This window comes from Acinetobacter sp. CY73, assembly GCF_059515865.1.
Map to the genome: position 1 here is coordinate 1 of NZ_JCAKMZ010000022.1, position 57,671 is coordinate 57,671.

General features: G+C 39.3%; 51 protein-coding genes and 1 other RNA gene (1 of these 52 running past the window's edge). 16 read left to right on the top strand and 36 right to left on the bottom strand.

Annotated elements, in window-relative coordinates:
• Positions 1–564 precede the first annotated feature (564 nt).
• From AC5YD2_RS11030 to AC5YD2_RS11100, 15 genes are all read right to left on the bottom strand, one after another.
• A complete protein-coding gene (locus tag AC5YD2_RS11030) occupies positions 565–678 on the bottom strand; it encodes a hypothetical protein (RefSeq protein WP_496126376.1) in 114 nt (37 codons plus the stop codon).
• A 269-nt stretch (positions 679–947) separates the two neighbouring features.
• Complete coding sequence (locus tag AC5YD2_RS11035) at positions 948–2,147, bottom strand: hypothetical protein (protein WP_496126377.1); 1,200 nt, start codon at positions 2,145–2,147, stop codon at positions 948–950.
• A gap of 179 nt (positions 2,148–2,326) precedes the next feature.
• Positions 2,327–3,967 (bottom strand): thiamine pyrophosphate-binding protein, encoded by a 1,641-nt coding sequence (locus AC5YD2_RS11040; RefSeq protein WP_496126378.1) that lies wholly within the window; start codon positions 3,965–3,967, stop codon positions 2,327–2,329.
• Between the two features lie 50 nt (positions 3,968–4,017).
• Positions 4,018–5,484: an aldehyde dehydrogenase gene (locus AC5YD2_RS11045; RefSeq protein ID WP_496126379.1), complete on the bottom strand. Its 1,467-nt coding sequence runs from the start codon at positions 5,482–5,484 to the stop codon at positions 4,018–4,020.
• A gap of 18 nt (positions 5,485–5,502) precedes the next feature.
• A complete protein-coding gene (locus AC5YD2_RS11050; protein WP_496126380.1) occupies positions 5,503–6,294 on the bottom strand; it encodes an aspartate dehydrogenase in 792 nt (263 codons plus the stop codon).
• Between the two features lie 9 nt (positions 6,295–6,303).
• Entirely contained in the window at positions 6,304–7,098 is a 795-nt protein-coding gene (locus AC5YD2_RS11055; RefSeq protein WP_496126381.1) for an SDR family oxidoreductase, read from the bottom strand.
• Positions 7,099–7,119: 21 nt separating this feature from the next.
• Positions 7,120–7,932: an alpha/beta fold hydrolase gene (locus AC5YD2_RS11060; protein WP_496126382.1), complete on the bottom strand. Its 813-nt coding sequence runs from the start codon at positions 7,930–7,932 to the stop codon at positions 7,120–7,122.
• 20 nt (positions 7,933–7,952) lie between these two features.
• On the bottom strand, positions 7,953–8,474 hold the full coding sequence (locus AC5YD2_RS11065) for a cupin domain-containing protein (RefSeq protein ID WP_496126383.1): 522 nt from the start codon (positions 8,472–8,474) through the stop codon (positions 7,953–7,955).
• Positions 8,475–8,587: 113 nt separating this feature from the next.
• Positions 8,588–9,811, bottom strand: coding sequence for an MFS transporter (locus AC5YD2_RS11070; RefSeq protein WP_496126384.1), 1,224 nt, complete (start codon positions 9,809–9,811; stop codon positions 8,588–8,590).
• Between the two features lie 44 nt (positions 9,812–9,855).
• The gene (locus AC5YD2_RS11075; protein ID WP_496126385.1) at positions 9,856–11,064 is read right to left on the bottom strand and encodes an NAD(P)/FAD-dependent oxidoreductase; all 1,209 of its coding nucleotides are present in this window, start codon (positions 11,062–11,064) and stop codon (positions 9,856–9,858) included.
• A 27-nt stretch (positions 11,065–11,091) separates the two neighbouring features.
• Positions 11,092–12,021 (bottom strand): VOC family protein, encoded by a 930-nt coding sequence (locus AC5YD2_RS11080; protein ID WP_496126386.1) that lies wholly within the window; start codon positions 12,019–12,021, stop codon positions 11,092–11,094.
• A 10-nt stretch (positions 12,022–12,031) separates the two neighbouring features.
• A complete protein-coding gene (locus tag AC5YD2_RS11085) occupies positions 12,032–12,796 on the bottom strand; it encodes an SDR family oxidoreductase (protein ID WP_496126387.1) in 765 nt (254 codons plus the stop codon).
• Positions 12,789–13,856 carry a Rieske 2Fe-2S domain-containing protein gene (locus tag AC5YD2_RS11090; RefSeq protein WP_496126388.1) on the bottom strand — a complete coding sequence of 356 codons (1,068 nt, stop codon included), beginning with the start codon at positions 13,854–13,856 and terminating at the stop codon, positions 12,789–12,791. The genes AC5YD2_RS11085 and AC5YD2_RS11090 overlap by 8 nt, the downstream gene beginning before the upstream one ends.
• 17 nt (positions 13,857–13,873) lie before the next feature.
• Positions 13,874–14,173, bottom strand: a complete 300-nt coding sequence (locus AC5YD2_RS11095) for a recombinase-like helix-turn-helix domain-containing protein (RefSeq protein WP_496126389.1) — start codon at positions 14,171–14,173, stop codon at positions 13,874–13,876.
• Positions 14,174–14,200: 27 nt separating this feature from the next.
• A complete protein-coding gene (locus tag AC5YD2_RS11100; protein WP_496126390.1) occupies positions 14,201–14,506 on the bottom strand; it encodes a non-heme iron oxygenase ferredoxin subunit in 306 nt (101 codons plus the stop codon).
• Between the two features lie 261 nt (positions 14,507–14,767).
• Here AC5YD2_RS11100 and AC5YD2_RS11105 point away from each other — a divergent pair, with 261 nt between their 5' ends.
• Positions 14,768–15,583, top strand: coding sequence for an IclR family transcriptional regulator (locus tag AC5YD2_RS11105; protein WP_496126391.1), 816 nt, complete (start codon positions 14,768–14,770; stop codon positions 15,581–15,583).
• A 246-nt stretch (positions 15,584–15,829) separates the two neighbouring features.
• Here the strand turns inward: AC5YD2_RS11105 and mhpT are convergent, their stop codons facing one another.
• The 5 genes from mhpT to ssrA all read right to left on the bottom strand — a co-directional run bounded on the left by mhpT (position 15,830) and on the right by ssrA (position 22,728).
• The gene (gene mhpT, locus AC5YD2_RS11110) at positions 15,830–17,047 is read right to left on the bottom strand and encodes a 3-(3-hydroxy-phenyl)propionate transporter MhpT (protein WP_496126392.1); all 1,218 of its coding nucleotides are present in this window, start codon (positions 17,045–17,047) and stop codon (positions 15,830–15,832) included.
• Between the two features lie 9 nt (positions 17,048–17,056).
• Positions 17,057–18,310: an OprD family outer membrane porin gene (locus AC5YD2_RS11115; RefSeq protein ID WP_496126393.1), complete on the bottom strand. Its 1,254-nt coding sequence runs from the start codon at positions 18,308–18,310 to the stop codon at positions 17,057–17,059.
• 145 nt (positions 18,311–18,455) lie between these two features.
• The gene (locus AC5YD2_RS11120) at positions 18,456–19,397 is read right to left on the bottom strand and encodes a PDR/VanB family oxidoreductase (RefSeq protein WP_496126394.1); all 942 of its coding nucleotides are present in this window, start codon (positions 19,395–19,397) and stop codon (positions 18,456–18,458) included.
• Between the two features lie 66 nt (positions 19,398–19,463).
• Positions 19,464–20,795 carry a Rieske 2Fe-2S domain-containing protein gene (locus tag AC5YD2_RS11125; protein ID WP_496126395.1) on the bottom strand — a complete coding sequence of 444 codons (1,332 nt, stop codon included), beginning with the start codon at positions 20,793–20,795 and terminating at the stop codon, positions 19,464–19,466.
• Between the two features lie 1,574 nt (positions 20,796–22,369).
• Positions 22,370–22,728, bottom strand: a transfer-messenger RNA (tmRNA) gene (gene ssrA, locus AC5YD2_RS11130).
• A 130-nt stretch (positions 22,729–22,858) separates the two neighbouring features.
• Here ssrA and glpK point away from each other — a divergent pair.
• Complete coding sequence (glpK, locus tag AC5YD2_RS11135; RefSeq protein ID WP_496126396.1) at positions 22,859–24,337, top strand: glycerol kinase GlpK; 1,479 nt, start codon at positions 22,859–22,861, stop codon at positions 24,335–24,337.
• A 91-nt stretch (positions 24,338–24,428) separates the two neighbouring features.
• Here glpK and AC5YD2_RS11140 read toward each other — a convergent pair whose 3' ends face one another.
• Complete coding sequence (locus tag AC5YD2_RS11140) at positions 24,429–24,926, bottom strand: thioesterase family protein (RefSeq protein WP_496126397.1); 498 nt, start codon at positions 24,924–24,926, stop codon at positions 24,429–24,431.
• 109 nt (positions 24,927–25,035) lie between these two features.
• Between AC5YD2_RS11140 and hemB the strand changes: the two genes are divergently transcribed.
• Together hemB and thiO are read left to right on the top strand one after the other, a co-directional pair.
• Positions 25,036–26,049 carry a porphobilinogen synthase gene (gene hemB, locus AC5YD2_RS11145; RefSeq protein WP_496126398.1) on the top strand — a complete coding sequence of 338 codons (1,014 nt, stop codon included), beginning with the start codon at positions 25,036–25,038 and terminating at the stop codon, positions 26,047–26,049.
• A 321-nt stretch (positions 26,050–26,370) separates the two neighbouring features.
• Positions 26,371–27,486: a glycine oxidase ThiO gene (gene thiO / locus AC5YD2_RS11150; protein ID WP_496126399.1), complete on the top strand. Its 1,116-nt coding sequence runs from the start codon at positions 26,371–26,373 to the stop codon at positions 27,484–27,486.
• Between the two features lie 45 nt (positions 27,487–27,531).
• Here thiO and AC5YD2_RS11155 read toward each other — a convergent pair whose 3' ends face one another.
• Positions 27,532–27,978: an ABZJ_00895 family protein gene (locus tag AC5YD2_RS11155; protein ID WP_496126400.1), complete on the bottom strand. Its 447-nt coding sequence runs from the start codon at positions 27,976–27,978 to the stop codon at positions 27,532–27,534.
• A 318-nt stretch (positions 27,979–28,296) separates the two neighbouring features.
• Here AC5YD2_RS11155 and AC5YD2_RS11160 point away from each other — a divergent pair, with 318 nt between their 5' ends.
• The 3 genes from AC5YD2_RS11160 (at position 28,297) to AC5YD2_RS11170 (ending at position 34,784) form a co-directional block, all read left to right on the top strand.
• Positions 28,297–29,745 carry a hypothetical protein gene (locus AC5YD2_RS11160; RefSeq protein WP_496126401.1) on the top strand — a complete coding sequence of 483 codons (1,449 nt, stop codon included), beginning with the start codon at positions 28,297–28,299 and terminating at the stop codon, positions 29,743–29,745.
• A gap of 149 nt (positions 29,746–29,894) precedes the next feature.
• Complete coding sequence (locus AC5YD2_RS11165; protein ID WP_496126402.1) at positions 29,895–31,139, top strand: exonuclease SbcCD subunit D; 1,245 nt, start codon at positions 29,895–29,897, stop codon at positions 31,137–31,139.
• Positions 31,140–31,151: 12 nt separating this feature from the next.
• Positions 31,152–34,784 (top strand): AAA family ATPase, encoded by a 3,633-nt coding sequence (locus tag AC5YD2_RS11170; RefSeq protein ID WP_496126403.1) that lies wholly within the window; start codon positions 31,152–31,154, stop codon positions 34,782–34,784.
• A gap of 246 nt (positions 34,785–35,030) precedes the next feature.
• On the opposite strand, the gene AC5YD2_RS11175 is transcribed toward AC5YD2_RS11170, so the two are convergent.
• From AC5YD2_RS11175 to AC5YD2_RS11185, 3 genes are all read right to left on the bottom strand, one after another.
• Positions 35,031–35,828: a thioesterase family protein gene (locus AC5YD2_RS11175; protein ID WP_496126404.1), complete on the bottom strand. Its 798-nt coding sequence runs from the start codon at positions 35,826–35,828 to the stop codon at positions 35,031–35,033.
• 190 nt (positions 35,829–36,018) lie between these two features.
• On the bottom strand, positions 36,019–36,774 hold the full coding sequence (locus tag AC5YD2_RS11180; protein ID WP_496126405.1) for a hypothetical protein: 756 nt from the start codon (positions 36,772–36,774) through the stop codon (positions 36,019–36,021).
• Between the two features lie 211 nt (positions 36,775–36,985).
• Complete coding sequence (locus AC5YD2_RS11185; protein ID WP_496126406.1) at positions 36,986–37,672, bottom strand: YggS family pyridoxal phosphate-dependent enzyme; 687 nt, start codon at positions 37,670–37,672, stop codon at positions 36,986–36,988.
• A 123-nt stretch (positions 37,673–37,795) separates the two neighbouring features.
• Here AC5YD2_RS11185 and AC5YD2_RS11190 point away from each other — a divergent pair, with 123 nt between their 5' ends.
• Together AC5YD2_RS11190 and AC5YD2_RS11195 are read left to right on the top strand one after the other, a co-directional pair.
• Complete coding sequence (locus AC5YD2_RS11190; RefSeq protein WP_496126407.1) at positions 37,796–38,833, top strand: type IV pilus twitching motility protein PilT; 1,038 nt, start codon at positions 37,796–37,798, stop codon at positions 38,831–38,833.
• 27 nt (positions 38,834–38,860) lie between these two features.
• Positions 38,861–39,979 (top strand): PilT/PilU family type 4a pilus ATPase, encoded by a 1,119-nt coding sequence (locus AC5YD2_RS11195; RefSeq protein ID WP_496126408.1) that lies wholly within the window; start codon positions 38,861–38,863, stop codon positions 39,977–39,979.
• 83 nt (positions 39,980–40,062) lie between these two features.
• On the opposite strand, the gene fur is transcribed toward AC5YD2_RS11195, so the two are convergent.
• Positions 40,063–40,500 carry a ferric iron uptake transcriptional regulator gene (gene fur, locus AC5YD2_RS11200; protein ID WP_496126409.1) on the bottom strand — a complete coding sequence of 146 codons (438 nt, stop codon included), beginning with the start codon at positions 40,498–40,500 and terminating at the stop codon, positions 40,063–40,065.
• A 112-nt stretch (positions 40,501–40,612) separates the two neighbouring features.
• On the opposite strand from fur, the gene AC5YD2_RS11205 reads away from it, so the two are divergent.
• Entirely contained in the window at positions 40,613–41,011 is a 399-nt protein-coding gene (locus tag AC5YD2_RS11205) for an outer membrane protein assembly factor BamE (protein WP_496126410.1), read from the top strand.
• Between the two features lie 45 nt (positions 41,012–41,056).
• On the opposite strand, the gene AC5YD2_RS11210 is transcribed toward AC5YD2_RS11205, so the two are convergent.
• The 9 genes from AC5YD2_RS11210 to AC5YD2_RS11250 all read right to left on the bottom strand — a co-directional run bounded on the left by AC5YD2_RS11210 (position 41,057) and on the right by AC5YD2_RS11250 (position 50,375).
• Positions 41,057–41,377, bottom strand: a complete 321-nt coding sequence (locus tag AC5YD2_RS11210) for an RnfH family protein (RefSeq protein WP_496126432.1) — start codon at positions 41,375–41,377, stop codon at positions 41,057–41,059.
• A 47-nt stretch (positions 41,378–41,424) separates the two neighbouring features.
• On the bottom strand, positions 41,425–42,507 hold the full coding sequence (locus tag AC5YD2_RS11215) for a hypothetical protein (RefSeq protein ID WP_496126411.1): 1,083 nt from the start codon (positions 42,505–42,507) through the stop codon (positions 41,425–41,427).
• Positions 42,508–42,674: 167 nt separating this feature from the next.
• Positions 42,675–43,130: a bacteriohemerythrin gene (locus AC5YD2_RS11220; protein ID WP_496126412.1), complete on the bottom strand. Its 456-nt coding sequence runs from the start codon at positions 43,128–43,130 to the stop codon at positions 42,675–42,677.
• 253 nt (positions 43,131–43,383) lie between these two features.
• On the bottom strand, positions 43,384–44,232 hold the full coding sequence (locus tag AC5YD2_RS11225) for a class II glutamine amidotransferase (protein ID WP_496126413.1): 849 nt from the start codon (positions 44,230–44,232) through the stop codon (positions 43,384–43,386).
• Between the two features lie 219 nt (positions 44,233–44,451).
• Positions 44,452–45,360, bottom strand: coding sequence for an acetylglutamate kinase (gene argB / locus AC5YD2_RS11230; protein WP_496126414.1), 909 nt, complete (start codon positions 45,358–45,360; stop codon positions 44,452–44,454).
• 39 nt (positions 45,361–45,399) lie between these two features.
• Positions 45,400–46,827, bottom strand: coding sequence for a phosphomannomutase/phosphoglucomutase (locus tag AC5YD2_RS11235; RefSeq protein WP_496126415.1), 1,428 nt, complete (start codon positions 46,825–46,827; stop codon positions 45,400–45,402).
• Between the two features lie 217 nt (positions 46,828–47,044).
• The gene (gene dut, locus AC5YD2_RS11240) at positions 47,045–47,497 is read right to left on the bottom strand and encodes a dUTP diphosphatase (RefSeq protein ID WP_496126416.1); all 453 of its coding nucleotides are present in this window, start codon (positions 47,495–47,497) and stop codon (positions 47,045–47,047) included.
• Between the two features lie 55 nt (positions 47,498–47,552).
• Positions 47,553–49,592, bottom strand: a complete 2,040-nt coding sequence (locus AC5YD2_RS11245; protein ID WP_496126417.1) for a UvrD-helicase domain-containing protein — start codon at positions 49,590–49,592, stop codon at positions 47,553–47,555.
• 150 nt (positions 49,593–49,742) lie between these two features.
• Entirely contained in the window at positions 49,743–50,375 is a 633-nt protein-coding gene (locus AC5YD2_RS11250; RefSeq protein ID WP_496126418.1) for a YiaD family glycine zipper/OmpA-like lipoprotein, read from the bottom strand.
• 240 nt (positions 50,376–50,615) lie between these two features.
• Between AC5YD2_RS11250 and yihG the strand changes: the two genes are divergently transcribed.
• From yihG to AC5YD2_RS11280, 6 genes are all read left to right on the top strand, one after another.
• Positions 50,616–51,533 carry a 1-acylglycerol-3-phosphate O-acyltransferase, YihG family gene (yihG, locus tag AC5YD2_RS11255; protein ID WP_496126419.1) on the top strand — a complete coding sequence of 306 codons (918 nt, stop codon included), beginning with the start codon at positions 50,616–50,618 and terminating at the stop codon, positions 51,531–51,533.
• Positions 51,534–51,617: 84 nt separating this feature from the next.
• On the top strand, positions 51,618–52,667 hold the full coding sequence (locus AC5YD2_RS11260) for a preprotein translocase subunit SecA (RefSeq protein WP_496126420.1): 1,050 nt from the start codon (positions 51,618–51,620) through the stop codon (positions 52,665–52,667).
• Positions 52,668–52,785: 118 nt separating this feature from the next.
• The gene (gene minC / locus AC5YD2_RS11265; protein ID WP_496126421.1) at positions 52,786–53,508 is read left to right on the top strand and encodes a septum site-determining protein MinC; all 723 of its coding nucleotides are present in this window, start codon (positions 52,786–52,788) and stop codon (positions 53,506–53,508) included.
• A 67-nt stretch (positions 53,509–53,575) separates the two neighbouring features.
• Complete coding sequence (minD, locus tag AC5YD2_RS11270) at positions 53,576–54,388, top strand: septum site-determining protein MinD (RefSeq protein WP_496126422.1); 813 nt, start codon at positions 53,576–53,578, stop codon at positions 54,386–54,388.
• A gap of 2 nt (positions 54,389–54,390) precedes the next feature.
• Entirely contained in the window at positions 54,391–54,663 is a 273-nt protein-coding gene (gene minE / locus AC5YD2_RS11275) for a cell division topological specificity factor MinE (protein ID WP_496126423.1), read from the top strand.
• A gap of 371 nt (positions 54,664–55,034) precedes the next feature.
• Positions 55,035–55,322, top strand: coding sequence for a PA4642 family protein (locus tag AC5YD2_RS11280; protein WP_496126424.1), 288 nt, complete (start codon positions 55,035–55,037; stop codon positions 55,320–55,322).
• Between the two features lie 66 nt (positions 55,323–55,388).
• Here the strand turns inward: AC5YD2_RS11280 and AC5YD2_RS11285 are convergent, their stop codons facing one another.
• Positions 55,389–57,671, bottom strand: partial view of a DNA translocase FtsK gene (locus AC5YD2_RS11285; protein ID WP_496126425.1) — the 3' portion only. 921 nt of this gene lie beyond the right edge of the window; the window shows 2,283 of its 3,204 coding nt (coding positions 922–3,204); the start codon falls outside the window, past its right edge — the gene reads right to left on this strand; its stop codon occupies positions 55,389–55,391.

Consider the following 57,671-nt stretch of genomic DNA (forward strand, 5'->3'; position numbering starts at 1 on the left):
TGCCGCCAGCGTTCAATCTGAGCCATGATCAAACTCTTCAGTTTAATATTGCTTAGTGCCTATAGGGCACCAATCTTGGCTCATCAATCTTCTGACAAATATTTCTCAAATAAACTTCGAGTCATTTCTACCATCAATCAATGAAAATAATTTCGATTAATCAATCAGTAAAAATCCACACAAGTTGTTCTTCATAATCTCTTAATGATCTTCTTGCTCTTCGTCAGAGACAAGTTCAACACAATACATCTCAACAACTTAACCTGTTCAGCTAAGTTCGTTTGCTGTATCGCGTCGGGATGCTGCGTATTCTATACAGTTTTATTTATCACGCAACCCCCATTTTATCTTAAAAACATCGAGTGTTTATTTTTTAATCCAAACTCATCAATTAAATGATCTTATGATCAATAAATGACCCGATATTTAATAAAATGCTTCATATGGTGAGGTTTAAGATGATTTTAATTGAAAAATACATAGCTCACGTCCATTTTTAAGTATAAAAATCGAAATTAATTTTGGCTGGTTACATACATCAGCTTTTGTACGTAACCTTATTATCTATGATAAAAAAAACTCCCAAATCACATAACCAATGCCAAAACCCAAAAATGAATAAAGAGTAATAATGAAAAATACAAAACTCGCTTTGTTTTTCTTTTTTAGAAAACTCATATCGCTTGAACCTTTAACATAACTTAATTGATTCTAGCTTATCCAACCACTTCATCAAGCATAATATCTAACTGATTTTTGACTGATCTATGTCAATAAAATTGATGGACTATTTATAATAAAATTAGTTTTTCTGCTGACTTAATATTTTTATAACATAATAGATCAATAACACCATCCCCCATCAATCACTGTATTGACCTAAGTAAGCCTTATATCATTATCAAGTGCTACGCCCCCATTGAGGGGTATCATTTACTTAAATAAATCTAGAAGCTAAATCCTAGATTTAAATTCACTCGATACATCCACTTATCACTATTGATTGAATCAGCTGAGGTAAATCCAGTTCCATTACTCGCGCCGCCAATAATATTGGCATTTTTACCCCATGTATAATCTGCCCAAATCATAAAAGGTGAAGCGATAAACATTGCACCTGTGGTGTTCATCTGTGATGCATCCCAATCACTGCGTTCTTTATCTAAATAACTATAGTCATTGTAAAAACGAATTGCTTTCAGTTTACCCATATCTTTAATTGGTAAAGTATAGGCTATGTTTAGACTGCCTATTGTTCCCTCTGAGGCAATAAAATACGATGGTGTCAGACCATTGGCCCCCATAAGGGTCATATCATTGCTAACGCCCGCTGGATTTTTAGCATCATATTCATACTTAATCACAGACGATTGTAAATTCCAACGTTCGTAGTTACTGTTGGTATGAAATCCCACTGCATAATATTTACCGTCATCATCAGTGATTTTATTATGCAGTTGCGATACCGAACCAGATAAGCCAATTTCATGTTTACCTAATGTTTTCGTTTCTAATTTATGTACAACGCGAGCATTAAATTGGTTGTGTTTTTCATTTTGATAAGCCGCTTGGAAAGGCAAATGATTCTCTGAAAAATCATCATAGGTTCCAGATTCTGGTGAATAACGTAAATCAGCATCCAACATGCGTGGATAGTAACCCAACTTAATATCCCAGTCTTGATTGTTAAAATTCCAATTCACACCTGGTGCAATATTGTTTCCATAACCTAAGAAAAATGGAATGTGATACGTCCAACCATTTTGCGGATAGGGATATAGCGCAAATGGCTTATACACTAAACCCGCTTCAATACTTTGATTTTGATCAATGTTATAGCCCACATACGCTTTTTCGATTGAGGTCATTTCTTGATCTTGGAGAATCGGGCTGGCATTCAAATAAAAATCGCCATATTTCCCTTTGAAATCTAGGCGAAAAATATCAAAATCTAATTTTCCAAATCCACGATTATCACTGGGTTGCCATTGTTCATAACGGTGATTAAAGCGGATTACCCCACCCACTTCAAATGAATGTGCACCATCCTCACTTTTCCATTCCAATGGACTGTCTTTTGCCATCAGCGTTGTAGACAAACAGATGGTTGCTAAAAGTACCGCTGTCACTAAAATTGTCTTTTTCATTTTTGCTTTCCCTAACATAATAAAAAAATTAGTTTTATATTTAAAACAATGTTTAATTCTTATTTTACTTAAAAAAAATTCTATCTCTGAGCGATCATTTCAACTCAATCAACCGTATCCATATAAAAAGAGATAGAACATCTTTAAGCTTTCCATTCATTCCCTGACGTATTTTCAGATTAGTACAATTTCTTTTGTGGTGGACCTGCAAATTTAAGTGGACCAATCGAGTTCATATCTAACTCAATCACGGCAGGGCCATTCAAATCAATGGCTTCTTTAATCGCTGTTTTGAACTCTTCTGCGCTACCTACTTTCCAGCTTTTCACACCCATAGATTCGCCTAAAGCTTGATAATCTGGAGTATGCAATTCATTGAAGTATTGGCGACCACCGAAGTAATTATTTTGAATACCACGCATTACGCCATATCCACCATCGTTCATGACCATCAACACCATGTCGGTATTTTCTTGCGCCATGGTTGCAATTTCACCAATACCTAACATGAGTCCACCATCACCGACTAAACCCACGACTTTCTTGCTTGGATTGGCAATGGATGCACCAATGGCATGTGCAAGACCTAAACCAATCGCACCTGCAAGTGAGTGAATATTTTTATTCGGTGTTTGTACTGGAAATAAACGACTCCCCCAAGTACTGCCCGACATGGTGATGTCACGTACAAAAATGCCATCTTCAGGAAGTGCTGCACGCAAGTGATCACAAATCAGTGCATATTGATCCATCTGTGTACGCAAAGCGTCTATAGCATTCTCACGAGCTGCTTTAATTTCTGCATCGTACGCTGCATCTACTTTTGATACGCCTGATAATGCATTGGCAACACGTGCAAGTGTGTCTTTCGCATCTGCACAAACAAATTGACCAATTTTGTAGTTACGTTGTTGTGCTACTGGGTTTGCATCCACCTGAATTATATTTTCAGGGAATACCACTGAATAAGTTTTGGTTTCGTTACTACGCAAGCGTGAACCTACCACAACCAATAAATCTGCATCTTGTAGTAATTTTTCAACTGCTGCGGAGTTGTGAAATGCACCGAGTGTACGTGGGTGATTATCCGCTAAAACGCCACGTGCATGGGTAGAGGACACAACAGGAATACCTAAGTCTGCAATGGCTTTGACTTCTTCAACTGCATTTAAAGTACCGCCACCAATCCAAAAAACTGGACGTTTTGCCACTTTAATTGCATCAGCAATGAAGCTCACTTCTGCATCTTCAGCCACAGGAATGTGTAATGCTTTGACAGGACCTAAATTTGCAGGCAAATCAATTTCTGCTGCTTGCACATCAATTGGAATTTCGACACTGACAGGTCCCATCGGTACTGTCGTTGCCACACGAATGGCTTCACGAATCACACCCACTGCATTGTCAGGACTTGTGATGCGAAATGCTGCTTTGCTCGATGCTTTTAAAAAGGTGAGTTGATCTTTTGTTTCATGAATAAAACTTGCATCACGATCTAAATATTCACGTTCAACTTGACCTGTTAAATGTAATACTGGACTTCCTGCATTCATTGCTTCGATCAGTGAACCCACTGCATTACCTGCGCCTGCCCCCGTACTTGTCAGTGCAACACCTAAACCTGTGAAACGAGAGTCTGAATCCGCCATCGTCACACAACCTGCTTCACCACGGGCTGCAACAAAACGGATTTTTTCACGGCGACCTACTGCATCTGCAATCGGTAAATTATGAATAGAAATTACGCCATACATACTTTTGACTTGGTGTGCTTCTAGAACTCTTGCGATTGCTTCGCCTACATTTACTTTTTCAGTCATTTCATCATTCCTTAATTTTTTTAATTTCAAATCTATTGTGCAATGGTGGTTTAGTCAGACCAAGGATTGGCTTGTTCGTTTAAACCGAGATAAATACTTTTCTGTTGCATATAAGACAGGATGCCTAATCGACCTTTCTCACGACCTATACCACTGTCTTTAAATCCACCAAAGGGTGCGCTGATTGAGAACTTTTTATAGGTGTTAATCCAAACCGTTCCGACTTCTAAAGTGCGTGCAATTTTCCATGCTTTACGATAATTTTCTGTCCAAATCCCAGCGGCTAAACCAAAGCAACTGTCATTGGCTTGTTCAATCAAGTCCTGCTCATTGTCATAAGACATCACCACAAGTACTGGTCCAAAAATTTCTTCTTGGCAGGTTTGTGCGCTATTTTTTAAGCCTGTAATAATGGTGGGTTTGTAAAAACTACCTTTGGCAAATTCACCCTCAGTAATCGCCTCGCCACCTGTGACAACCGTTCCACCTTCAGATTTTGCAAGCTCTACATAACGATGTACAGACTCCAAATGCTTTTGGTTAATCAGCGAGCCCATATGTACATTGGGTGTTTCAGGATGTCCGACACGCAAACCTTCAGTGATTTCTACAAGACGTTTTAGGAACTGTTCGTAAATAGATGAATGAATAAATAAACGTGAACCTGCGATACATGCCTGACCTGCTGAACTGAAAATACCGTAAGCAATGCCTTTCGCCGCAATTTCAATATCAGCATCTGGGAACACGATGGTTGGTGACTTTCCACCTAACTCAAGCGAAGTCGTAATCAACTTTTCTGCGGCAATATGCGCGAGATGACGACCTGTGGTTGTACCACCTGTAAATGAAATTTTGCGCACCAAAGGATGCTGTGCAATGGCATCACCAATGACTGAACCCCGACCTACAAGTACACTTAAAATACCTTTGGGTAAGCCGGCTTCTTCAAAGATTTTTGCAAGTTCTAATGCAATGAGTGATGTCGCTTCAGCAGGTTTTAGAATCACTGCATTCCCTGCTGCAATTGCAGGTGCAAGTTTTTGAACTTCACTTGCAATGGGTGAGTTCCAAGGTGTAATTGCTGCAATCACACCTATAGGTTCATGCACGCTCATAGTCATGAAATCAGGTGCACGCTGAGTCGTTAACTCTTCATTAAAGGTTTCACATGCAGCCGCATTAAACCGTGCAGTTGCAGCAGCACTCATCACTAATGCACGTGTTTCAGATAAAGGCTTACCATTATCACGTGTTTGAAGTTTTGATAATTCATCTACACGTGACTCAATAATATCTGCCACGCGATACAAAATTTTTGCACGCTCATGCGGTAATGAATTACGCCACTCAGGCTTACGCCAAGCTTGATCTGCTTTCACAATGGCTTCTTCAACATCTTCTAACGTCGCTGTTGAAATTTCGGCATTCACCGAGTTATCTGCTGGAAATAGGCTTTGAATCACATTCCCTCGACCAAGACGCCACTCACCTGCAATATAAATTTCTTTTACCATGGCACTCACCTATCCCTTTTAAATCTGAATTGCGTCTACGCTATTTCTGCATGCACGAATCACACTCAATGCAGCCAATGTTGAAGTTTTTGGATTACTTTCCAAAGGAACACCAATCATTTCTATACTCATTTGACCAAAGCGACCTGTCGCCACAATGGTGTGTTTATTTTGACGAATATGTGGATCAACCGTTAATTCAACTTGAGTTTCATCCATTCCAATGCCCGCTAAAGCAATAGTTGCTGCAACATTGGCATTTGCAGGAAAATTCAAAGCAGCTTCACGAGCTGTGCCTTTGTAAAACACAGTCGCTTCTTTCACATTGTCTAAATCAATGAGTTTTTCCGCATAACTACCACGCCAGCTATTTGGGCTTTTACACCCTTTATAAGTGACTTTTTCTAAGCCACCTTCTTTGGCTGCGGCAATGCCATCAATGCCCGCAATGGCACCTGCAAGAAGATGAAGATGCGCTCCTGATTTTTCTGCGGTTTTTTGCAATTGTTCAAAAAAAACAGGGTCTGCCAATGTACCTACTGAAATGAGACCAATGGTCCAACCACGTGCTAAGACCTGTTCAGCATGCTCTTTTACCGCTGCTTGTCCCGCAACTTCAATGACATAATCCGGTTCACCTACGCAATCATCGATTTTTGAAATGACCTGTACATCAGAGGAAACTTGCTCTTTCACGGCTTTAACACTACGTTCAGGTACAACCACCCATTTCAACTCAAGATCTTTAGGCAAATGTGTACGTACTTCATTTGCCATTGCACCAAAACCAATCATCATTAACTGTTTCATAGGTTCACCTTATAAATGCTTATTAAAGCCACCAGACACATCAATGGTTGAGCCTGTGGTGTATGAAGCCAATGGTGATGCGAGGAATACCAATGCACGTGCTGGTTCTTCGGGTTTACCTAGACGCGCCATGGGAATGCCACGTTTTTTCGCAATGTTGCCAATCCATTCTTCCCACGTTTGGCTTTGATCCGAACGCTCTGCAAAACGGCGTTTCCACTGTGCCGATTCCACCATACCGAGCAAGATTGAATTCACACGGATGTTGTACTGTGAAAACTCATGTGCCATTGAGTGCGTTAAATTCAACAAGGCAGCACGTGCTGAAGAAGTCGCAATCATGTGCGGTTCAGGTTGTAAAGCAAGCAGTGAATTTACATTGGTAATAGAACCAAAATTCGACTGCTTTAAAGCAGGTAAAAATGCTTTGATAGGATGCAATACACTGAAATATTTCAGTTCAATTTCTTTTAACCAATCTTCATCTTCAGTATTTTCAAAGTTTGAAACACGTCCCTGACCCGCATTGTTAATTAGGAGGTCAACACCACCAAATTCTTTTTCCACACTTTTTGCAAACTGAATAACATCGGCTTTATCTAGAACATTACATGTTGCTGTTAACAGTTTTGCATTTGGATAACGCGACAAAATAAATGCTTTTGATTCTGCAAGGCGTTGTTCATTACGACCACACCACGCCACATTGGCACCTTCAGCAACAAGGAGTTCAACCGTTGCCAGTCCAATGCCTGACGAGCCACCTGTGACCACTGCATTTTTCCCATTCAATTGGAAACTCATATCCATAACTCACATAAACGTTTACTTAAGCGATAATAAAATTTGATTAAATTGTTCTGCTTGGTCGAGATAACTCAAATGCCCAGCGTCTTCTATTGGATAGCAATGAGCGAATTTATAGGTATCTGCCAATGCCTGAATATCTTGTGCAGGAGTAATGCCATCTGACATGCCCATGACGACGTGCGTGTTTTTTTGCTGTTCTTGCAAATAAGGTTGTATTGCGTCGTAAGCCAGTAAATAAGATGCATGCGTAAAACCATCTAAGCTGATGTCTTGCATAACAGCAGTAATCAGTTCCATCGCATGTTGTGTTGCATGCGCAACTAAATAAGGTCCACGTGAATGTGCCATTCCCGTTGCACCCAATTCTTTCAACATAGTGGGTCTTTTTTCAAAGACGTCTTTTTGTTTTTGAGCATCAAAACCTTTATATCCTTGCGCTACATTCGCAAGAACTAAGGCACTCACACACTCAGGATATAAAGCATGAAATGCTGCAGCCTGTAATGCGCCCAATGAATGTCCAACCAAAATAACCTTGTTTAAATTCAACGCATCTAACAGACCTTTTAAACGTTTGGCATAGTCCGTTGCATTGGGTTGTGCTGTATTTAATACATCTGATTGACCGTAGCCTGGTGCATCCCAAGCAATGATATGAAAGTCACGACTTAAATCTTGCAGTTGTCTAACCCAAGAACCCGAACCCGAACTAATGCCGTGGAGTAATACCAAGGTTTGTCCTTGCCCTGCTTCTCTATAAGACTGTTTTACACCGTCGAATTGAATGGTTTTCAATTCAAATTGTTCGAGTTGCTCGATATAAGTCATGACTTCCTATCCTGAATAAATTAACGCTTGATTTGAGACAATGGATGCTCAGGTGGATAGTTAGGAATGGTTGGCTTTCCAGTCCCTAACATCACACACATCAATGCATCTTCAGTCCCTGGATTAAACAATCCGCGGTAAATCCCTGGTGGAATTGAAATCAAGTCACGCTCTTTTAAACGTGTAGAGAACTTCTCACCTTCATGTTCAATGAATAAATCAATTTCACCACGAAGCATAAAAAACACTTCTTCTACGTCATGATGAATATGTAAGGGGCCTTCACACTGAGGTGGTAGCACCATGGTTGAGAATGTGAAGTTCTCAGCCGGTACAGTGTTACTATCATCAGCAACACCCGTTGCACCTGTACCCATATAACGCATTTGTGCACGGCGATATTTAGGATCGTAATCTGCTTGGAACTTCAGTGCGTCAAAATCATATTTACGCGTTTCAAAGCGAGCAATACGTCCACCAATCCACTCTTCGAGCGTTTTATTTTCTGGTTGTTTCCAAGATTCAAATTGTTGAGTTGACATGAAACTCACTCCTTCAAGGTTTGGACAGAATCGTCATGACTCAAGATCTCATTCAGTCCGTTTGTTAAATGCTTATTTACGAATCACGACATGTGACATGCAAACTTTGTTTTTTAGTACTTCTTCAATAATGGCGCTAAGAAGAACGAACCAACGACTGCAACGACTGCAAGGAATGTAATACCTAGATTGAAGCTGCCTGTTTGCATCACAATTGCACCGATAATGACTGGCGCCGCTGCACTGGCAAAATTACCCAAACCATTAAAGATCCCACCTGCAGTCGCACCCACATCTGCTGTTGTGATACGTGCCAGTAATGCAAATACTGCTGCAACACCAAAGCCCCAAGCCATCGCACTCAAAGACATGGCTAAAATCACCATCATTGGATGGGTTGCAATGACCATGAGGTACATAAAAATACCTGCGACAAATAATCCACCACTGACTTGAATTGCACGTTTACCCATCTTGTCTGACAAGACAGCACCGACAATTTCACCAATCAACATGGCAATGAACGGGAAACTGGCATAGATACCAAACTCTTTTAGATTAAAACCTTTGTCTTGAATCAAATATGAAGGTACCCAACTGTTGAGCCCCCACAGGTAAGTCATCAAGGCAATGTTAAAAATACAGATCAACCAAAATGCACTGTTGCTTAAAAGCTTTTTCGTATTGGCAACATGTTCTTTAAAGTTGACGCGCTTTGCCACACCGTCCAAATCGACAGTGCGTTTCAAATTGAGATTTTTAAGACCAAAGTAAGCCAACAGCATGACAACAAGCGTTAAGGCTGCCATTACAAAAAATGTAGAATGCCAGTCATAATGGGCTAAGACATAAGCGGTGATTGGGAACCCTAGAAATGCACCAATGGGTGTTCCAAGTAAAAACATCGTCGATGCCCGTGCTTGCTGACGATCGGTATAGGTCTGTTTCACAATGGTATAAGCCAATGCAAATAACGGTCCTTCAGCCAATCCCAATAAGATTCGCAATACAACAAGGGTTGTAAAATCAGAAGTGAAACCCATGGCAAGCATGAGTAAACCCCATGAAGCCACACTCCAAAGCAACATTTTCTTCGGGCAAAAAATATCCCCTAAAAAACTTAAAAACATGGATGAAAAACCGTATGCCAATAAAAAGCTGGTCATCAACCATCCTAGTTTTGCTTTGTCTTGACCAATACCCATTACATCGATGAATGTTGCATCTGAAAACAGAACAGCAATACTGATTTTGTCAAAAAATGCGAGGATCACACAGATCATTAAAATGACGGCTGGTGTCCAATGTTTTATACCTGTCTTTGTTTCACTTTCCATGTTACGTTCCTTCGAATATGCGCTAAGTGAGTTGGCTAGTCCTGTTATTTCAATTTCATCAGATTGAATTCTGGATCTTGTAGTTGTCGTGGATCTAAGGTCTTTGCACTTGCTAACCATCTTTTTGCAAGTTTTACTAATTTGGGATCATTGACTGCAATCATATTAATCAGCTGATTTTTTTCATTCAGATAGAAAAAGCATTGCTGAGTAAAATGTGTTTTACGTGTAACCACTTGTGCAATTTCATCAGGTTGATACGTCCCCAAAATTTGAATATTGCATTGATATTGATCTGACCATAACCAAGGAATATCTTGATAGGGTGTCAGTTCATCTAACATTGATTTTGCTGCGGAAATCGCCTGGTTTTGTGCATTTGCCCAAGATTGAATGCAATACCCTAAAGCTGGATGTATTGCGACATCACCTGCTGCATAAATATCTGGATCAGAAGACTGACCATATTCATTCACAACAATGCCATCTTTAACCTCTAGCAATGCAGCGGCAGCTAATTCTTTGGCAATTTCAGCGCCTGCACCAACCACGACACAGTCAAATATATGTGAACTGCTCTCCACGTTTTGCACTTCAATTTTCTGATTTTCAATTTCATTCAGATTCAATTGAGTCGCATTTAAATGAATTTTGGTGCCCGCATCTTCATGTAAGTTTTTTAGAAAAGTTGAAACTTCTGGACTTACGCTTCTTGCACAAAGACGAGAACCATACTCAAAAATTTCAACATTTTTAGCTTGCTGACGTGCTGTTGCCGCAATTTCAAGACCAATCCAACCACCGCCAATCACCGCAATGTTTTTCGCTGTCTTAAATTGTTCTGCTAAGTTTTGGCAATCTTGAATATCGCGCAGGGTGTAAACATTTTTAAGTTCTGACCATTGCGCGACTGGAATACGAGCACGGCTTCCCGTAGCGATCAATAACTTGTCATATGCAAGCGATTTCCCACTTTGCAACTGAACCGTCTTAGCGAATTTATCGATATTCACAGCAGAATCGGGTTTGTGCCAAATCAATGAGAACGCATCAATTTGCGCTGCTGAAAATAAATTTAAACTTTCTGTAGACGCTTCTTGTGCTAGGACTTGTTTTGATAAAGGTGGGCGTTCATAAAAAACTTGATCTTCATTCGATACAACATGAATTTCACCGTTATATCCTTGGTTTCGTAGCGTATGAACGGCCCAACCCGCAGCTTGCCCAGCACCGATAATCACAATTTTATTCATGTTGTCGATATCCTTATCTTCGATTCATTACGCTGGTTTTACTTGACGACGTGTCTCGTGATCCAAGCCACCCTCAATCGCCCACTCTGTAAAGAGTTCTAGACGATGTTCTTCTTCACGTGGTTGCCATTCTTCTGTTAAGTAGTCATCGTTGGTGTAGTACTCAAATGCACCGCCCAATGGCGAATTTACATACCAAAAATATGCAGATGAAATCGGATGACGACCTGGACCAATAAATGTTGACCATTGCTGACGGTTCATACTCAAACCACCACCAATCACTTCGTGAATATCACGAACCACAAAAGCAACATGGTTTAAACCCGCTGGTTTATTGGGAATAGACAGTAGGAACAAATCATGATGGTAACCCTCGCCTCGGCAGCGCAGGAAAGCACCTCTATCTGTATAAGCATCAGATAAATGGAAGCCTAATTTTTCAATATAGAAGGCTTGAGTAGTTTTTAAATCTGGTGCGAAAAATACAACATGACCAATATCAACAGGCTCTGCTTTTTCATAAACAGGGCTAGCAGCATTTACACGCTGAACGTTACCAAATTGGTTAATGCCTTCTGTACGTGCTTGAGCAACATCTTTCGTAATCGTTTTTTCAAAAACAATCGTCATGCCATTTGGGTCAAGACATTGCACTTTAGCGTCGCCTGCTAAAAAATTTGGTTCAGCGGAAAGCTTTACTTTTAACGCTTCAAGGTCTTGATCATTTTCAACCCCCCAAGTCACTTCACGTAATGTAGAGCCTGCTTCAATTGCTTCTGGTAAACGCGCATCTGCAATATCAAATAAATAAATTTTGCAGCCATTTTGGGTTTGATATAAATCTGTACCCTCAATATCCGAAGCAGTTGCTGTTAAACCAAAATCGGTCAAAAAGGTTTTCGCTTCAGCTCGGTCTTCAACACCAAATTTTAGAACTTCAATACCTGTGATCATGTGTTGCTCCTTAATTAAATACAAAGCCACCATTCACAGGAATGTTTTGACCCGTCACGAAAGAAGACATATCCGAAAGTAGATAAATCGCTGTGCCGTTTAAATCCTGTGGATGTTGTTGACGTTGTATTGCTCGTCCATTGACATACAAATCATGACGAGCCTGAGGTACATATTCGGTTGCTTCTACAAGCGTTAAACCTGGGCTAATGGTGTTGACACAAATATTGTCTTCACCCAATTCGCGTGCCATAGAACGTGTCATGGAAAGAATTGCACCTTTACTTGCAACATAAGCCATTAAACGTTGTGCACCCCACATTGCGGTATCCGATGCAATATTGACAATTTTCCCTGAACCCGCTTTTTTCAGGTGCGGAACACAGGCTTGTGTGACCAACCAAGTGCCTTTCACATTGACAGTCATCACGCGATCCCAAAGATCTTCGTCATATTCCATCATTGACACACCGCCAACACCTGTTGCGAGAGCCGCACAGTTAATTAAGCCATCTAAGCCATTTAACATTGCAACCGCTTGATCAACGGCTTGCTGAATAGATGCTTTTTGACTTAAATCAATGTTAACCGCAGAAACATCTAATCCTTGTTCAAAGAGTGCCTTTGCTTCTTGGTTTACCAAATCCGCCAAAATATCTGCCATGACAACTGATGCACCAGCTTCAGCAACAGCTTGAGCGAAATCACGCCCCAAACCCCGTGCTGCACCGGTCACAAGAATGCGTTTACCCGCTAAAATTGGCAGATTAGCCATGAGACGCTTCCTTCATATCAATACGGTTTTCATGTTGAGAACTGTGAAGTGATGCAAACTTTTGAAGTTGCTTTTCTGCTTCTTTTTTCATTAAACGGCGTAAACGTGATAAGCCCACATCATGCTGATAAAGGAATTCATGTTTACGGGCATTGGGTGCAAGGTTTTCTAAAATAATGCGGTCTTGCTCTAATACATCCCAATGCAATTGCTCTAAATGATTGCGATATAAAAAGCGCCATACATTACGTTGCCAGCCTGAAACTTTACGGCAGCGCCAAAAGAACACGCGTGTATTGTTTTCATCAATTGGGGTTGCAAAACCAACAATCCAGAATTCACCACCTGGACCAAACTGCTTACGATAAGGAATAGATAAACGTAACCAAGCTGTACCTGTTTGACCGTATTCAACCCAGTCAAAGTTCACGCCTGTTTGACCTTCTTTTTCAAACACAAAGCCATCTTTGGTCGAGCGATGTTTCATTGCTGCTGTTTTTTCACCGTCCGCCATTGAATGCGATGTGCAATGCAAATACGTACCGTGCATTGGATCCATCACGTTATCAACTGCATATTGATGGTTCACTTTCCAGTCTGCCATGCACAGGAATGAACTCCATTCTTCACTTGCTAGTTGATCTGGAAGTACAAGTTCAGCAGGAGCTTCGTTGACATCAATACCAAACCAAATAAAAATTGCACCGTGTAGTTCTTGAACTTGATAAGTTTTTACACAGTCGCTGCCTTTTAATGGACAGTCATGTACAGCCGGCACATCTTCAACCACACCATCATGACGAACTTCAACACCGTGATACCAACATGCAATACGGTTACCTAAGTTCCAACCTAAAGATAGACGTGCACCACGGTGTGGACAACGATCTTCCAATGCATGAACCTGACCTTTATCATCACGCCATACCACAATGTTTTCGCCTAGACGTGTAATACCAACAGGATTCGAACCCACTTCCCAACTTGCCAATACTGGATACCATTGATCACGCAAACCAAGGTCTAAATATTGTTCAACATTCATTTCTGCAATAGTCATCATGATGTCCTTATCTGTTAATAACCTAAACGTTGCATTTCAGTCGAAAAACTTCCGACTGACCACAAATCGCCAGATTCATCTCTAAATCCTTGACCATTCAATGCATTTACCAAGTCATCTAATTCAGTGATACCATTCGTGAAAGCAGTAATTAAATGCTGAACAAAATCCTGCTCATACGGGCTTGGCTCTTTGTAGCGGTTTTGCCATACCAAATGCTCGGCCTGACCTGGAATCTGAATATTATTAATACCAGCATCACTTGAAGGCATTGCCTTGATCCATCTCGCTAGTTTTTCGTTATATTGCTTCATTTGAAATCTTCCCTAATCACTCAATGTTTAAAGTTGAATCTGAATTTCTTCGTTCTCAACTCGGACAGGATATGTGCATAAATCGCGGCAACCTGGTCCACTCTCTAAACGCCCCGTCGGAATATCGAAAATTGCTTCATGCAACGGACATTCAACAGTTGAATCTTCAATAAAACCTTCAGTTAAAAGTGCAAATGCATGTGGGCAAACATTCTCAATCGCAAAATACTTTTCTTCGATCATGAATACCCCGATCTTCTTTTCATTGATCTCGATCGCTTTAGGTTCTTCCTCTGCAACCTCATCGATCTGACATACTGAAATCCAATTCATCAAAAAACTCCATGTTTTACATGCAAAACATTATTTATTATTTAAAACTTAGTATCAGGATAGTATTTATACAAAATAAATGTCAAACATTATTTATCAATATAATTCAGTAACTTAATTTAAAAAAATATTTAGTAACGTTTCAAATAGAAAATTTTGTTTTACCTACAACATTTTTTTTGAAATTTATAATGTTAAAATGGAGTAGCGAATCCCTAAATTAGGGTAAATTTAAATATCATTGTTAAGGTTAATTTTTAAATGGACTCTACTGAAGCTGAACTTAGATTTGATCCAGAAGCGCAAAAAAATGAAGAGCGTTATTTAGTTCCAGGCTTGGTAAGAGGTTTATCAATCCTTAGATTGTTTGATGAACATAATCAGGAAATGACGATTACTGAAATTGCAGAAAAATTAGATGTCAATCGGTCAAGTGCTTTTCGCTTAATTTATACCTTAGAGTTCTGCGGCTATCTCCGAAAAATGTCGCAAAAGACCTATGCTTTGAATAGCAACGTTATGGAGTTAGGTTTCAATAGCCTTTTGAAATCATCAATTACCGAATTAGCTTCGCCACTGATGCGTGAGCTACGCGATAGAATTAAAATTGCGGTACATCTTTCTATTTTAGAAAATACCGATATTGTCTTTATTAGCAATATGCAATCGACGGGTGCATTCACAAGTAATATCCATGTGGGAACGCGATGGCATGCTCATGCGACCGTGATTGGCCAATTATTATTGGCAAACATGTCAGAATCTGAAGTCATCAAACGGTATCAAAATTTTAAAAATTGGGAGGTTTACTCTGAGATGACCCCCCGTAATTTAGAAGAGTTACTCGCACGCTTGAGGCTAGTCAAACAAAAACCCTGCATGATTAGTTGGGGGCATTTTAATACCGATATGGCTGCGTGCGCTGCTCCCATTTATAATCAGTCAACACGACAGATTACAGCTGTACTCTCCGTTAGCTGTCCATTAAGTACCTACAGTGAGGCTGAATTTACACAAGACGTTTCTAAATTAGTCATTAATTATGCTGATAAAATTTCTAAATTTATTTATAGGTGATAACCAATTTAGCTAATTGATAAGTTAAATCACTTCTTAAAGCTTATTGACATTCGCTGTGCAAAGAATAGCGAGAAAATAAAAATTCAATCGCCAAATTGAATTCACTTTTGCTATGTCACACACTGTATTGAACCAAAACATTTAAAAATATGATCTACCAATCAAGATAGATAGAAAGGAAGCACCAGCTTCCTTTTTAAATATTCTATGAATGAAATCACTATAGATTTTATAATGTCTAATTTAAATTGATTTATTAGCCAATACAGCATCTGATTCTAATTTCCTTGCAAGCAATCCCATTGCAACTAATGCGACCAATGCACACGGAAACATAGAAAAAAGCACAGCTGAGGTTCCTCCACCAGAGCTTAAAATAAAACCAGCCATTGCAGGACCAACCATTGCGCCTACACGACCAATGGCATTTGCAGCACCTACCCCTTGACCACGATGTTCAGTGACATAGGTAAAACTACTAAATGCATAAGACAAGCCATTACTACCAATAATAAAGAAGCCAGTAAATGCTGCAGCCATGTACATTAACGTGAGTGTGGGCGCACTATTCATTAACACTAAGCCAATTAATATGCCCACATAAACCACACTAATGATAATGACTTTATTGCCTTTATCAATCAGACCCGTAAATAACAATGTCCCTACAGTCGCGCCAATTTGGAAAAAAACTTGCGCCATACTTCCCTGTTGCTTTGAGAAACCCAATTCGACAAATAATGATGGCAACCAACTCAACATGATGTATAAAAGCATGGCAGTAAAGAAACACCCTGCCCAAAGGAGCAAAGTTTTCAAGCTTTGATTTTCATTAAACAATGCTTTTGAATAACTTTGTGGCTTCTTAATCTGCTTAATTTCTTGATATTCTCTAGATTCAGGCAGATAAGCAATCATAAATGGTACGATCAAGAGAGGAATGATCCCACCTGCATAAAAAATCGCTTTCCAATCATTTGAGCTATCAAATGCAACCCATAATGATATTAAAATTGCACCGATGGGCATGCCACAATACATCATTCCCACTGCCTTACCTTTATTCTCCAGTGAGACTGATTCGGATACCATGGCTATCAAATTCGGTAATGCTGCACCAAATCCTAAACCCGCTAAAAAACGTACCCACAACAATCCGTAATAAGTTTGAACAAAAACGATCGATAATGTGAAGATAGAAAATAATATAACTGAGCCAATGAGTACTTTTTTCCGTCCAAAGCGATCAGCATAGTAGCCTCCAACAATCGCACCAGGAAGCAACCCAAATATTCCAACACTAAATAACACACCGAGTTGGGACGAATCCAAACCGAAATGTTCCTTGATTGAAGATGCGGCGACACCAATCGCTTGAATATCAATACCTTCAATCAGTGCAATGATAAAACAGATCACTATAGTAATATTAATTTTGCTGTATGTGTGTGCATTTTCCATAGTGCTCTCCTAAAACTTCCATGTGTAGTCAAGCGCCACGCGAAGTTCTTGGGCAGGCTTGAAAGCTGATGTTGGTGCAAAATTATTATCATAGATCGCGTATCGGGCACGTGCATTCACGCCCCCGATATACCTCATATGCTTCGGAACGCTATATTGCAGGTCAAAAGCCCACTCATCTTCTTTTAAATTATTTCCGCCGTAAGCGGGTAATTCAATGTTATCCCCTTTGCTATAACGCGCTGCAAACTTTAACCCTTCTACAAAATCTTTTAGATCCACATCATATCTAAAGCTTTTGACTCTTTCTTTTGGGTTAAGAAAGTCAGTGCTTACGCCATCTAGGAAGAATAAAACTTCACCACCGGTTAAATATGGAAAAGCGGTATCTCCATAACTATTTAAAATTCCGAATGAAAATTTATGAATATCATGTTTAAGGCTAAAATTTGTTGCAATTAACGTATTATCAACAGCGCCTGCACGTTCTTTCCCATCTTCATCACTACGATAAAACTTTAAATCACTTAGCACTGCTAAATGTTTATTCAGGTCATGTTCAGTTTTTGCCATAATGACAGTTTGTTGATAGAGATCTTCAACCTTCGCCGTATAGGCACCAACTAAGTTTTTTTTATCTAAGTTATGTTCAATCCCTGCGTAGAAAACATGGTCTGTCGCTGCCCCAATAAACTTCCCATTCGCACCTGTAATTCTGATGTCTTCATAGTCAGTGGAATCACGATGGTTCACCTTATTTAACCATCCCACTGTGATCAGGCTTTGCTTTAGATCTTTACTCTTCAGCTCGGCACCTCTATATACCTGAGGTAATAACCGAGCTTTAGATGCAAATAAAACAGGAGTAAATGGCATCAAAGTACCGACTTTGAGTTCTGTTTCGCTGTATTTTGCTTTAGCTGTAATACCGATTTCACCATATGCATCGGCAGCCTCTCGCGTACTTTTATCGACTGGAAGAAGTTGCGCACCTGTTTGCAGATCATCTGCATATAGTTTTAATCCTGCCATCGCTTGAACATCTACACCCAAACTAATTAGGCCTGGGGTATAACCTGACTCAACATTCAGTATGAAACCTTGAGCCCATTCTTTTAATGCAGATACATTCGATTGTTCGGTGAAGTTACGATCATAGTAATAGTTTCTAGTCGATAAACTGACTTGCGTATCTTCGATAAAATCCTGTGCAAAAGCACACTGAGAAGATAGCAGTAGGTAAAATAATATTCTTTTTCTCATAATCCTTCCTGAATTATATTCACTCAGCTTCCAACGATCTTGTTGAAAGCTCCTTTGTAAAGTCCATTTTATTTGTATGCAAAACAAGGTTTGCTTTTAAATTTAGCTATAAAAAAAGGTTCTTTTCAATCAAGAACCTTTCCACTTATAAATCTAAGACTAAGATTTTAGATTTTGAACGTGAGCAACATGGTGTAAAAACTTTATTGGAGTCACGCTCCTCATCCGTTAACAACATATCTCTATGATCAGGCTCTCCTTCAAGTACATTGGTTAAGCATGTGCCACAAATCCCTTGTTCACACGAAACAGGAATTGAAAATCCATTTTTTTCAAGAGCTTCAGTTACGGATTCATCAGCAGCAATCTCAATTAATTGTCCAGTCGATGCTATTTTTATTGAAAAATCAGAATTACAACTCTCTACACTATTTGCCGAAAAATGCTCCTTATGTAAATGATCATTTAACCAATGATATTTTTCTGCTGTCTTAAAAATAAAATCCATAAATCCATTTGGACCACATACATAAAGATGCTCATTTAAAGCAGGCTTGCCTAAAACGTCATCAACATTAATCTGCTGATTACGATCACCATCAATATGAAAATGGATTTCCTCAGAGAACTTTTTCTTTAGAATGTCTCTAAAAGCAATAGAAGATTCATCCTTCACAAAATAGTATAATTTAAAAGGAATACCTCTTCTTTTTAAATTAAAAGCCATTGATAATATTGGAGTAATCCCAATACCGCCTGCAAATAAAATGGCTTGATTAGTATTTTGGTGAATTGGAAATAAATTTCTCGGTTCACTGATGTGAACTCGATCCCCTATTTTTAGTTGATCATGAATAAAGGAAGAGCCACCACGTGAATGGAGATCATTCAATACTCCAATAACATAATGATTACGTTCTGAGTCACAGTTTGAGAGCGAGTATTGACGGGTTAACCCATTCTCCAAAATTAAGTCGATATGTGAACCTGCTGTGAACATAGGCAGTTCACAACCATCTTCAGCAACCAACTCATAACTTCGAATACTTGGCGTTAAATCAGATATTGATTTAATTTGAACATACATATTGAAATTCCATCTTACTTTTTGACAGCAACACAATCATTAGATTTCGACGATGTCTAAATCCCTTTATTCAGAATGTGCCCTTTGATCTTCATTTTTATTTGAACCGTGTACGGCAAAAACAGTCGCGCCCTCCATCTTTTGACCCACTGCCTGTTCATAAGCAAGTCGAACTTCATCTGGCTGACCTGCTTGACCAAAGAAATCTTTGAGATATGGACCCAATAATGGGTGTTCGGACAGTTCTTTGCGCGCTAAACCTTGAATCAGTTCATCACGGCATGCTGAAGGTAAAACAATATCTTTATTCAATGCTTTATCAAAAATCAGAGCCTTAGGTACAAAATCTGGATTATTTTTTAACTGATCTAGCTCTTCAAAGAAACGACGACGCATCATGACAATACCACGATCACTTTGACCTAGATTTTCACGGCTTCTATCCGTGATAGCCCCTTGTCCTACCCATACGACAAAGTCTTGATTGGCCACATGAGATGTAATCCACCGACCTGTTTGCGTATCCCTTATTGGACCATACCAAGAAGGTATTTTATCCTGTTGATAGGGTTCTTGTTCTGATGGCACACGGCTAAACACCCAAAGTACACTTAACGTATTTTCTTCATCAATGGGCACTCTCCACTCAAAGTGGTGACCTAAATAAAATCCATTCGGCCATAAAGTTACGCGTCCTTGTGTCCACATTGGATTATTTTCATCTTCATGATCACGTAAACGATGATAAGTGAAACCATAATCAAACTCTTTGAATTCAAGTTTTAAATGTGTTGGCACATAAGGCCCTTTTTCACCTGTTTGACGGATTGCCCAGTTGTTATGTGTCCATTCAAAATGGATTGGATCGATAGAGTTTTCTTGACACTGGAACCAGTTACAAGGAAGTTCGGCAAAAACCGCTTGGGCAAAGCCATTTTTATAATTAAATAAATCCCAATCTGGCAACTCAGGAACAGGTTCAGGCCCCATATAAATCCACAACATACCGACTTTCACTTGCACACGATATGCTTTGATTTTGGTTTTTTTACACATTCGTGCTGACGGATCGCACACTTGTTCGAAGGGTTGTTCGATACATTGACCTGTTTCATCAAATCGCCAACCATGATAGCTACAACGAATACCTTCTTGTTCAACAAATCCATACAGCATATCGGCGCTACGATGCGGACAATGACGATCTACAGCACCATACTTCCCACTAAGGTCCTTGTACAAAACAAGATCCTCTCCCATAACACGTATTTCCTTGATGGATTTCTCATCAAATTCGCTTTCACCAGCGATCGGATGCCAGTAGCGACGTAAATATTGACCCATTTCAGTATCAGGGCCTACTTTTGTCAATCTTGCATTTTTCTCTTCTGTGAGCATTATCTGCCTCCCTGCTTGTTTTACCTGCAAAACATTATTTATTATATCAATCAATTTAATTTACAGCCGAAAAAAACCTTTGTCAAAATTATTTGAAAAGGTTTGGTGATTTTTAAGTAACAATGTGAAAGTAAAACTCTCTGTTGCAAAACACTATCTGAAAAGTTATTCAGCATCCCAACTGCGAAATGAATAAGCCTGCACTTACAATCTAGCGAAATTGTATTTCAATTGGGTTGATCCAACGAATGAATAACATGCTCAATCAAAAGGTTAATGAAGTGAAATCAAACTGGTTTCGATACAGCAATTCAAAGTCTTATTACCCCTGCCGTTTGAATTTAACCATTTCAAATACCAGCCATATTGATATCCCGGTATTGTAGAAGGCAAAATTTTATTGTTAATACAATTCACTCTCATAAAAGTCGTAATGAATTAGATCTACTTCTTGACTCTATTGCCTAGAAGTTTTAGATAAAGGTGAATCAGAACGTAATAAACATCAGTCTAAATGTCATTGCTGATGAAAGTGGTATATATAGATATAGGCTAAAACTTGATAATTAACCCAAATCCTGCTTAAAGAAATGAGATTATTCATCTTGAGACTTATCCATCATTTTGAGCATAAAAAAGTCTATTCTTTGGTCTGATAACACTAAAAACTAATCATAAAATTACATTGAGCTTATGATTTTAAAGAAAAATCCTTATCCGCGATTCGGGTTAATTAAGTTCTTTAAAGATTTTCAAGAAGGATGTGATTAATTCGTAAGGATTGGAAATCTATTTGATTTAATTCAATGTGATGAATCTTTGGTTCTATCTAAAAAATGTACAGCCAAAATAGCAAGATCAGTTGAAAGAAATGAACTATTAAAAAACATTCAAAGGTGTATGAATAATCTTTTAAAAAATTGATCCAGATATCATGTCCAAAGTATGTCGAAACCCTAAACACATTCCATCAAATTATGAGGAAATAAACTTCATTCAAGTGACTTTTCAAGCCTAGTGAATGAGATTCATACGCGCATAGTAGTCCTCAACAAATTTATCGATTTAGCTTGGGCTCATACCCAAGTTCTCAATTAAATTTTTAAGCACTTGGGGTAATTAAAACATTTCAATATTTGAGTAATTAAGTTTAGTAAAATAGCCATGCCTTTTTATTATCAGGCTTAACACGGAAGTAAAAGCCATCACCATCTAGCTCTCTGTATTCTTTTAATTCTGTCTCAAGCATTGCTTAAACGGTATCTGTTAGAGGTTTAATTTCTTATATAGCCAAATTCACTCCTTACACTACAATGTTGTAAATAATATTTCATTGATAAATATAAAAATATTTATTCTTGAAATGTAGTGTAAAACTCACATCTGGCTATATCTGATCTTTTCGTTCTTCTTGTATTCCTTTGACTTCTGGAAAATGCAAGGGATACACGGCATGTATCCCTATAGTTAGTGATGTTGGCTTATGTTCAGGCATAAAAAAAGGCTTAAAACCTTACAGTTTAAGCCTTTCCACTTTATATTCCGTCATGTTGAGTCATATAAAGTTAGTGTTTTGGTGGAGATGGCGGGAGTCGAACCCGCGTCCGCAAGCACTACACTCGAGAATACTACATGCTTAGATATCGTCAATTATTTTAACCCGTTGCGACCCGACGAACAGGGTGCTAAGGCGATCCTCTAAATTTAGTACAAAGCCCCGAGGCGTGACTTTAATACGGACTTGTGTGCGTGCGCTTCAGTCGGACTCTCTAACCACAAGTATTCGGAGAGGCGGACAAGCTGCCCTTAGGCAGCTAGAGCGTATGATTCGTCGTTTGCGACTAAAAAATGCAAATTTGATTTACGAGAGAAAATGCGCTCTCGGCATGCATCTATGAGCTTCATCACCAGCGTCGAAGCCAGGAACATCCCCAAAGTACAGCGTAATCATAGCATACTTGTAGAAAAATACGATGTAATTTTCAAACAATTACACATCTTCATGCGCTTAATTTCATAATTGCGCTAATATTTTGTTTTTCAAGTCTAAGATTTAAAAATATATGAGTTACTTACTTGCACTTGATCAGGGAACGACGTCCAGTCGTGCGATCATTTTTGACGAATACGGAAATGTTCACGCAACAGCTCAACGTGAAATCCACATTAAGACTCCGCAATCAGGCTGGGTTGAACAAGATGCTCAAGAAATATGGACCACTCAAATTGCAGTCGTTCAGCAGGCAATTGCTTCTGCTCGTCTACTCGCTAAAGACATTAAAGCGATTGGACTCACCAATCAGCGTGAAACTACTGTGGTTTGGGACAAGCGTACAGGTCAGCCACTCGCCCCTGCAATCGTCTGGCAAGATCGACGTGCAAGCTCATGGTGCCAACAACTCATTCAAAATCAACATGAACAGTGCATTCAAAACATTACAGGTTTACGCATCGACCCCTATTTTAGTGCTGGAAAATTGGTCTGGTTATTCGAACATGTAGATGGCTTACGTAACCTTGCAGAACAAGGTCATGTCGCTTTTGGAACGATTGACAGTTGGTTAATGTGGAACTTAACTCAAGGTTCCAAACATGTGATTGAGATGAGTAATGCTTCGCGCACCATGCTCATGGATTTAAAGACGCAAACGTGGAGTCAAGAATTAATCGATTTATTTAACATTCCAAGTGGTGTATTACCTCAAATCGTCAGTTCCGACCACTATATTGCTAACACTGCCAAAGGTTTATTGGGTGCAGAAATTCCAATTATGGGCGTTCTAGGCGATCAACAATCGGCATTATTTGGTCAATCTTGCTTTGAAGTTGGTACTGCTAAAAATACCTATGGCACAGGTTGTTTTATGCTATTCAATACAGGCAATCAGATTCAAACCAGTCAAAATCAACTGCTGTCTACACTCGCTTGGAACTGTCAAAACCAAAATACCTATGCACTGGAAGGGAGTGTATTTATGGCAGGTGCAATTGTGCAGTGGTTACGTGACGGTTTAGGAATTATCAAAAATAGCCAAGACATTGAGCGTTTAGCCTGTCAGGTCGAAAGCGTTGAAGGTGTCGTTCTCGTTCCTGCATTTACAGGACTAGGTGCACCGCATTGGGACAGTGATGCGCGTGCCTTGCTTTGTGGCATGTCGCGTGGAACGAATAAAGCACATATTGCACGGGCAGCATTAGAAGCAATTGCATTTCAAGTTTCTGATGTACTTACAGCGATGCAGTCGGATATTGGACAGCCACTGAAAGAACTGCGTGTCGATGGTGGTGCGAGTAGCAATGATATGCTGATGCAATTCCAAGCAGACATTTTAAATGTCCCTGTGCTACGTCCTAAAATGCTTGAGTCCACCGCTTGGGGTGCAGCAGCCATGGCAGGTTTAAAAGCAGGTGTATTCTCACAGCTTTCAGATATCTCTGAATCTTGGCAACTCGATCGTGCGTTTGAACCGAATATGAGTGAAGACCAACGTCAAACTCATTTAAAGCTTTGGCAAAATGCCTTAAATCGAGCGAAGTCTTGATAGCGTTTGAATGACATCAAAAAGCCCTCACTTTTAGCATCATGTAAATTGAGGGCTTTTATTCTTTTATCCTTTAATAAGGACTTACAAATTAGTAAGCATAAGACGCGATACCTGTTGCGATTGGCTTACCTTCATCATTGACCATATTCATGCGCATAGTACAGCCCTTACGCCCCATACGAAGAACTTCAGCCGTGGCAATAAAGTGTTTTCCACGACCCGGTGCGAGATAATCGACACGCATATCAACGGTGGCCAAACGAGAGACTTTCTTTAACGTTTCCGCCATCTGATCAGGTTCAGCACGATTATAAAGCTCTGCCATCGCCACGATACCGCCAATACTATCCAGTAAAGTTGCAGATACGCCACCATGCAAAATTTGGAATGAAATATTCCCGATCAGATTCGGTTTCATTTCGATATAGCCTTGGATTTGACCATCGACTATACGCATTTGCATTTCATTGTATGAAAAATAAGGCGAAGTATTAAATACCTGAACCAATTGGTTTAAAACCACATTCAAGTCAACCTTTGCACCGTAATGCAAATTGCCCGTCCACTTTTTTTCTACATCATTCATAACAAACTCAAATCAACATAATGAGAAAAAACCATTCAGGAATTCTCCCCAAAACCGCATTAAGGGGGCTACAATAACCGCAAGTTAAATACCGAACATCGAGAATGTGATGACTTATACGTTTAATCGCCCAGCTTTTCCTGCTACACGTATGCGCCGTATTCGAAAAAATGAAAAACTCCGTGAGATGGTGAGAGAAACGCATCTATCTACAGAGCATCTGATTTATCCGGTATTTGTGCTACCAGGTCAAAATAAAACCCAAGACATCCCTAGTATGCCAAAAATCCAACGCCTTTCCGCGGATTTGTTGTTAAACAAAGCAGAAAAACTTTTGGAATTGGGTGTGTCTAAATTGGCACTTTTCCCTGTAACCCCTCAAGAAGACAAAAGTTTATCTGCTGAAGCCGCTTGGCGTGATGACGGACTCGTTCAAACCACAGTTCGTTTACTTAAAAAAGAATTGCCTGAAATGGTGCTGATTACTGATGGCGCACTTGATCCATATACCACACATGGTCAAGATGGCATCATTGATGAAACAGGTTATGTGCTCAATGATGAAACGGTTGAATGCTTAATTAAACAGGGGTTAAGTCATGCAGAAGCAGGTGCAGATGTGTTTGCACCAAGTGACATGATGGATGGTCGTATCGCTGCGATTCGTCAAGCTTTTGAAACCAATGGTCATATCTATACCAACATCATGGCGTATTCTGCGAAATATGCATCGAGTTTCTATGGCCCATTCCGCGACGCTGTCGGTTCTTCAAGTAACTTGAAAGGTGGTAACAAATATAATTACCAAATGGACGTGGGTAACCGAGCTGAAGCGCTACATGAAATTGCTCTCGATATTCAAGAAGGCGCGGATATGGTCATCGTAAAACCAGGTATGCCTTACCTCGATATCGTGCGTGAAGTGAAAGATACTTTTGGTATTCCAACCTTTGTTTATCAAGTCAGTGGTGAATATGCCATGTTGGCAGCGGCAATCCAAAATGGTTGGTTATCTGAAAGCGTGATTTTAGAATCGCTCATGAGCTGTCGCCGTGCAGGTGCAGATGGGATTTGGACTTATTTCGCTGAAGATGCTGCGAAAATGTTAAAAGGTATGAAGTAATTTTTGAAAATCTAAACTTTCAAAGTTCTTCATTTTTAAAGCTTTTCATTTTCAAAGATTTTAGCTTTCAAAGCTGTTTACCTTCAATGTCCCTCTAAAAAGGCTGATCCATGATCGGTCTTTTTGATGTGATCAAAATAAGTATAGAAAATAAAATGTTATGACAATCGATGATCTTTGTCGTGTTTCTCATTTTAGGTTTAATTTTAGTTTTTTGATTTTAGTTTCTTGATTTTAGTTTCTAAAATGCACTCCACTCCCTTGCAATCTAAGCGCTGTGTTTTAATATCTCACACTGTTATGGACTAGATTGAGTTTAAGATGCATATTGCCATCATTGGCTGTGGGATTAGCGGTCTATTATCTGCACTTGAATTAGTAGAGCAAGGGTGCTCGATCAGCTTATTTGATCAACAACAGGCGGGTAAAGCCGCATCTTGGGCAGGTGGTGGAATCCTGTCTCCAATGTATCCATGGCGTTATCCTCAAGCAGTGAACGATCTCGCCCAACATGGTAAAAAACTTTACCAACAATGGAATGAGAAACTCCGTCCAATCACAGGGATCGACTTTGAAATTTACGACACAGGTTTGCTGATCTTTGATGAAGACGATTTTGAAATTGGTCAGCACTATGCAGATCGCCACCATGAACCGATGCAACGTTGCCAACTCCTCAATCGTGAAAAACTAGAACAAACCAATCCGCATATTGCTCAACAATTTCAGCATGCGATGTATTTCCCTGAAATTTCCCATGTACGTAATCCGCGCTTACTCAAGTCCATCATCACCTATTTAAAACAACATCCCAAAGTCAACGTGTATGAAAATACATGGATTGACCACTTTGACATTAAAAACAATAAAATCAATTCGATTAAAACCACTCAAGGTCAACACTTCACGGCAGATCAATATGTTATTGCCACAGGCTCTTGGTCAGAGCATTGGTCAAATCAACTCGGATTGAAAATTCCCGTATACCCCGTTCAAGGTCAAATGCTTTTATTTAAAACCCCTGAACAATGGCTACCGACCATGTGTATGAATAAAGTCATGTATTTAATTCCGCGACAAGATGGACACATCGTCTGTGGCTCAAGCATGGATGATATTGGTTTTGATCATCGTCCGAATATCGACACGCAACGTAAAATTTATGAAGCGAGTGTGGAAATGGTGCCTGAACTGGAACAATTTCCGATTGTAAAATCATGGGCAGGATTACGTCCAAGCTCACCGACAGGCATCCCTTATATCGGACCACTTCCTGAGCTTGAAAATGCTTGGGCGAACTTTGGACATTTTAGAAATGGCTTATGTATGGGACCTGCCTCAGCACAGCTTTTACGCCAATTGATCTTAAATCAAGACACTTTAGTCAATGCAGATGTCTATAGCCCGAGCCGTTTACAGCAGACTGAAACCATTTAAATGGTTTCAGTTTTAGGTATGCACTTTAAATAGTGATTTTACCAATTAACCAAACTTTTTCATTGCCATACGTTGTGCTTGTTTTCCGTAAAACCAATAAGTGATGAGGTACAACGGAATGGCTAAAATCATGATCATAATAACCGTAAGACTTAAGAATTTCCCATTGGTCATATAAAGCGTAAAGTTTTGCCATACTTCAGGGTCATTACGAGAAAACATAAGTATTCCAAACAACACCCCTGCGATGTTATAACCCCAAAATATAAACGTATAGGCTAATGTAAACTTTTTTCGCTCTTGGTCAGTAGGCGCACGACGTTGTTGTTTGATAAATAGATTCAGTACAAAGATCATGGCGATCATGTACGGTAAGGCAGTCACAATCCCTGCCACTTGTGGTGGTAAGAGTGCAGCCACCACGCCTGCGATCAATGTCAGCCCTAAACAAAGTAAGAAGAACCATAAGTAATATTTGTTCAAAGAGACCATTTTTGTTCATCCAACACTGAATAAAACAGCAGTATAAAAAAAAATGAGTTTTTTTTCAGTTTATTGTCAACGAATCTGTGTATCCCGACGTTATATAAAGTAGAAGGTCAGTAGTAACCATGAACTATTTGCCACGGCATCCGCAAATGTTCTTGGTGACCTCTAAACCAATGAAACTTATAAATCATGCTTCAAGCATTTAAGTTTAGTTGTAGCAGCCTAAATTTTCATGATTGACGTATATTAGCCGACGATTTTCTATCACTCGAATCGTCGGCTTTATTTTTTTAACTATTTTATGACAATAAGAATATAAATATGCAAGGCACACCTATACCCAACTTACTCAACGTCAAAAACAATAATTTAATCTGGTCTTTTTTTAACGAATTTATAGAGCTCGGAAAGCGTTTACCAAATCCTAATTTAACTGAGGTCGTTTCCATTGAGGGATGTTTAAATTGCAAATTGTCTGCAGATGTCGTTGCTGAAGCTAAATATCCAGATATTGCCCTTTCTCGTACTCGGGGATATATGATGAATATCCAACATGATATTAGAACGATTGAAGAGTTAAGACGTATAAAACAATTATTTAGACTGCCTCAATATGGGCAAATTTTATTTAAAGGAGATACCTCTCAAGACTTCAGAGCTTATGTTGATGCTCATATCAAAATAGGCAACATTGCCAATACTCTTATTGGAGGAAAGGACTTAGAGGGTTGGACTTTTGAAGATTATGAAAAATATGAGCTAAAAGAATTAAAACCTCTCACGATTGGCTTAGGAATGATTGAAAAAGGTGCCGATTATAAAACAGGTCAAGTGATCTTAGAAAAAGGAACCATTATCACAGCGCCTCAAAAAGCCTTACTGAGGCAAGCCAAAGTTACGCAAGTCGAAATTTATAAAAGAATTAAAATCGCCGTGGTCTGTGTCGCCTATGATCTAGAAGAGTTAAATAGTGATCTGGAGTTTGGATATATACAAGATTGTATGAAAATTTGGGGCTATGAATTTGATATCATTAAAATAAAGCCTGGGAGATACGAAATGCCTCAGATTGTATTATCTGAGGAAGATCGTCAACTCAGCACCGACATGAAGACTTTTATTGATCGTTTAAAAGAGATAACCAGCACATACGATTACAGCATTGCATGCGGCATCAATCTTAAAGATGGAACTTTCAGTGAAGTAGGATTGGGGAAACAGGGATTACTTCATGGTGGTGAAATCATCCCTCAAATACAAAGAGCAGTAAAATCTAAACTTATGCTCGGAGACTTAAAACGTCCAATAACTCGAGAAAATATTAAACACTATAATGAGCAAGGTCAACATACTGCAACCATCGCCAAAAAATACGAAGACCGTGGAATTCTTCACTACGTTAGTGGTGGGCTGTTAGACATTATCGTGAATATGCACCTTTTTGTTCGCCCCATCTTGTTACATCGTATTCATAACAAGCCCTACCAACCAAAGTGGGAAGTGGGTGTACTAGGACATGATTATGAACATAAAGGAGAGAACCCCACCCCCTTTTTATGGGCATCTGTCTCCGATATCTTCTATGACGTTAAACCTGGATACCATAGAGAAGAAACTGTTCCAGAACTAAAAATCATTGAGTTAGATGAAAGTCGTCAAGATAAAATTAACTTTATGAAAGATTGTAATTGCTTCATTGCAATAACACTTAGGTCTGAAGAAGATAAAATCTTAAAAAAAGGGGACTTATTTTATTATTTAAAGATATAGGATTTTAAAGAATTAAAAATAATTGCTTAATGCCTTAATGCCTTAATGATTTTTCATTATAAGAAAGATTATGATGCCAAAATGATGATGGACTAGAATTCAACTATACATTTTCGCTACTATGCTTCTCAAGGCATGGGACAAATAATATGGCAATTCATTTTCTACATACATCAGATTGGCATTTAGGACAGTTTTTCCATAATCATGATCGTGAATTTGAACATGCTCAATTTCTGAGCTGGCTCTTAGAGCAGATTAAGCTCAAACAACCCAACGCATTATTAATTGCTGGTGATATCTTTGATGTCATCAACCCAGCATCCTCTGCCCAAAAACAGCTTTATCAATTTTTAGCCGATGTACATGAAATCGCCCCACACCTACAAACATTAATGATTGCAGGCAACCATGACTCTGGTTATCGGATTGAGCAAGTCGACCCACTATTAGCCAAATATAACGCCAAAGCAGTTGGTGTGATTCATCGTATAGACCCAAAAACCTTAGATCTTGATCGTTTGATTGTGCCTATTTATGACCAACAACAAAAAGTTGTGGCATGGTGCTTGGCACTGCCTTATTTGCGCAGTAGCGAGATCACTGGAATTAATGAACAGACCACCAATCAACAAAGTGCTATTAGCTATTTACATCAACAACTGATTGCCGAGGCTAAAGCTCGTAAACAGCCTGACCAAGCCTTAATTTTGATGTCACACGCGCATATGCAAGGTGGTGAAACATCAGATTCTGAGCGTCCAATTGTGGTCGGGAATGAAGAAGCTATATCCACTGCCCTTTTTGATGATGTGATTGATTACGTTGCGCTCGGACATTTGCATAAACCACAGAAAGTAGGACAAGAGCATATCCGTTATAGTGGCTCGCCTATTCCTCTGTCTTTTAGCGAGCGCAACTATAAGCATCAAGTGGTCGAAGTCAAAATTGATCCTGAGCTTAAAGATCATGCATTTAGTTTTGAACCTTTAATTATCCCAAGAACAGTCGATTTAATTCGGATTAGTGCTGATCTATCCGATTTAATTGAGACCTTAAAAGCATTACCTGATGGCGAAATTGAAGATTTAGCTGCTCGGCATTTTATCGAGATTGAATATAAAACCGATGCACCGCCTCCTGTAGATTTACGCCAACAAATTGAACTAGCCCTACCACCTAATCGCTATCGTTTGCTGAGAATTGCACGTTTATATCAAAAAATTGATGATCAAGATCAGGCACACAGCTCTAAAATTGATTTAGCACCGCCAACACCTGAGTCTTTATTTTTAAGGATGTGGGAAAAGAAAGGTTATAGCGAAGATCCTGCAGTCAAACAAGATTTCTTACAGCTGTTGCACGAAGCACAAGACGCCCTTGACCAAGATTAATCAGGATAAACCATGAGAATTATACGTTTAAGCTTAAATAACTTGGCATCTTTGGCAGGCACGCATGAGATCAATTTTGAAGATACGCCTTTAGCGCAAGCAGGCCTCATTGCGATTACAGGCAAAACAGGGGCAGGTAAATCTACGCTTTTAGATGCGATGTGTTTGGCACTCTATGATGGGATTCCACGTTTACCTGATAGTGATAATCCTCGTTCTCGCCGAGATAACACGATTGTAGATGCGAGTGGTCAAGCGATTGCGATCAACGATCCTAAAAATATTTTACGCCGTGGCACGACCTCAGGCTTTGCTGAACTTGAATTTGTCGCACTCGACCAAAAACGTTATATTGCACGTTGGGAAATCCAGCGTGCACGTAAAAAAGTGGACGGGAACATTAAAGTCGATCGTTCGGTATTTTGTGTTGATGAATCACGTTTAATGACACAAAAGACTTCAGAGTGCACACCATTTATTGAGCGGATTACAGGTCTTACCTTTAAACAATTTACCCGTGCGGTTTTACTTGCACAGTCAGAAGTCGGTGCATTTTTAAAAGCCAAAGATCAAGAACGTGCGGATTTACTGGAATATCTCACCAACTCACAAATTTTTAGTGAAGTCAGTAAACGTGCCGCTGAAAAGTACAGTGAAGTCAGCCGTAAAAGAACTGAACTTGAAAAATATGTAGGAAAGTTGGAACTTCTCTCGGATGAGCAAATCGAAAAATTACAATCAGAGTTTCAAGCGTCTAATCTTCTTCTAGAAAACTTAAGCAAAACCGAAAAGCTGCTCGAAAATGACTTGAAGTGGCATAAAGATCGTCATGAATTGTATGCCAACATGCAGGCAAAAAAAGAAGTCTATGATGTACAGATAGATGCCGACCAAAAGTTACAATCTCAAAAACAATTATTGGTGTATTTAGATCAATTTCAGCCAATTCGAGATGCTTTTAATCAGCAACGAAATATACAAATTCAGTTGAATACACTTCAAGAAAGTTTAAAAACCTTTCAACCTCAGTTAGATCAAGCACAACAGAATTTTAATGCACAGCAACAACTATTTGAACAATCTCAAAAACAACTGACCGAATGGCAAAATCATCGTGAACAACTCAAGCCACAGCTTGAACAGGCGCGCCAAATTGATCATGAGATCCATACGCAAGCTGAATTATTTAAGAAAACTGAAGCCGATAAAAATCATCTACTCAAAGTGGATATTGCCCCGTTACAGCAACAGATCACGTTGCAACAACAGCAGTTTAATCAACAGCAACACGCTTTACTCGAAATTGAGCAACATCTTAGCCAAACTGCGGATTGGACAGTATTTGATGATGTGTTGCCATCGACCTTACAGAGTCTAGAACAGTACCAAAATTTATATGTCCATCTACAACAACATTATCCAATGGCTTTGCAATCTTCAGAGGCAGATCTCATTCTGCAACAACAAGAGATTCAGTCTCAAATTGAAACTTGGCAGGCGACATTTAAAGATTTAAATACATTAGAACAAGACTTGAATCAGAAACAAAAACAGCAAGAAAAGTATGCGCAAGATTTACATCATTTAGATAACTTGAAACAGCACTGCCAGCGTTGGCAACACGATGTTATTTTATTGAAGAACATCCAACACGATGATCTCAAAAATCAGCAAAAAAATCAGCAACTAAATGCTCAACTTGACCATCAACAAACGGCGTTACAACAAGCAGAGTTACATCTAAAAAACGTGAAGGACATTTTTGAGCAACAACGTTTATTGCAAAACCAAAGTGTGCAAGATTTGCGTGTGCAGTTACAACCTGATGCGCCATGTATGGTCTGCGGTAGCCAAACTCACCCCTTTGTCGAACATCAAGCCTTACTTCAAGATGCTTTAGCCAATCTACAGCATCAACAACTTGAAGATGCAGAACAACAAGTCAAATTAGCACAGCAACAGTTAAATGATTTAAAGATTCAAATCTCCCAGTTGGACAGCACGCTTGCACAGCAACAGCAGCGTATTGATGAATTGAATCAGCAAACCACAGCGCAATATCAACAGATCAGTGACATGATCCAAACCCATGCTTTATCCATTGTAATCGACCGCCCTAGCGATGAGCTCAATCAAACGATTCAGCAAAATATCGATGCGATTATCCAACAGCAACAACAGCTGAAATTACAGCGTGAACAGCAGGAGACTATTTTACTTGCATGGCGTAATCATTTAGGACAGTTGGAACAACTTAAAATTGCACTGCAACAAAGACAACAACTGTCGCAAATTATCACGCCGATGATGTCTCCATTGCCACAGCATCTACAGCAAAAATGGCGAGATCAACCCTTGGCACAATGTCAAACTGCACTTGCAGAGCTACAGGTACGCCAACAAGGTTTGAATCAGCGCTTAGGTTTGCAAAATCAATTGAAGGATCTGCAGCAAAATCTCAAAGCTTTTGAAGAACGTCTGCAATTCTTACAACAACGCGAACAACAACTCGATACATCCATGCAAGAGGTACTGAAAAAAGGCAAACAATTGCGTGAACAACTGAATCAACTTACCGAAACCTACGCAGGTCAGCAATATCGGAAATTTGCAGATTGGCAACAGGCTTTAGAGACGCAAGATCATGCCTTACAACAACAGCTCCATGCACAGCGTCACAATGTTGAGCAAACGCAGCAACGTATGCAAGATTTGCGTCTTGAACAGCAACGTTTACACAGCCAAGTACAGCAACATGAAGAAGCCTTAAAACATGCCACAGATGCCATTTTTGTTTGGAAGCAACAGCATACTGAGTTTAGCGATGTATGCATTGAACAATGTATGGCGCTTTCACACCAACAAGTCCAAAGCATGCGTGCCGATTTAGAACGACATCATCATGCATTGAGCAGTGCCAAAAGTGCTTGGGAAACACTCGAAGAACATTATAAAAAGCACTTAAGCCAACAGCCAGCGCTTGATTTTGAAATGATTCAGCAAAAGTTAAGTGAACTCGCCGAGCAAAAATCGATACAACAAAATGCATCAAATACAATCGATGCAGAATTGCGTATGAATGACCATCAAAAGTTAACGCTTACAAAGTATCAATCTGAAATTGAGGTGGCGAAAGCAGAAGAATATCGTTGGGGCAGGATTTACGAATTAATTGGTCATCGTGATGGTGTGAAGTTCCAAAAAATTGCGCAAGAGCATCACTTAGATATTTTGGTGGAATATGCCAATCAACAATTACAACCGCTTGCTCCACGCTATCAGTTGCATCGTATTCCAGACAGTCTAAGTTTGGCGATTGTAGATTTAGACATGAACAGCGAAATACGCCCTGTGTTGTCTCTTTCAGGGGGTGAAACTTTTTTGGTTTCCCTTGCTTTAGCATTAGCCATTGCCAACATGGCTTCAGGCTCGATGAAGCTTGAATCCTTATTTATTGATGAAGGCTTTGGCACGCTCGATCCGAGTTCATTACATATGGTGATGAATGCCTTAGACAGCTTACAAAGCCAAGGGCGTAAAGTGGTGCTGATCTCCCACATCCAAGAAATGCATGAACGTATTCCTGTACAAATCCAAGTTAAACCCGTGGGGACTGGTGCAAGTACCATTCAAATCGTAGGTTGAGCGAATAAATAATATAGGATTAACCCGAATCCTGCTTAAGGAAATGAGATCATTCATCTTGAGACTTATCCATCATTTTGAGCATAAAAAAGTCTATGCTTTGGTCTGATAACACTAAAAACTAATCATAAAATTACATTTAGCTTATGATTTTAAAGAAAAATCCTTATCCGCTATTCGGGTTAGGATTAAGCCAACTTTGCTTATCTGCATGGTTGGCTTAATTTGGTTGAAAAGCTTTAGATTTCAATCCAATTGACGTAAAGTCAAAATTTGTTCGCTTCGACCAAAGGGTCCTTGTTCATCATGCAATATCGAGCTGGTTAAGCCAATTCCATCATTGCCATATTGTTGAACGGTCTCTAAACCAAGCCATTTCCCTTGTGGCATTCGATACAGATGAATCTGCAAATCTAAATTCGGAAATGCAAACTGAAATGGCCAACCTTGACGCGAAACAATTCCATTCGCGGTGTCTACCATGCCCATTAATTTGACAAAATCAGCAGTGGGCTGACCTTCAACCATATCATGCGAATTGGTCAACCATACAATGCCTTTCCCTGCCCTGCGTCCGTGAGTGCGGGCTTCAATTGATTGGATATAACCACCTGGCCAATTTCGAATTTCAGTCCAAACAGGTGCATGTTCAGGTGTCTCAACATTTTGATCTTCAATTCCCATCACTGCCTGAGAATCGCTAAGTATCATCCGCCATGTTCTCGCGATAATACAAGGCTTACCCTGCGTACTCATCACAGACTCTAATAATTCAATCGTTTTACCCGGACGAATGACTTTGGTTTCAATACTAAATTCGCCACCGTGAATTAAACCCAATATATCTAGACTGACCCGACCAATACGCATGCCTGCGCGAGGATGGTAACGATATATTTCCTCACAAATAATCCCTGTAGCAGGTGCCATATGTTGTTCATGAGGATTCCATGCCCCTTGAGCCAACGCTGTTGATCGATAATGTGCAATGACGGATCCGTGTTGTTCTTCTTGACGTTGAATGAGTTGATAATATCCATTCATCTTGTTCTAATCCTTGAATAATAAGTGAAAAATACACTGTTTATGTTTTAATCAAATTATGCAAAAACATCAACCCTAAACTTGATACTTTTCTCATCATTGATAGCTTTAAGCCTTTAATTCCTTTCTATGTTTACCTATCCCAAATAAAAAGACTTCCGAAGAAGTCTTTTTTGTTTTTTTATATCAATTAATTTTTATCCGCTGGAAATGCATTCGGTGCTGGTGCATATTCACTGGTCGCATCAACAACAACAGGTTCAGGGTTACTTAATTCAAAAACCACTGTACCAATAATGCCTGTATTATCAATTGATCCATTTGAAGAATTTGCAGCATAAGATTCATCAGGCTTTCCAAAGGTAAATGAAGCAACCGCTTGATCACTTTTTCGGAAACCTTCAATTGACAAAGTATCATGCGCATTCAACACATAACCCGAACTATAAATTGATGCTTCTTGACCATTCAGAACATCTAGACCATCTACGCTTGCCACGATTTCATAGGTATTTGACGTGTTATTTTCATAACGTAATTGATAGCTTTGACCTGCTTTTGCTTTGACATAGTAATTCTTACCATCACGGATCAGCGGTAGAGCCTTTCCTTCATCATCAACAATAGAAAAACTTACTTTACCTGCGGCGATCGACAGGCTATTGACCGCCTTACCTTTAAAATCTTTACTGGCATAACGTACAGTCGCTTGAGCAATCGGTTCATCCGACATACGGTGTAAATCAACTTTGGTAACATGAGAGCTAACATCATCTCCCCATTTTGTTCCTAATTTTTCATTAGATGCAATATCGGCATTTGAGGGTGCAGCATCGGCTACGACTGCCGAATCTGAAGCAGCTTCCTCTGTTTTTTTAGCACAAGCAGTTAGAAATAACCCTATGAGCAGGCAGATAAAAAGATTGAGAAAATGTTTTAAATTCATGATTCACCTTTAATTTTATAAATTATTTAAACACAAATACATTTTTATGTAGTTTTCATAAACAGTATATGACATTTGCTTTTATACTGGTTGACATGACTTTGTTATTTTTTTGTACAATTTTAAATCTTAAAAAAACCCTGAGTTTTTCAGGGTTAAACTTTATGCTCACAAATTAATTAGGCATCTTAGTTAAGTTATAGATTGATATTTATTGAGCATAATCTCGAGCACCAAATAAGGCAGTTCCTACACGAACCATAGTAGAACCCGCAGCAATGGCTTCTGTCATATCTCCTGACATTCCCATACTTAAAGTGTCCCAATCGTCAGGATGTGCGTGAAGAAATTTAACCTGTTCAAATAATTTTTGTGCATCTGCAAACGCAACAGTATTGTTTGGTGCAGGAATCACCATGAGTCCACGAAGTTTAAGATGAGGCAATTGACTAATTGCAGCAACTAAATCGGCTACTTCTTCAGGCTGACAACCATCTTTTGTATCTTGAGCATCAATATTGACCTGCAAACAAATGTTGAGCGGTGCTTGATCAGCTAATCTTTGATTCGATAAGCGCTCTGCAATGATCAATCGATCCACACCATGCACCCATGCAAATTTTTCAGCTAGATGTTTGGTTTTATTGCGTTGTACATGCCCAATGAAATGCCATTCGATATTGAGGTCATTTAAAGCTTCCATTTTATCTAAAGCTTCTTGCAGATAATTTTCACCAAATGCACGTTGACCTGCATTGAAAATTTCACGTAAAGCTTCACTTGGATGTGTCTTTGAGACAGCCAAAAGTTGTACAGTATTTTCTGCACGACTGGATTGCTGACAAGCCTGTTGAATCTGTTGTAACACCAGTGATCTGGCTTGTTGAAGACTATTCATTGACACATATCTCACTTAATTCATCTTTTTTTACTTTCCTATTCGGTCAACTGTTGGTTAAGCTAGAGGAAAGCATTATTATTCTAACAAAATAATTAAGATTTATTTGCACTCGGGGTTTTTATGGATATTACAGAACTACTTGCTTTCTCTGTTAAAAATGGCGCGTCTGACTTACATTTATCTGCGGGCATGCCGCCAATGATTCGTGTAGATGGTGAAGTTCGTCGTATCAACCTACCAGCATTAGAGCATAAAGATGTCCACCGTTTGGTGTATGACATTATGAATGATAAACAACGCCGTGATTTTGAAGAAAAGTTGGAAACTGACTTTTCATTTGAAGTTCCTGCCGTGGCTCGTTTCCGTGTCAACGCATTTAACCAAAACCGTGGCGCAGGTGCTGTCTTTCGTACCATTCCATCGAAAGTATTGTCGATGGATGATCTGGGAATGGGACAAATTTTTAAAGATATTTGTGAATATCCACGTGGCATCGTATTGGTAACAGGCCCAACGGGTTCTGGTAAATCAACCACCCTTGCAGCAATGATGGATTATATTAACGAAAACCGTTATGACCACATTTTGACTGTGGAAGATCCGATCGAATTTGTACACCAATCTAAAAAGTGCTTGATTAACCAACGTGAAGTACATCGTGATACTCATGGCTTTAATGAAGCTTTGCGTTCAGCACTGCGTGAAGATCCAGACATTATCTTGGTCGGTGAGATGCGTGACCTTGAGACGATTCGTTTGGCGCTTACCGCTGCTGAAACAGGTCACTTGGTCTTTGGTACTCTACATACCACGTCTGCTGCGAAAACCATTGACCGTGTCATTGACGTCTTCCCTGCTGAAGAAAAAGATATGGTTCGTGCGATGTTATCTGAATCACTTCAAGCGGTGATTTCTCAGACGCTGCTCAAGAAAAATGGCGGTGGTCGTGTCGCTGCTCATGAAATCATGATTGGTATTCCTGCGATTCGTAACTTGATTCGTGAAAACAAAGTTGCGCAAATGTATTCCGCGATTCAGACGGGTGCAAACTATGGCATGACCACCCTTGATCAAAGCTTAAAAACTTTGGTTGCCAAAGGCGTGATTAGTCCACAAATTGCACGTACTGCTGCCAAACAGCCAGAATCGTTCCTATAAAAGCATAAAAATACATGGAATGAACATATGGATTTTAACGATTTATTAGATTTGATGATTACCCATAAGGCATCCGATTTATTCGTGACTGCCGATGTTGAACCCTCAATGAAAATCAATGGTGAAATCATTCCTGTGGTCAAAACCAAGCTCAACGGTGAAATTATCGGTCAATTGATTTATTCGATCATGACCGATAAACAGCGTAAAGAATTTGCCGATACCCGTGAATGTAATTTTGCAATTTCCAATAAAGATAAAACAGCACGATTTCGTGTCAGTGCATTTCAACAGCGTGATTTACCGGGTATGGTATTACGTCGTATTGAAACACAAATTCCAACCCCTGAAGAACTGAAACTCCCGCCTATTTTAAAAGATCTTGCCATGACCAAACGTGGCATCATTTTATTGGTGGGAGCAACAGGTACAGGTAAATCGACCTCGCTGGCCTCTTTGATTGGTCATCGAAATCGCAACTCTAAAGGTCATATCATCACCATTGAAGACCCGATTGAGTTTGTCCATCAACATGAAGGTTGCATCATTACTCAACGTGAAGTTGGTATTGATACTGAAAGCTATGAAATCGCGCTTAAAAATACGCTACGTCAAGCACCAGATGTGATTCTGATTGGTGAGATTCGATCTCGCGAAACCATGAACTATGCGATTGCTTTTGCTGAAACAGGTCATTTGGTTTTTGCAACACTCCATGCCAACAATGCTAACCAAGCGATTGATCGAATTATTCATTTCTTTGAAGCAGATCGACATAGTCAACTGTTTATGGACTTATCACTTAATCTCAAAGCGGTCGTTGCTCAACAGTTAGTGCCGACCATTGATGGGCAATCACGTCGTGCAGCCATTGAAATCTTAATTAATTCGCCTTTAATTTCTGATTTAATCCGAAAAGGTGAGGTCAATGAAATCAAAGATTTGATGAAGCGATCTCGTGAGTTGGGCATGCAAACCTTTGACCAAGCTTTATTTGATTTATATAAAGAACGTCAAATCAGCTATAAAGATGCACTGAAATATGCAGACTCTGAAAATGATTTACGTCTGCAAATTAAACTCTCGGAAGATGGTGCTGATCAATTATTGGGTTCTGCATCAAAATTGACTTTCGATGGACAATAATCGATAGATCCGTTTGAATAATTTAAAAGTCAGTCACAAAAAAGAGCTCTTAGGAGCTCTTTTTTATTCATAGATCTGATGAATTACTTTTTACGATACACTTCCTGACACTCAGGAGCATCACAGTAACCGTATAAATTGAGTGAATGACCCGTCAAAGTGAAGCCCATTTTTTCAGCCACTTGGTGTTGTTCATGTTCAATAACGTCATTGGTAAACTCAACCACTTTATTGCAGTTGTAGCAAACCAAATGATCATGATGATCATCCTGCATAATCTCAAATACAGAGTGATTATTTTCAAAATGGTGACGCTGAATAATACCTGCTGCCTCAAACTGAGTTAACACGCGGTATACAGTCGCTAAACCGACATCTTCGCCTTGTTCAAGTAAGGTCTTATAAATGTCTTCAGCACTCAAGTGATGCTGTCTAGAGTTTTCCAATAATTCCAAAATCTTGATTCGTGGAAGGGTAACTTTAAGTCCAGCTTTGCGTAAATCTTGATTGGAAATAGGCATATAAAAAGGTCTCTCAACAAATTTTAAGTTGGAATATGCAACAGAGTTTAGATGCAGTATGATCTATCCTTGGATCAATTGCATCATAATTAATTTGGGATAGTGTAGCAAAATGCAAAAAATCATGCTGGCGTTATTCGTCACTTCTTTACTGGGTGGTTGTTCTGTCTTCGGTGTATATAAAGTCGATATTCCACAAGGGACACCATTAACCCAAGCCCAAGCATCAAAAATACAAGTCGGGATGACGCATCAACAAGTACGCTTTTTACTCGGCAGTCCGACTGTAACTGATCCGATGAATCCATTACGTTGGGATTACCTGTACCACTATATCCCAGGCACCTACGCTAAAAAAGCGAAAATTCCTGCTGTTCAAGGTCAACACCTTAAAGTGTTCTTTGACCAAAATGGTGTGGTAAATAAGATTGAAGGTCTGGAAACAATTCCAGAATCTCAACCGGGTTTACCGGCATCTAAAGAAGCAATTCTCAATGCCCCACCACTATAGTAACTTTTAAATAAAAGAAAACCCCTCATTGAGGGGTTTTTAAAATCACTTCAATAGTTTAAAGCGATTGCCACGGCAATACAGCCCGACAGGGTTTTCTGCCGCACGTTTTCGACGCTTATCTTTGGGATTCACGGTTAAAGCTCTATAAATTTCAACACGATCACCCACTTCAATTAATTGTGTCAAATCTCGAACCCTTATACCAAAAATTCCGCATTGTAATATTTCAGGCAGAGTCGTTAAATTCTTAATTTGACTCATCTCAATAGCATCATTGACCGTCATGCCTTCCACAAAATCAACAGCGATATGAAATTGCTGATCAACACTCGCAAATGCAACCCAGACCTTTTGTGGCATCATTGAATGTTGATTGGTATTCACTGGCTGATTGTCCTGCGTATTCATGATCAAACCAATTGCCCAAGATATGAAATAATTGCCAACACAATGCTGAGTGGCAACACGATACGAACGGCAATACGCCAAATATTATAAAAAGCCTCATTGCTGAAATTTAAAGCTTTACGTAAATGACTGATTTTTATGATCCAACCGACAAAGATTGAATAGATTAAACAAATCAACAAGCCCCATAACATCAATGCACTATTTAATATATGAGCCACGAAAGGAATGACCCAAACTGCAACTGCTGTAATCAAAATCACAAATTGAATAATGAACGCAATATGACGTTGTGCGAGTTGCTCTTTCGCCATCTGGATCATCAGTGCAGATGCCATTACCGTTGCAAACAAAATACTATAGGCAGGTAATGCTGTACTCACAGCAAAATATCCAAAGGCAACGACTGCAATAATTTGTGCAATCCAAATCGGTAAAGTTTGTTGAGTCGCTGGCTCATCTTGAGTGTTGTTCACATTATAAGATTGCCAATATAACCCCAACCCTAAGCCACTTGCCACTAAAGCCAAAATTGTGGCATTGCCCCACTCTTTAAATTCAATCGGCGTCATTTGCCATGCTATAACTTGCGTACCTGTTGTTTTTGAGAAAACAAGAGAAGCAATTACACCAAGTGCCGTCAATACCACTAAAATCACACGTGGTACAAATGACAAAGCAAAAGCAATGACAGCACTTACCAGAAATACAAGTTCAACTTTAAAATCTAATTGCCCTTCGCTGACCACGAGCTGACTTAAGTTATACATTAACCCACCAGCTAAGAATGGAATAAATACAACTGACAGCCATCCGACAATGCGCCATCTCTGTGATGCATCGGCATCACGAGTCAAACTTGATAATGCATTTAAAGCTGAAGTCTTAGAACGTTTGGCAAGTGCAATTTCTAAGTAAATCACAGGTAAGGCTAAAAGCAACATCGTGCCTAACCACAATGCCCAAAAATCTATTTGGCGGTCAATTTGTAAACCAAGGCTTGGTGCTAACCCAGCAATAATAATAAATGATAGACAAAATGCCATGAGCGGCGATAACCATCGCGACATAGATGTATCCTGCATGACGAGTTCCGTGAAAAAGTCTTGTGCTATTTTGCCTTTGTCCCTGATGAAAATCAAAGCATAGAATAAAAAAAGCAAACCATCTTTACAGATGATTTGCTGCGCAAGCTTGAGTTCATTTATTCTTTTTTCTTGTACTCTTCGTTATTATCTGGAAGAAGTTGCAATTAAGAGAAGAAGCGAGAGAACCAATTTTTACCTTTTTTCTTTTCATTGCTTTCAATAATACCAATCATATTCATTTTCACCGCACCAACGTAGTCGGCATCATCGTGTTGAATATGATTAATTAACCATTTAGAAAGCACTTCATGTAATTCACTTTCAATCGAATGGCCTTCCGCAAAACGATCACGATAGCTTTCAATACGTTTAATAAATAAATCATGTACACGTTTATGCGGTACACGGTATTTATATCCCGCTTCTTCTTGTAAACTTTCTTCGAATGTAAAATGTGATTGAGTGTAATCAATAATATTATTCAAAATCTGTTTAACACGATCACGATCAGTAGTAGAACTAATCTCATCAATTTCATTGATGAAGTCTAAAATTCGTCTGTGTTGATCGTCAATCACATCGATTCCAGTGTTATATTCTGGTACCCAATACATCTTCATACGATCACCTTAAAACATGAGCTATACTAACTTGAGCCCTATCTTATAGTGGAAAATATGAAATAAAAATAAACTTGATTAGTCGGAATTCAAAATTTACAAGTCAAATCAAGTAAGTAATTGTTTTATATTGTTAATAATTATAATACCAACTAAAACACTCAATTATTTTTTAACCAAAAAATAAATATTTTTCAATAAGTTATGAAATTTTTAAAATTCAGATAAAGCGACCAAAATCACATAAAACAATCTAATATTGATCTGCTTTGGTGATTCTTTTCAAGCTCGGATTTACTGCTTCACGTATTAAACGATCAATTACGGTTTGAGCATATTTTATAGGGCGACCATGCTGAAATAAAATCATTTCGCCGGGTTGATACGCTTGCCAGATCTCATTATCGGTTAATGGTTCAGTGGTGATCACAGCAACACGATCTTCTGGTGTTGTGACATGACTAAAATCGACTTCTACATCAAGGTCAATCAAACGCGCTTGCTTAAACGGATACTCTCTAACGATCCAATGCAATTTAGTCACAGCATAACTAAACAAGGCCTGTCCATTGGATAGACAAAAATTAAACGTCCCATGTTCAGCAATTTGAGGGGAAATTCGCTCTAATACAGCAAAAATTTGCTCAAGACTCGGCTCCACAAAACCAAACTCTGCAACCAACTGATCTAATAAATAACAAAAAGCTCGCTCACTGTCTGTGTTACCGACGGGTGTAAACTTTCCAGTCAGTGTTGGATCAAAATCATGTAAATCCCCATTATGGGCAAAAATCCACTGTCGCCCCCATAACTCACGTATAAAAGGATGTGAATTCTCTAAAGTAATTTTACCTTGAGTGGCTTTACGAATATGTGCGATCACATTACGTGACTTAATCGGATAGTTTCGAATCAGTTCAGCGATCGGGGATTCAACAGCCGACTGATTATCGACAAATAAGCGACATGCCTTATCCTCAAAAAATGCAATACCAAAGCCATCTGAGTGATCGGATGTCACACCTGCACGTTGAGAAAAGCCACGGAAGGAAAATGTAATATCCGTAGGTGTCGCACAGTTCATTCCAAGGAGTTGGCACATAATTTATCAATAGCTTGTTGTTATATTGATTATTGTGCAACACAGCGTGCATGCATGCAAATAACAATAACTTAAAAGGACTAAAAAATGCAATGAAGCGACTATTTAAACAACGCCATTAAATATAAAAATACCTGCGCCCAAAAAAAGCCACTCAAAGTGGCTTTTTAGATGACTCTTAGATTAAATAATGACTAACTCTAATGTCATTGAATACTTTTATGGTTTCGCAGTTTTGGCACGATTGGTAATCAAAGTACCGACACCATGATCAGTGAAAATTTCCAATAAAGTTGCATGCGGTACACGACCGTCTACGATATGCGCACTGATTACACCACCTTTAACAGCATCAAGCGCACAACCTACTTTAGGAATCATACCCCCATAGATCACACCCGTTTCAATCAGGCGGTCGACTTCCTGTGTGCTCAAGCCAGTCAGTAGATTTTTATTTTCATCCAACACACCGCTGATATTAGTGAGAAGAATTAACTTTTCCGCACCCAAAGCTTCAGCAACTTTGCCTGCCACTAAATCTGCATTGATATTGTACGTATTGCCTTCCTCATCTACACCCAGTGGTGCAATTACAGGAATAAAATCACTTTGCGTGAACATTTCCAAGACATCAGTTTTTACACCAACCACTTCCCCAACGAGACCTAGATCGATCTGTTGAACAGAACCATCTTCGGCTACTTTTTCCATCAAAAGTTTTTGCGCACGAAGTAAGTTACCATCTTTACCCGTTAACCCAATCGCACGACCACCATGCTGATTAATCAGATTTACGATTGACTTATTAACGCTACCACCCAAGACCATTTCCACAACTTCCATTGTTGCAGGATCAGTCACACGCATACCATCAATACGGTCAGATTCACGCCCCAGTTGCTTCAAAAATGAATCGACCTGTGGTCCACCACCGTGGACAACAATTGGGTTTAGACCCACGGTTTTAAGTAAAACAATATCTCGAGCAAATGAACTTTCCAAAGCAGGATCAGTCATTGCATTGCCACCATACTTTACAACGAGAGTCTTACCTGTAAATCGTTGAATATATGGCAAAGCTTCAGTCAAAATTTGAGCTTTGTCGATGCCAGTCTGTTGTTGTGGCATTCGCCTCTCCTCTAGTATTCCTAAAATGTACTGCTAGCGCTATTTAGCATTTAAAATGCCTTGGGCGATTTTAGGATATTCGTCACTTAACATCGAGATAAATTTTTGACGAATCTCGCCCAAACTTAACTCACAGTCAGCATCAAATCGTACAGTGAAGAAATCACCTGTATTTGAAGCCCTTAAAATACCAAAACTATTTTCAAAATCCAATCTAACACCGTCAATATCTTGGACTTGAGCACCAAATTGATGACTGCGCTTAGCAACCAAATCTAGAACTTTTTTAGGTTCAATACCATGTGTGTGGATATAAGTATCTTCTGTACCACATCGTTCAGGATATTGCTCAAAAATCTGAGATAAAGTTTGATTATTTTGTTGACTCAAATATTCCATTAGGCGTAAAGCCGCATACAAGCCATCATCATAGCCATAACCTCGACCATCATTAAATACGTAATGACCTGCATACTCACCACCAAACACTGCACGACCAGAAGTTTCAGCGATATATTTACGCATAAAACTACTCCCTGTACGGATCATGGTGGCTTTGCCCCCTAGTTTCTCAATCGTATTTTTGACCATGCTTGAGCATTTCACGTCAAATACAATTTCATGCTGAGGATGAGCTTCAAGGCATAATTGAGCAAAAAAACTCAGCAAACGATCAGGGCTAATAATTTGAGCATGCTCATCCAAGATCACTACGCGATCACCATCACCGTCGAGCGCAATCCCTAAATCAGCTTGATGTAATCGAATTTTCTCTTGCAGTAGCTTTAGATGCTTTTCTAAAGAGGGATCGGGTGCATGATCTGGAAAATGCCCATCATGTTGGCATCGTATCGAAATGACTTCACAACCCATTTTTTGCAAAATATGGTCAGCACAACGTCCTGCTGAACCATGCATACCATCTAAAACAATTTTTAATGGTCTGTGCAAATGTATATCACTTAACAGAGCTGACTGATAACGCAAACAAAAATCGGATTTCATTTGATGTGAATCATATTCACTTATTTCGATTTGATTATTCTTATCAAACTCTAGCGCTGCATATTCTCCGACCGACTGAATCATGGCTGGCGTAGGTGGTTCGAAATTTATAATCCACTTAATTCCATTATCATCTTTAGGATTATGACTTGCTGTCACCATAATACCATTCCCTCCCACTTCACGGGCAGCGAAATACATTTGTGGTGTTGAGCAACAGCCAATTTCAATCACTTTAATGTTATGGACTAAAAATACAGTTTTCAGAATTTGAGCATAGCTTGGGCTAGTCAATCGCGCATCGTATCCCAATACGAGCGTATCTTGACCATAATCAATAAACTGTTTTGCCAAGCCATTTGCAATTGCATTTACAACATCAGGGTTTAGAAAACTTACATTACCTCGAATATCGTATGCTCTGAAAATTTGCTTAGGCAATAATTGCTGAAGTGTATTCATATATTTTATAAAATTAAGACTTAAATAATTTTTTTATATTTAAGTAAATGGATTTAGTCATAATGAACTTTAAATCTAATTATCACTATAAATATTTTATTACATTTTTATAAGTTTTTTGTTTCTGATTTTCCTTATTTAAAAGAAAAACCCGATAAATCGGGTTTTTCTTTATTTTGAATAATTTTATTCTGAATAATAATGTTTCAATTTCTCATTATTGCTGACCAGTATGACCAAAGCCACCTGCACCACGCTCAGTTGCTTCAAACTCATTCACTAAATCAAATTCAGCTTGAATTACAGGGACGAGCACATATTGAGCAAGACGCTCTCCTGGCTCTAACGTAAATGTGGTCTGGCTACGATTCCATACTGAAACCATGAGTTCACCTTGGTAATCCGAATCGATTAAACCCACGAGATTACCCAATACAATACCGTGCTTATGCCCTAGCCCTGAACGTGGCAAAATCAAACCTGCATATTGTGGATCTTGAATATAAATCGCCATGCCTGTTTTAACCAAAACGGTTTGACCTGGCTCAATTTGAATTGCGTCTTCTACGCAAGCACGTAAATCTAATCCTGCTGAACCTGTGGTTGCATAGGTCGGTAAAGGCCATTCTTGACCCAAACGTTGATCTAAAACTTTAACTTGAACTTTCATTCGAAATCCTATGGTCTAAAATAACTTTACGTTGTAATCATTTAAAGGATGATCATTAACGCTTTAATAATGCTTTTAAATTTTGCAAATACTGTTGAGCTTGAAGTTTAGGATCAATATTTTCCGTCAGTTTCTTCTTACGACCTAACCAATCCACCTCATCTTGAGGCAACTCATCCAAGAAACGACTCGGCGTCATTTGCTTCATTTGACCACCATTCTTACGCTGCTCAGCCAAAGTCAATGTCAGACCTTGTTTTGCACGTGTAATTCCCACATACATTAGACGGCGTTCTTCTTCAATCGTTTCCGCGGCAATCGAGTTCTTATGGGGTAATAGCTCTTCTTCAAGTCCCATGATATAAACAAATGGAAACTCTAAGCCCTTCGATGCATGTAGAGTCAGCAGATTGACTTTATCCAAATCTTCATCTTCTTGTTGTTGCTCCAACATATCGAGTAACACCATTTTACGAATCACACTTTCGATATTCTTTTCATCCACATCTTCAGCGCGATTAATCAGACTTTGGATACTGCTATAAAGCACTTCAATATTATCAAGCTTGGTTTTCTCTTGTGCAGGCGTTGCAGCAGATTCTTTTACATAATCGATATAGCCCGCTTCCAGCATCATCTGACGAATCTTCGGCACAGGTTCATCGTCATCTAAGAGTTCACGTGTGAAATTATTGATGAACTCTGCAAACTCTGCCAACTGAGAAGTCGCTTTCTTAGGCATAACCATGCTAAGGCGCTGATCACTCGCTGCAGCCAATAACGATAAGTTATTCTCTTGTGCAAACAGACCTAACTTCTCAAGCGTCACAGGGCCGATCGCACGTTTGGGCGTATTGATAATGCGCAGAAAAGCACTGTCATCTTCTGGGTTAATGATCACGCGCAAATAACTCATCACATCTTTAATTTCAGCACGACCGAAGAAAGACTGCCCACCTGATAATTTATACGGGATTTGCATTTGGCGTAGCTGGGTTTCTAATACACGTGCCTGAAAGTTTCCACGATAAAGCACCGCATAATCCTTCCAACTTTTGCCATTCATGAGCTTATGCGTGAGTAAGTCCTTAACGACACGCTCTGCTTCATCGTCATCATTACGACAAGTGATGATTCGAATCACCTCGCCATGACCTTTATCACTCCACAATTTTTTATCAAAAATGTGCGGATTATTTTCAATCACATGGTTTGCTGCTTTAAGAATACGACTGGTCGAACGGTAGTTTTGCTCAAGTTTAATGACTTTCAAATTCGGAAAATCTTCTTTGAGAAGTGCCATATTTTCAGGCTTAGCACCACGCCAAGCATAGATGGATTGGTCATCATCACCTACAGCGGTGAACTGTCCCATCACACCAACCAAAAGTTTCACCAACATATATTGTGCTGTATTGGTATCCTGATATTCATCGACCAAAAGATAACGAACACGGTTTTGCCATTTATCACGAACTTCAGCATTTTCTTGCAAGAGGCGTGTTGGCATGACGATCAAATCATCGAAATCAACAGCATTATATGCACGCAAATTTCGCTCATACAATTGATATAAATGCGCAAACTGAACATCGTCCTGCGTTTCACAAGTGGTGTGTGCTTGTTCAGGCAAGATCAGATCATTTTTCCAATCTGAAATCATTTTCATTGCTTTCGCAATCAATTCTTTACTTTCGGCACCGGATAAATTGTCACGATGCATCAGATCCATCAAAATCCGCTTACAGTCATCCGCGTCTAAAATAGAGAAGTTATTTTTAAGGGGTGTATGTTTAAGTTCTAAGCGTAGTAGGTTCAAACCAAAGGTATGGAATGTCGAAACCGATAAGCCCTTACCATCCTCTTTTCCCAACAACTTACTGACACGCTCTTTCATCTCACGTGCAGCTTTATTGGTAAAAGTCATCGCGGTGATACGATGTGCAGGAATACGACATTGTTTTACGAGATACGCAATTTTTTGCGTAATGACGGAGGTTTTACCAGAACCAGCACCAGCAAGTACTAACAAGGGACCTTGAGTATATTTCATGGCTTCAAGTTGCTTGTCGTTCAAATGACTTGCAGCTGACATAGTGATTCCTCTCTTATTTCAGCGCTCGATTATAGTCGTCTGGTATGCAGTTGCCTAACGATTTGCAAAAAATTATCAGTTACTCTTAAAAATTCACAAATAAAAAAACCACCCGAAGGTGGTTTTTTTAATCAACAAATAACTTAAAAATTATTTAGTTTGATATACAGAAATTTCTACGCGACGGTTTTGTTCACGACCAGCAGCAGTTGAGTTATCAGCTACAGGTGAAGTTGAACCATAACCACGTGCAGTGATACGGTTAGAAGAAATACCTTGGTTAGACAAGTAAGTTCTTACAGCATTCGCACGGTTTTGAGACAATGGATTGTTCACCGCATCAGAACCAGTATTGTCTGTATGACCATGTACCACAATCGCTAATTGGTTAGCAGTACCATCTTCACGAAGTACTTTAGCAACATCGTTCAATGCACCTTGGAATTGACCTTGGATTGTAGAAGAATTCGTTGCAAAAGTTACGCTTGGCATAACCATGTTGATCGAACCATCTGGATTACGGTTTACATCAACACCCGTACCTTGTAATTCTTCACGAAGGCGTTTTTCTTTACGGTCAAGTAATGCACCTGCGCCCGCACCAACTACAGCACCGATTGCAGCGGCTTGACCCATTTTATCTTTATCAGCATTTGAGTAAGCAATACCAGCACCCAATAAAGCACCGATACCAGTACCAATTGCTGCTTTATCGTATTCCATATTTTGACAACCAGTAAGTGCCATCGCCCCGACTAAAGTTGAGATTACTAGTGCACGCATGATGTGCCTCCTCATTGTGTTTTTTGTATAAGTAGAAATATATTTAACGGTCTAACTATAACCGCTATTATTTGCTTAATAATAAACACATTAAATTGTATTTGTAATATTTAGTTTTATCTTTTGTAAAGCTACCCACATAATTTATACATAGTTGCTAAATATTGCTTTTTTGACAACCAATCAGTCATTATAGTCCCTTCTTCTAAATACTTTAACTTTGTCGTTTAGGACTGTTCGATGGACGCTGAAGCACAAAAACAACCGATTCTAAAAAAAATTTCAAAAGGTTTGGCCGTTGGTTCTGCAATGTCAGCCAGTACTTTTTTATTGGGTCCTGCCATATTAGCTTTGGGGCTGACTAAACTCGTTAAAAAATCTAAAAAGATCGATGAAACCAATATTTATATCGCGAATCATTGGATTGGTGTCAATAACTGGCTGATCGATCATGTCTTACCCCAACTCAAATGGCACATGAGTATCGATGACAGACTCGACATTTCCATGCACGGTCGTTATTTAATGACCTGTAATCATCAAAGTTGGGTGGATACTACTGTCAACCAATATTTTGGTTTAACACGTATGCCTTTAACACGGTTTTTCACCAAATGGGAACTGATCTTCATTCCATTTGTTGGTCAAGCTTTTAAAATTCTTGGCTTCCCAATGATGAAAAGGCATACCAAGGAACAGATTGCGAAGAATCCAGAATTAAAGTTTCGTGACCTTGAAGAAGCACGTAAGTCCTGTGAGCAACTGTTGAGTCAGCCTTTCACCTTATTAAATTATTTAGAAGGGACACGATTTACGCCTGAAAAACACGCCAAACAAAACTCCCCTTATCGAAATTTATTAAAACCTAAAGCGGGTGGATTAGCCCTAGCCTTGAGTATTTTAGAAAATGAAATAGATGCATTGGTCGATATGACCATTGTTTATCCGGATGGCATCCCTGATTATGGCGACTTCTGGTTGGGTGACGTTTCTCAAATTGCTGTAGATCTTCGTAAAATAGACATTCCAGATTGGGTTCGTGGTGGAAATTATGAAGATGATCCAGAGTACCGCGCACGTTTCCAAAAATGGGTCGATCAACTTTGGTCTGAAAAAGATCAATTGATCACTGAACTCAAACAAAAGTTTAGTACATAGCTTTGGGCGTGGTTTCTATTTATTCTTTTGCTCAAAATTATCCTTATAATTCGCTCTGATGTTTAAACTGTTAAAGATACTGCTATGAATGTAACCAAAAATAAGAAGAAAACAGGATTCGATGCAATTCCACACGATACACTGACGTGGAAACTTTATATTGCGTACGATATTTTTATGATGGCAATTATTGTCATCAATATTATCTGTATCAGTGCCAATGCATTTTTAATGAGTAATTTTGGCGCTTGGGTATTTGAACAGATGCAACTGACTCAGGCACTTCAATATTATAAAGCTGAACTGAATCCGTGGGTCATTAAAACCGAAAGTTGGTTTATTACATTCTTGATTGCTGAATTGGGGATTCGATGGTTTATTGCCATTATACAAAAACACCATAAGCGTTGGTTTTTCTTTCCATTTATCCATTGGTACGAAATTGTTGCGATTCATCCCTATTTCCGCTTCTTGAGATTAATTCGTGCAGGCATCATTGCTTATCGTTTACACGAGTTAGGGTATAAAGTTGTTCCAAACAGCCTCCTTAGACAATTGAAATTCTATTATCAAGTCATTATGGAAGAACTTTCTGATCGTGTTGTATTGACCGTGATTGATAGTGTCAAAACAGAACTCAATACCAGTTCAACACATAAAAAAATTATTCATGATCTTGTCGATCATCATCGTCAAATGTTCGCAACCACATTAACTCAGGTTCTACAAGAAACTTTGGCTGTCGAGTTAAAAGCCCAACAAAAAAATATTTCAGATAATGTTGGTAAAGTGGTGATTAAAGCGATTGAAGATACACCTGAATTAACTCAACTTTTGCGACTCATCCCAATTGTCGGCGGACGTATCGAGCAACAAATCCATAGTATCGGACAACATTTGGGTGAAAATATTACTCAAGGACTCATTCAACCGTTTGTTGAGGGTTCACCCAAAAATCCAAATACACACTATCAATTGATCGCTGAAAAAGTCAGTCGACTGAACATTGAAAACCATGCACTGGAACAATTAGTTGAATCTGTGGTGTATGAAAGTTTAGAATCACTTCGACGTCAAGTTGCAGTAAAACAATGGCAAATTCAACTTGAAAAAAATGATCAACTTAAAGAATAGCCAATGCATTGAAATTAATTGTATCTTTGCTAGTGAATTCATCTAAATTGATCTAGCATTTGCAAAATTAGATTGTTTTAACTTCGACGAAACAATACGAAGGATTTAAGGAAAAATTATGGCAGATATTCGGATTACCGGCAGAATGGTTAATTTCACCCGAATAACCTTTGACACCAATGATCACAAAGTTATCCGCCAACAGCTGACTGCTATGATGAGTGAAACCTCTTATCAAGGTGCACTTGTTATTTTAGATAGCACTGTAGAACAAGAACTGATTGCCTTAATTCAACTGCTCGTTAGTCTTGATTTACAACCGATGGCTGTCGTGGACGGCTTAATGGGTGATGAGGCTCGTTCTATTCAATTCCCCGTATTGGCTGCAGACCGTCCATTACAACGAATTAAACCAACTAAAGAACAAGTGGTTGAATCAAAAGTAGAAGATTCAGTTCAACAAGCGTCATCTACGGCTCCACAAGCAATTGTAAAATCGGTTAAACACATTACTTCATATCACAATGAAGTATTGCGTACAGGTCAATGCCTAGTTCAAGATCATGGTGATATCATCTCAAGTGCAGGGATCAATAGTGGGTCTGAGGTAATTGCTTCAGGAAATATACATATTTATGGTAGTGTCCGTGGTAGAGTCATCGCCGGTGCAGGCGGTAATCATGCTGCTCGTATATTCTGTCATTCGTTAGAGGCAGAATTGGTTTCAATTGCAGGAACTTACTGCGTTGCAGATGACATTCCAGCGCATGTAACTAAAAAACCCGTACATATCTATTTAAATGACAGTCAAGAGCTGGTATTTGAACCTTTAGAATTTTAATGTATAAATAAACACCTAATAACCTCATTATTAAAATGAGGAGTAAACCATAACAGGAGTGGATTCGGTGGCGAAAATTGTTGTCGTTACATCAGGTAAAGGTGGCGTAGGTAAAACAACTACGAGCGCATCTTTTGCAACAGGCTTAGCCCTACGTGGCCACAAAACTGTTGTTATCGATTTTGACGTAGGCTTACGTAACCTTGATTTGATCATGGGTTGTGAACGTCGCGTTGTTTATGATTTTGTGAATGTGTTGAATAATGAAGCTCGTCTTCAGCAAGCATTGATTCGCGATAAAGAAATTGAAAATCTTTATATTTTGCCTGCTTCTCAAACGCGTGATAAAGATGCTTTAACAGATGAAGGCGTTGCTCGCGTAATGGATGAGCTTTCACAAGAGTTTGATTATATTATCTGTGACTCACCTGCCGGGATCGAGCGCGGTGCAATTCTTGCAATGTATCACGCAGATGAAGCGATCATCGTGACGAATCCTGAAATTTCTTCTGTACGTGACTCAGATCGTATCATTGGTATGCTGGACAGCAAGACCAAAAAAGTTGAAAACAACGAAGGTCGTATTCGTAAACATTTATGTATCACGCGTTTCAATCCTGAACGTGCCGATAAACAAGAAATGTTAACGATTGATGATATTTCAAAAGATATCTTACGTGTCCCTACTTTAGGTGTTATTCCTGAATGTGAAGTGGTCCTTCAAGCGTCTAATGAAGGTAAACCTGTCATTCTTTTCACGGACACTGAAGCTGGTCAGGCTTATGATGACTTAGTTGCCCGTTTTCTCGGTGAAGATCGCCCTTACCGTCACATTACGGTAAAACCTAAGGGTTGGTTAGCACGACTATTTGGAGCGTAATTATGGCTGGTTTTTGGAGTAAGCTATTTAACGGCGATGACAAACCATCAAGTGCTCAAACAGCCAAAGATCGTTTGAAAGTAATCGTTGCCTCAGAGCAAGGTTTGGGCAAACGCTTGAGCCAAGAAAAAATTGACCAAATGAAAAAAGAAATCATGCAAGTGGTCAATCGCTACGTTCGTGGTGTAGATGAGCAACATATTCAAATGTCTGTTCGTTCTGAAGCGAATTTAGAAATGTTAGAAATGAATATCAATTTGCCTGAAGAACGTTAATCTGAATATTGATTAGTCAAGCAAATTGATTCAAGGCAAAATATGAGCCCTAACGAAGCACTGCTTTGTTAGGGCGCAAGACGAGAATTTTAATTCGAGTGGTTTCGATCAGCGAAGTACTGCTTCGCCCAGTCGCAAGATGAGAAGCCATGCTTCGAGTGGCGGAATAGCAAACTTAAAGCATTGCTTTAAGGCTTTGCCCAGCCATAACACGAGAAGCTGTGCTTATAGTGGGCTAGATCAAAAAATTACTGTTTTTCCTAAATGAGAGACGAGAAGTAATGCTTCGAGTAAGCTCGGTTAAATGATTACTTTTGCATATTCTCCATACTTTGCCTTTTTATTTTTTCAGTATTTACAAGGAGATTGCCATGGCATTATCTCAACCAGCGACATTCAATGAAGAATGGTCAGATGAGCGTGTATTTGTCTACTTAACTCAGCTCCCTCCAGAAGGAGTAAATGCTGATTTTCACGTGCTATACCACGCGTTTAAACATATGCGTCCATTTGATTATGAGCGTTTATTGACTCAGTTTGTGGCTGATGGTCGTGATGTCAATGCAACAAGTCCAGAGGGTCAACGCATCCACGACGTGATTGCAACCTTCCCACGTCAGAAAGATGGTTTCTTGGAAGTTTTAGCTAAATTTGCCTAAGCTTTCTTTGAATAGTAAAAAAACCTGCAAATGCAGGTTTTTTTATTTATAGGTAAATCTCAAAATCTAAACGAGAATTTCACGCTTACCATTGGCACCCATCGCACTCACGATACCATTTTCTTCCATTTGATCAATAATACGGGCTGCACGGTTATAACCCAAACTGAACTTACGCTGTAGCGAGGAGGTCGAGGCTTTTCGAGTTTCTAAAACAAAAGAAACACACTGATCGTATAAGGCGTCACGATCTGAACCGCCATCTCCATCTTCAAAGCCACGCGAAGTCGGTTCTTCATCATACGGCGTCAGAATCTCATCAATATAATTCGGTGAACCACGTTCTCGCCATGCATCACAGACACGGTTAACCTCATCATCTGAAATGAATGCGCCATGTACACGTTCAGGTTCAATCTTACCTGGACCTAAAAATAGCATATCACCATGTCCTAGTAGATCTTCCGCACCACCCGCATCCAAGATAGTACGAGAGTCAATCTTACTGTTTACCCGAAGTGCAACACGTGTGGGAATATTGGCTTTAATTAAGCCTGTAATCACATCGACCGAAGGACGTTGCGTTGCAAGCAATAAATGAATCCCCGCTGCACGAGACTTCTGTGCCAAGCGTGTAATCATTTCTTCAGCTTTCTTACCCACCTGCATAATCATATCGGCGAATTCATCCGCAACAATTACAATCGAAGGTAATGGCTCTAAACGAGGTGCACGTTCACCCACAACCGAATCACTGGCTTTCCATGTTGGATCAATCAGATCTTCACCATTGGCAATGGCTTCTTCCACTTTACGGTTATAGTCTGACAACTTACGAATTTTTAGGAATGACATGAGTTTATAACGACGCTCCATCTCATTTACACACCAATTCAATGCATTTACTGCATCTTTCATGTCGGTGACAACTGGTGTTAACAAATGGGGAATATCATTGTAGTTTGCTAATTCTAGTTGTTTAGGATCAATCAGAATTAAGCGTAACTGATCAGGCGTATATTTCAATAGGGTCGATAAAATCATTGCATTTACAGCAACAGATTTACCTGAACCTGTCGTTCCTGCCACCAACATATGTGGTGCTTTCGCAAGGTCAGTCAATACTGAATTACCAGAAATATCCTTACCCATCGCCATTGAAATTAAACCATTCGGATCACGATAAGCAGGTGTTTCGAGCAATTCAATGAGACGAACCATTTCACGGGTGGAGTTTGGTACTTCGATACCGATATACGGCTTACCAGGAATGACTTCAACCACACGAACAGAGGCCATTGACATTGAACGCGCCAAATCGCGAGAGATATTGGTGACTTTAGATGCTTTAACACCCGGAGCTAAATCCAATTCAAAGCGTGTGACCACAGGTCCTGGCTGAGCCTCGATGACTTTTGCTTTAACGTTGAATTCTTGAAGTTTAATTTCCAACAATTCAGATAAACGTGCCAGTTGCTCTTCCGTGAAATTCACTTTCTTATTTGGATCAACTTTATCAAGAATCTCTAAACCCGGCAAAGGTGAAAGATCTTTACGTCTTTGTGCCACCTGCATCGACAGAGACATTGGGCGTCCAAATGCATCGGTCAGTGGTGCATCCAGATCGAAATCGTCCTCTAGTTTGCTATCTTCTTCAACTTTACCTGTCGTTTCCTGCCACGCTTCTCTAAACGCATCTTTATCGGCTGCAACACGTTGCTTTTCCTCTTCAGACACAATTGGAGCCCTTGGCAATTCAGTTTGAATTGAAGCACGAACTAAAGGGGTCGATTGAGCATAACTACTTAACCGAGATTCAGCCAAAGGATTAGGTTCTGCTAAAGGAGTATGCTCAACTCGATTGGATACAGGTTGGCTTTCAAAATGATCAATCTCTGAGGATTGTGCATCACGATGATCAGCATCATATCTTGAAAACTCATCATCCGCGAGTAGTGCCAAATCATCGAGCTCAGCGGCTAAACTTTGTGTTGTTTGAGATGTTGAACGAGTCAATGGTGCTGAAACTGCTTGAGTAATACCATGCCCGACTGAGCCTCCAGATACTGCATTTGATTTAAATGCCATTGCATCGCTCTTAGTTGAATGATGACTTGAATCGCTTTGTTCCGTATTAAATGGAGAATGCATCGTTTTAGATTCATTGGGTACGACAGCAAGAAGCTCATCAAAGATTTGATCATCATTCCAATCTAAATGATCTTTAGATGCAGTGCCTTGTTCGTTATTCGAATAATGAGTTGCAGATTGAGTTGCAGATAATGAATGAGAAGTGCTCATAGGTTTTGCACTTAAATCATCTTCGGCAGATCTAAGCAGTTCATCAAT

Excerpts from the sequence above, each read along its gene's own strand:
- AC5YD2_RS11260 (WP_496126420.1), top strand. The coding sequence starts at position 51,618 with ATGAATGTAACCAAAAATAAGAAGAAAACAGGATTCGATGCAATTCCA.
- AC5YD2_RS11225 (WP_496126413.1), bottom strand. The coding sequence starts at position 44,232 with ATGTGCCAACTCCTTGGAATGAACTGTGCGACACCTACGGATATTACA.
- AC5YD2_RS11090 (WP_496126388.1), bottom strand. The coding sequence starts at position 13,856 with ATGACTATTGCAGAAATGAATGTTGAACAATATTTAGACCTTGGTTTG.
- AC5YD2_RS11175 (WP_496126404.1), bottom strand. The coding sequence starts at position 35,828 with ATGAATGGATATTATCAACTCATTCAACGTCAAGAAGAACAACACGGA.
- minE (WP_496126423.1), top strand. The coding sequence starts at position 54,391 with ATGGCTGGTTTTTGGAGTAAGCTATTTAACGGCGATGACAAACCATCA.
- AC5YD2_RS11205 (WP_496126410.1), top strand. The coding sequence starts at position 40,613 with ATGCAAAAAATCATGCTGGCGTTATTCGTCACTTCTTTACTGGGTGGT.
- yihG (WP_496126419.1), top strand. The coding sequence starts at position 50,616 with ATGGACGCTGAAGCACAAAAACAACCGATTCTAAAAAAAATTTCAAAA.
- AC5YD2_RS11155 (WP_496126400.1), bottom strand. The coding sequence starts at position 27,978 with ATGGTCTCTTTGAACAAATATTACTTATGGTTCTTCTTACTTTGTTTA.
- AC5YD2_RS11085 (WP_496126387.1), bottom strand. The coding sequence starts at position 12,796 with ATGGCTAATCTGCCAATTTTAGCGGGTAAACGCATTCTTGTGACCGGT.
- AC5YD2_RS11045 (WP_496126379.1), bottom strand. The coding sequence starts at position 5,484 with ATGGTAAAAGAAATTTATATTGCAGGTGAGTGGCGTCTTGGTCGAGGG.
- AC5YD2_RS11050 (WP_496126380.1), bottom strand. The coding sequence starts at position 6,294 with ATGAAACAGTTAATGATGATTGGTTTTGGTGCAATGGCAAATGAAGTA.
- argB (WP_496126414.1), bottom strand. The coding sequence starts at position 45,360 with ATGCCACAACAACAGACTGGCATCGACAAAGCTCAAATTTTGACTGAA.
- AC5YD2_RS11160 (WP_496126401.1), top strand. The coding sequence starts at position 28,297 with ATGCAAGGCACACCTATACCCAACTTACTCAACGTCAAAAACAATAAT.
- AC5YD2_RS11195 (WP_496126408.1), top strand. The coding sequence starts at position 38,861 with ATGGATTTTAACGATTTATTAGATTTGATGATTACCCATAAGGCATCC.
- AC5YD2_RS11180 (WP_496126405.1), bottom strand. The coding sequence starts at position 36,774 with ATGAATTTAAAACATTTTCTCAATCTTTTTATCTGCCTGCTCATAGGG.
- AC5YD2_RS11210 (WP_496126432.1), bottom strand. The coding sequence starts at position 41,377 with ATGATGCCACAAAAGGTCTGGGTTGCATTTGCGAGTGTTGATCAGCAA.
- AC5YD2_RS11070 (WP_496126384.1), bottom strand. The coding sequence starts at position 9,811 with ATGGAAAGTGAAACAAAGACAGGTATAAAACATTGGACACCAGCCGTC.
- AC5YD2_RS11140 (WP_496126397.1), bottom strand. The coding sequence starts at position 24,926 with ATGAATGATGTAGAAAAAAAGTGGACGGGCAATTTGCATTACGGTGCA.
- AC5YD2_RS11065 (WP_496126383.1), bottom strand. The coding sequence starts at position 8,474 with ATGTCAACTCAACAATTTGAATCTTGGAAACAACCAGAAAATAAAACG.
- AC5YD2_RS11120 (WP_496126394.1), bottom strand. The coding sequence starts at position 19,397 with ATGTATGTTCAAATTAAATCAATATCTGATTTAACGCCAAGTATTCGA.
- minC (WP_496126421.1), top strand. The coding sequence starts at position 52,786 with ATGGCAGATATTCGGATTACCGGCAGAATGGTTAATTTCACCCGAATA.
- AC5YD2_RS11170 (WP_496126403.1), top strand. The coding sequence starts at position 31,152 with ATGAGAATTATACGTTTAAGCTTAAATAACTTGGCATCTTTGGCAGGC.
- AC5YD2_RS11075 (WP_496126385.1), bottom strand. The coding sequence starts at position 11,064 with ATGAATAAAATTGTGATTATCGGTGCTGGGCAAGCTGCGGGTTGGGCC.
- mhpT (WP_496126392.1), bottom strand. The coding sequence starts at position 17,047 with ATGGAAAATGCACACACATACAGCAAAATTAATATTACTATAGTGATC.
- AC5YD2_RS11280 (WP_496126424.1), top strand. The coding sequence starts at position 55,035 with ATGGCATTATCTCAACCAGCGACATTCAATGAAGAATGGTCAGATGAG.
- AC5YD2_RS11030 (WP_496126376.1), bottom strand. The coding sequence starts at position 678 with ATGAGTTTTCTAAAAAAGAAAAACAAAGCGAGTTTTGTATTTTTCATT.
- AC5YD2_RS11040 (WP_496126378.1), bottom strand. The coding sequence starts at position 3,967 with ATGACTGAAAAAGTAAATGTAGGCGAAGCAATCGCAAGAGTTCTAGAA.
- AC5YD2_RS11080 (WP_496126386.1), bottom strand. The coding sequence starts at position 12,021 with ATGATCACAGGTATTGAAGTTCTAAAATTTGGTGTTGAAGACCGAGCT.
- AC5YD2_RS11105 (WP_496126391.1), top strand. The coding sequence starts at position 14,768 with ATGGACTCTACTGAAGCTGAACTTAGATTTGATCCAGAAGCGCAAAAA.
- AC5YD2_RS11055 (WP_496126381.1), bottom strand. The coding sequence starts at position 7,098 with ATGAGTTTCCAATTGAATGGGAAAAATGCAGTGGTCACAGGTGGCTCG.
- AC5YD2_RS11245 (WP_496126417.1), bottom strand. The coding sequence starts at position 49,592 with ATGTCAGCTGCAAGTCATTTGAACGACAAGCAACTTGAAGCCATGAAA.
- AC5YD2_RS11100 (WP_496126390.1), bottom strand. The coding sequence starts at position 14,506 with ATGAATTGGATTTCAGTATGTCAGATCGATGAGGTTGCAGAGGAAGAA.
- AC5YD2_RS11095 (WP_496126389.1), bottom strand. The coding sequence starts at position 14,173 with ATGAAGCAATATAACGAAAAACTAGCGAGATGGATCAAGGCAATGCCT.
- hemB (WP_496126398.1), top strand. The coding sequence starts at position 25,036 with ATGACTTATACGTTTAATCGCCCAGCTTTTCCTGCTACACGTATGCGC.
- AC5YD2_RS11185 (WP_496126406.1), bottom strand. The coding sequence starts at position 37,672 with ATGAATAGTCTTCAACAAGCCAGATCACTGGTGTTACAACAGATTCAA.
- AC5YD2_RS11250 (WP_496126418.1), bottom strand. The coding sequence starts at position 50,375 with ATGCGTGCACTAGTAATCTCAACTTTAGTCGGGGCGATGGCACTTACT.
- AC5YD2_RS11235 (WP_496126415.1), bottom strand. The coding sequence starts at position 46,827 with ATGAATACACTTCAGCAATTATTGCCTAAGCAAATTTTCAGAGCATAC.
- AC5YD2_RS11220 (WP_496126412.1), bottom strand. The coding sequence starts at position 43,130 with ATGAAGATGTATTGGGTACCAGAATATAACACTGGAATCGATGTGATT.
- AC5YD2_RS11190 (WP_496126407.1), top strand. The coding sequence starts at position 37,796 with ATGGATATTACAGAACTACTTGCTTTCTCTGTTAAAAATGGCGCGTCT.
- thiO (WP_496126399.1), top strand. The coding sequence starts at position 26,371 with ATGCATATTGCCATCATTGGCTGTGGGATTAGCGGTCTATTATCTGCA.
- AC5YD2_RS11115 (WP_496126393.1), bottom strand. The coding sequence starts at position 18,310 with ATGAGAAAAAGAATATTATTTTACCTACTGCTATCTTCTCAGTGTGCT.
- glpK (WP_496126396.1), top strand. The coding sequence starts at position 22,859 with ATGAGTTACTTACTTGCACTTGATCAGGGAACGACGTCCAGTCGTGCG.
- AC5YD2_RS11060 (WP_496126382.1), bottom strand. The coding sequence starts at position 7,932 with ATGACTTATATCGAGCAACTCGAACAATTTGAATTGAAAACCATTCAA.
- AC5YD2_RS11125 (WP_496126395.1), bottom strand. The coding sequence starts at position 20,795 with ATGCTCACAGAAGAGAAAAATGCAAGATTGACAAAAGTAGGCCCTGAT.
- AC5YD2_RS11165 (WP_496126402.1), top strand. The coding sequence starts at position 29,895 with ATGGCAATTCATTTTCTACATACATCAGATTGGCATTTAGGACAGTTT.
- fur (WP_496126409.1), bottom strand. The coding sequence starts at position 40,500 with ATGCCTATTTCCAATCAAGATTTACGCAAAGCTGGACTTAAAGTTACC.
- AC5YD2_RS11215 (WP_496126411.1), bottom strand. The coding sequence starts at position 42,507 with ATGCAGGATACATCTATGTCGCGATGGTTATCGCCGCTCATGGCATTT.
- dut (WP_496126416.1), bottom strand. The coding sequence starts at position 47,497 with ATGAAAGTTCAAGTTAAAGTTTTAGATCAACGTTTGGGTCAAGAATGG.
- AC5YD2_RS11035 (WP_496126377.1), bottom strand. The coding sequence starts at position 2,147 with ATGAAAAAGACAATTTTAGTGACAGCGGTACTTTTAGCAACCATCTGT.